Source organism: Candidatus Binatus sp. (genome assembly GCF_030646925.1).
In the GTDB taxonomy this organism is placed as follows: Bacteria; Desulfobacterota; Binatia; order Binatales; family Binataceae; genus Binatus.
The window spans coordinates 1-47998 of the sequence record NZ_JAUSKL010000020.1 but is presented as its reverse complement, the minus strand read 5'-3'; the positions used below and the strand labels follow the sequence as shown (position 1 = coordinate 47998).

Sequence of the window (47998 nt, the reverse complement as noted above, 5' to 3'; positions counted from 1 at the left end):
TCCGCATAGAGGGAATTTCTCCCCCCATGCGGAAGCGCGATCGCGTCCGGCTATGAGCGAGAGACAGCATTGCCCCTCTCCCGAAAAGACGAGACGAGTATGGCCGCTCGACTTGCTCTAGTCAAGTTCGGCATACTCGCCCTTCGTTGCGGGAGAGGCCGCCGAAGCGCGGCAGCCGCGAAGCCGACTTCGGGCCGAAGGGCCGAATCGCTCTACGATAGAGAGGGTGGTGAGGGTGCAGACGGCTCGAGCAAAAATCCGGGATTCTTCGCTACGCTCTGAATGACAAAGGGGAGTTGCCGATGAGGGCAATAATATACTTGACTGACCACGCTCCATTTGCTACGTTTGAAGCATGAAGGCTCCAAGCACGCTCCAGCAAGCGATTCAGTATTTCAAGGACTTCGAGAACTGCCAGCGTTTCATGATCGAGATGCGCTGGCCGGACGGCAAGGTCCGATGCCCGACGTGCGGAGCCGACAAGGTTAAGTATCTCGAAAAGGCGCGACTCTGGAAATGCTATGCGAAGCATCCACGCGCAAAGTTCTCGCTCAAGGTCGGAACGATTTTCGAGGACTCGCCAATTGGACTCGACAAGTGGCTGACTGCAATGTGGCTAATCGCCAACTGTAAGAATGGGATTAGCAGTTATGAGATCGCGCGTGGTCTTGGCGTGACGCAGAAAACCGCGTGGTTCATGGATCATCGCATCCAGCTCGCGATGCAGGATCGTTCGCTCACGCAATTCGACGGCAACGAGGTTGAAGCGGACGAAACTTTTATCGGCGGCCTCGCTCGAAATATGCACAAGGATAAGAAGGCCAAAATCACGGGCACGGGCGGGGCCGGAAAAGCAATCGTGATGGGACTGCTGGATCGTCATAGCGCCAAGGTCCGTCTGCTTCATGTACCAAACACGCAAGGCGATGCGCTCAAGACTCACGTGCGCCGGTATGTTCGGGGTGGCTCGTATGTTTTCACTGACGCTTGGGCTGGTTATCATGGCCTCGATCAAAAATTACGTTCACAAGGTCATTGACCACGCGGAAACCTAGGTTCAAGGGAACGTGCATACGAACCGGATCGAGAATTTTTGGAGCCTCCTGAAACGCGGCCTGAAGGGAACCTACGTCAGCGTCGAGCCGTTTCACCTGTTCCGTTATCTCGATGAACAGGCGTACCGATTTAACGAGCGCAAGGCGAATGACGGCGAGCGCTTCATCGGCGTTGCCAGTTCCGTTCTTGGCCGTCGGCTCACGTATGCCGAACTGACTGGCAAGACCGAATCGACAGCGGAACCCTTACCCGCATAAGCAGTGGAGAGGCAGACGGCGTCGTGGTAAGCTGCCGATTGTGAAATCGCCGAAGGTAGGAGATTTACGATTTGAGCCGACGGAATCGTTTGCCAAATTGCGCAACTTGGCACGGGCGATATTGACCGTTTCAAGCAAAGAAATCGATCGCGGTCGCAAGAAATTGCGTAAGCCTGTCAGACGCGCAACGGCCAAGCCTTAGTCGCGATTGCAGCCAGTCTCTTCTGGCGCGTGTCTATCTCGCCCCTTCCCCATGCAGTCAACTGCCCGATCTCTTTAGTGAGTTGGTTTGGTTGTCTCGCTAGTATCAGACGCTTGACCGTAAACTTTTCGCTTCCAGCAGTGCTGTTTGATTCGTTCGGGAGCAGCGCCTGGTTGCCGAATTGGTGTACATAATCTTCATGTTCCTCAGATGTGAAGGGCCAGTCCGCCAAGTGTTTAGGATTAAGCGGAAGCAGATGCTCCAAAGTGGGTTCATCTTTTGAGGACATGCCAGTCAGTGCTAAGCCGGTCTCTGCTACGTCTAGAGCCTTCAGCAAGTATCGCGCATGCGGCTCATTGGTTACCTCGAATGTTGCAAAATCTTCGCGGAACTTATTGTCAGCCGGAATGATCGACTTTAGTTTGTTGGTTAGGGCGGCCGCCGTGGTGATCTTCCGCTCATACACCTCTAGCGCGGCGCTTTCATATTCTGTTTCAAGCGATCCTCGTCCTAGTTGATCCGCTGCCATTAGCCGCACACAGATCGAGATCATCAACCGGAAAGCCTTGATAGCCTCGCCCTTGGGAAATGCTGCGAGAACGCTAATCAGCAGAGGACGAATCTGCTTCACGTCGAGCGTGGTGAGCGCTGAAATGTAGTCCTTCATGATCGGACGAAAGGTATGCCACAGTTCATTTTCCGGATTCAGCAGAGCAACGTATTGTAGGGCATTTTTTTCAAGTTCGGCCGCAAAATCAATCGCTCTTTTCTGATTCGAGACTTCTTCCCGTATGGCCTTAAAAAGAACTGGCGCGCGGGTCCGACCATGCTTTGAAATCCAATAGTGCCGAACATAATCTTTCACGATGGTAGTGGACTGAATGCTCTCAAGGATGCCCAACATCTTCGCCCAATTGCGTTTCGTTTGGTCCAGTTGTTCTTGAGACAAAGAAAACAGACGATTCTTAATCAGGTCCGTAGCGGAGAGTTCCAATCCGCGATCATTCATAGTCTCAAATACTGTGTACGCAACTGCTTCATCCTCTACGATGACCATAATCACGCGTGCCTGATTGCTGAAAAAGTCAACCCATCGCGTGAGCGCCGCTGCGCGATTCTCTGACTTCTCATCGCGTACAATACTGGCTACCTGATCGGACGCAGTATTAGCCGCCTGATGGATTAGGCGATGGGAAGATCGATGCCGCTCGTGTGTGGCTTGCTTTCGTTCATCCGTACCGGCTCTCGAAAGTACACGATGTTCAAAGAAACTATGATCGTTATCGTTTAGCTGTAGCTGCGGAATAATCTTCCGCTCCGGCATTTTGATTTTAAGAAGGTATTCCGGCTCAACAGACTTAACACCGTCGTCGTCGTTTTCTCTGACAAAGTAGTCACGCACTGCCGCTAGAAAAATGGCGACCGTAGCCAGCCGTTGCTGCCCGTCAACGACCGTGCGGTAGCGATTCGGGTCTTGAGGGTTGCGCAGCACCACTACCGTGCCGAGAAAGTATTCCTGCCCGCTGCGGTCGTCTATTATCGGCTTAATGTCCTGAAACAGTTCGCGAACGTGTGTTTGTTTCCATGAAAATTCACGTTGATTTGCTGGCACACGAAGTCGCCCTTCATTCAGAATTCCGCCGAGCGTTTTTCCGCCTTCAACGCTGATATTGCCAAACGTATTCATTCGCGAGCACCTCGCCCTTTGGTAGTCGGTGGACATTACGCCACCTCATTACCAAGGGCAAGGTCAGTCAAGTATATTATTGCCCTGATGAGGATGACAGACGCTAGAGCCGCAGTTCCATACGGGCAATTCGTGTTTCGTTCCCCCCAACTCTCCTGAACTTTCATACGTTTCACGTGAAACATCGTCGCACCGGAATTTTGCTTCAAGCGTGGCGGTACCATCGCGCCAGTTCGCGGAGTGACGGCCGCTTGCCATACATCAGGATGCCGATGCGATAGATGCGTCCGCAGACATAGAACGAGGCCGCAATCGTCGCGAGCATCAGCACGAGCGACAGAGCGATTTGCCAGGCCGGCGGATTGTGCACGGCAATCCGCTCGAACATCAGCACCGGCGCGCAAAACGGAAAGATCGAAACTGCGACTGACATGATCGAATCGGGCGAGGTGGCGATCGGCAGAATCAGCGCCGAAGCCGCGATGAGCGGCAGCAGAATCACGAAGTTCCATTGCTGCGCCTCGTCCACCGAATTGAAGGCGGCGCCCACGCCGGCGAAGATCGAGGCGTACAGCAAAAATCCGAGGATGTAAAAAATCACGAAATAGATCATCAGCGGACCGCGCATCTGGAGCTCGCCGATCGCCGCCCGGAGATACGGGCTGCGCGACGCTCCCGCCGCCGCAATCGACAGCCACACCGCCACCTGCGTCATCCCGACGCCGCCGGTGCCGATTATCTTGCCAGCCATCAATTCGCCCGCCGTCGTCGAGCAAAGCAGCACCTCGGTGATGCGCGAAGCTTTTTCCTCGAGCACCGAGCGCATCACGACGACGCCGTAGGAGAGCAGCGAAAAGAACATCACGAACACCAGCAGCATCACCGCCATCATGCCGCGGAGTTCGTTGTACGCGCTGGAATGTCCGCCCTTGACGACGCGCAAATCGACGCGCTGCAGCATCGTGGCGGTGTCGTTCACCGAAAGCCCGTGCTTCAGCATCCGCTCCGCCGAATACGCATACGTGAGCGCCGAGCCGAGCTTCTGATGCAGCACCGCGTCGCCCGCGCGATGCGTCGTGAAGACAACCTGCGGATTCGCGCCGGCGCCGTCCTTCAGCCAGACGTAGCCGTCGATTCGGGCGGAATCGAGCCGGCTCGCGAGGTCGTCGCGCTCCTCGGGCGTGAGCGACGCATCGATCGAGATGTCGTAATGCGCGCCGCCCTCGCGAATCAGTTGACTGCGCGCGAGTTCCGCCACCGCCGGATTGTCGGACGCGAACACCAGCCGAATCGGCGCCGACTCCTGGCTCGCGAGATTGCGCTTCGCCGACGACGTGATCAGCGCGGGCAGCAAGAGCAGGATGCTCAACAGCACCGGCGTCGCGAACGTGGACGCCAGGAAGGATCGCGTGCGCACCCGTTCGAGGTATTCGCGCCGTGCGACGATAAAAATGTTGCGCAGCGACAACTCGCTCATTTAGGCGTCACGTGATCGATAAAAATCTGCTCGAGCGACGGCTCCATCACCTGGAACCGCCGCACTCGAAGCGACGACATCGCAAGCCTGAGCAAATCCTGCGAATCGGCGCCGGGCTTGAGGCTCAACTCCGCGTGATTGCCGTAGTCGTTCAACGATTCGACCAGCCCGCTGTGCGCGAGGAACCGGCCGTCGCCGTCATAGTCGATCTGCACGAAGCGATTGCCGTAACCAGCTTTGATTTCGCTCAGATTGCCCTGCAGCACCGACTTGCCATGGTCGATCAGGCAAATCGAGTCGCACAACTTCTCGACCTGGTCCATCCGATGCGTCGAGAAGAGAATGGTCTTGCCCGCGCTCTTCAGTTCGACCAGGACGTTTTTGAGTTGCATCGAGTTTACCGGGTCGAGGCCCGCGAACGGCTCATCCATGATGATCAGGTCGGGATCGTGCAGCAGCGCCGCGATGAACTGGATCTTCTGCTGCATCCCCTTCGAGAGTTCCTCGACGCGATCGCCGAGCCGGTCGTCGATCGCGAGGCGCGCCGCCCAGTTCTGGGTTCGCTCCGCCGCGAGCGCGGTCGAAAGGCCCGCCAACTGTCCGAGGAACGAGAGATTCTCGCGCACCGTCATGCGGCGATAGAGTCCGCGCTCCTCCGGCAGATAGCCGACGCGATGCATCGCGGCGCGCGAAAGCGGTGCGCCGAAAATCCTTACGATGCCGGAATCGGGCGCGATGATCCCGATCATCATGCGAATCGTGCTGGTCTTGCCCGCGCCGTTGGGGCCGAGCAAGCCGAAAATCTGTCCGGGAAAAATCGAGAAGGTCAGATCGTCAACGGCGACGAAGCCGTCGTAGGATTTGCGGACGGCGATCAGTTCGACCCGCGGCTGCATCCAGCCACTATCGTCGAATCAGTGCGCCCAAACCAGCTTCGGATCGGTCTCCCACGGATAGACGTGCACCATCCAGCCGAAGACCTGCGGATAAAAGCGGCCGCCCGCAGCGTCGCAAGCGTCTTTGGTGGCGATCGAACCGTTGAAGCCGAAGCTGGTCCAATCGACGCTCTGGAGGCTCTCTCCTTTGCGCGGAAAACACAGATTGATATGCCGATGCCATCGCGCGACGCTAAGCGGCACTCGATCGTTTAGCTGTGCCTCGCTCGCGCCCTTTCGATCGGTGTACATCGCGCCGATCAATTTGTAGCCGCCGTCGGCGGTGCGCTGATAGAGCAGCGAAGTTGGCTCCGATGCGTCGAATACGAACGCGGCTTTCAGCCCGTTCCACTTTTTCGTGAAATGTACGACCGCCTGCTTGAACTCCGGATGGAACGGCTGGTAGCCGTCGGCCTCAGCGGCGTGAACGTCCTGATACTTGGTCAGCGCCTTCTGCAGTTCCGCGAGGATTTCGCCGGCGCGTTTTTTGTCGGCGTCAGTCATTGACCGTAGATCCGTGTACGCCATGTGCAGCGCCATGTTCTTCATCGCCCCATGACCCATATGCATGTCGTGATCTGTTTCCGACCCGCCTGACATCGCTTCGACTTCGCCTTCTTTCATGTTGGACGGGTCCGGCGCCGCGCCCTTCATCTGCGACACGTCGCCGGTCTTCATGTTCATCCTTTCCATGTCACGGCCAGCAGCGAGACCGCCCGTCGTCGATAAGCAGGCCATGATGAATGTGATTGCGATTAGTCGGCTTTTCATTTGATGCCCCTGTAACTCGCTAACTCCCGACCCAAAAGTCTAAGCTCTGGATTGAGCATCGCCAACCCGCGGATACCGCGGGCGACGCAGTAGGTATGTCGTCTGGCGGACGCCGCGGTGTTGAAGCACCGGAAATCAAAACAGGCAGTTCGGTCTTCGTTTTTCAACACCCTGTTAGGGGTTTCGGGCTTCCTGTCGCGATTAAGGATGCGCGCTACGCGCTGTTAGTAAACGGGACGGAGGGTAAAGCCGGGCGGCTCGAAGATTCGACGACTGCCCGGCGGAATCCTTTCCGCATCGGTCGCATTCAGTATTGATAACAGTGTGAACTCAGGGATGATCCGACAACGAATCGCGCTGGTTTGAGAAGCTTTCATCTCAGTTCCTCAATCCGGTTATCGGAGATTTCGCGTCCCTTACTCGCTTCGCGCATCGTGCGCGCAAACTCAGGACCGCGTGCTTTCGTCCGCGCTAGAGCCTCTATCATCTTCGCGGCCAGACCTTCCATCGCGTCGCGGTTCGCCGGTGTCCGGGCGAAGAGTAGAGCTATGAAGACGGCCAAGCGGCTCCGCTCAGAGTCAGAGAGCCTGTAACCGCCGTCACGAAGCTTAACCAACAGTGGGGCGGCTTCATCCTCCACGCGCCGGAGAAAGTCCGTCTCGAAAGATTGGGGCGGCAGATCCTTGAGGTTGTACATCGCATAGTAATCCGTCCGCTTTAATATGCCCTTCGGAGACCTCAGCTTCATTGTCTGGTGTTTGAGGTCAACGACCCAAACTCGCGGACCCATCCTCGCGTCTACTCCCGGATCATGAAATCCACGCAAGTGACACTACGGATTGATGTGGTGTTCCATCTTTACCAATTATATCATAATCAACCGATCTTGAATTGACCGTATTTTCCCAGCGAAACGGGGGTCGTTTATGGCTGATAAATACAACATTCAAAGTACATCTCCGAATTCGGCGGTCGTCGATGAGGTCGTGCTTGGTTCTAAAGTCCACACGCGAACCAGTTTATTCGCTGAGGAAGTGAACAATCCACACGACTCGAATGCCTGCATCAAGGTTCATTTATTCCATAGGAGGAAACGGGCCGGGGAGAAATGGGAAAATCTGCCATCCGAATCGCTGAGCAGGCTCAAGGCAGGAGGGGTCGCCCGGTTCACGCTTGACTCGGCGCGGACCCTGAACCTGTTTCATCATCTCTCTCAGTTGTATGCGGCGAAACGACAAGCAGGCATAACCCCTGGCAAAAGGACCTTAGTAGTTGCCAGTGCAAATGAGATCGTACAAGCGAAAAAGGAAAGAATTGCTACCTTGCGCGAACTGGCAGAATCGCCGGACGAACTGTGGCACGATTTAGAGAATGCGCGTCCAGGCATCCTACTTAAGCTGTCTTATGCAAAACTCCAAGAGGAACGTGCCGCAGCTCTGGCCGAGTTCAAAGCGCATCTCGACCGCGAAGAGCAAGAGGAATGGTGGCAGCATTTTTTTCAGAAAAATACTTGGATCTTTGGCTACGGTCTCAGTTACCGATTTATAAGCCTATCTCAGTCGAAGCCACATCTGGGTGGCACAACCATAAGCGGGCGCGGAGGCAAACTAGGGGATTTTATGGGCCTCTCCGAAGCTCAAGTGAAATTCACGGTTCTTGTGGAAATCAAGCGTCCGCAGTCTCCGCTCGTGCGGCCCAAGGAATATCGGAACGGAGTCTATCCTCCAGGTGATGACGTAGCGGGGGGAGCAGCCCAAGTGCAGACGGCTTGCCGTCAGTGGCAAGAGAGTTCAGATAGCGCCGGGAATCGTGATGCGCTGAAGGAAGCATTTACGATCCAGCCTAAGGGGATACTTGTCGTTGGAAACCTGAAACAATTGAAAGACGACCGCGCGCGTATTCAGTCATTTGAATTGTTTCGCAGAAACCTTACAAATCCTGAAATTCTTACTTTTGATGAACTGTACGAAAGAGCGGCGTTCATAGTCCAGCGGACCATTCAGCCTTCACAATCACATTGAGATTATATTTACGTCAGGCATCGGTACGCCTTCCTCATTCCGCCCCAATCGCCCTCGCGCACGATGGTGACAGCATTGCTCTCGACATTGATGACAATTTCGCCGCAGCCCAGTTCGATGGCGCCACTTCGCGGGACCGACTCGAGACCTCATCGCGAGTAGTCGTTTTTCTGAACGTTTACTAACAGCGCGGAGCGCGCATCCTAATCCTCTTTGCGATTCGGCCCTGCGGCCCGAAGTCGGCTTCGCGTTGCCACAGGAAGTCCCCTTCGAGGCTCAGGGTAAACTCCACCCAGTGTTGCAAGCCGGCGCCGGCGAAGGAATAAGAAAAAGGCAATTCAGAAGTTACATATTGTCCACGATTGCTTTGCCGAACTCCGAGCACTTCAGCAGCTTCGCGCCGGTCATCAGCCGCTCGAAATCGTAAGTCACGGTCTTGTTCGCGCCCGCCGTGTCATTAGCAAACGCTACACCACCGGATGCGATCTGGTAGGCCAAAACTAACTTGATTCCAGCCAATCGAGCTTTCATCAGAGGCTTCCCCATGTCGGTAACTCTTGGCCCGGAAGTCTAAGCTCCGAATCGAGCACAGCCAAGCCGCAGAAATCGCGGCGTCAATGCGATAGTACGCCGCAGGCGCCGCGCAGGTCTGGGTCGATAAACGCAGGCTTGGGTGGCCTGATCCCAGTTGGCTCGGCGCGAAGTTGACAGCCCTCATCGGTTTCTGTTAGTGGTCGTTCACTAACACGTGGAAACGCTGAACCAGAAGCCGGATACGAAGCGGCCGGTGATCGTGCGGGCCGCCACCTCGCTCTTTGCCGAGAGAGGCATCGACGGGACGAGCATGCGCGCCATCGCCGAGGCGGCTGGAGTGCGGGAGGCCGCCATCTATCGTCACTTTGCGGGCAAAGACGACCTCGCGCGCGAAATATTCCTGAGCTGGTACGGCTGGTATTGCGAGAAACTCCAGCGCATCGTGAGCGGTCCGGGCGGCATTCTGGACAAGCTCCACGAGATCGTGCGTCACGAATTCACGGCCGTGACCGACCATAGCGACGCCTTTGTCTATTTCTGCGAGAATGAAGCGCGCTTCGTGCGGAGCCTTCCCCCAGAGATAGCGAGCGCCCGGCGGGTCTTTACGGCCTTCATTCGGGGCGGGCAGGCCCAAGGAGAGGTGCGGGCAGGAAGCCCGGATCTGCTTGCGGACATGCTAAGCGGTGCTCTATGCGCGGTGGCGCTGACGTGGCTTGGCACGGGACGGCGCAAAAAACTGAACACGCAGCTTGAAGAAGTCGTACAAGGCTGCTGGGGCATGATTAAGGCTTAACTCAATTGCAGGAGGCAGAAGGAAAATGACGCCCGAGGAACAACTGATCAAACGTTACTTTGACGCATTCAACCGCCACGACATCGAAGGAGTGATGGCGTGCTATCACGAAGAGCCGGTTCTGGTTAGCCCGGCAGGCAAGCGCTGTGCGGGTCGCGCCGAAGTGCGCAAATCGTACGAGAGCGAGTTCGCCATGTTTGCTGACGCGCACTGCGATTTGCGTGTGTGCACGGGCAACAACGGCCACGGAGTCGCGGAGTCCTTCTTCTCGGGAACGCGAGCCGGAAGCGGCAGAGTTGAGGCGATCGGCGCGGAAGTAATGGAGATCGTGGACGGCAAGATCAAGGAGATCCGCGACTATCATCAATCCGTACCGGCCAAAGCCGCATAGGAGCTAACGGCCTGGCGCCTGAGCGAAGTACTCACCCCTCGGCGGGTGCGGCAGTGCCGCGGGTGCCGTGCTCAGGAGCGAAAGCATGAAGCTATTCACGTACGCGACCAGTCCGTATGCGCGCAAAGTCAGAATGGCGCTCGATTACAAGGGCGTGAGCTACGAGCCGTTCGAGCGCTGTTACTCCCTTGATCGCAAGGAAGACCTGCGCTGCGTCAGCCTTCGCGCCGAGGTTCCGACTCTGGTGCTCGATGACGGCCGAACGATTACGGACTCCACCATCATCTCCGAGTACATCGAAGAGGTTTATCCGGAGCCGCCGCTGTATCCGAAAGACCCCTACGAACGGGCGCGGGTGCGCACGATCGAAGATTTGTGCGACCGGAGCTTTGACGCGGTCGGGTTCGGCTTCTGGCTCTCGGTGTTGAGGGAACAGGCACCGGAGTCTCAGGCGATGAAGCAAGCTGCGGCAGATGAACTGCGGCGCCTACTCGCGGTGCTGGAACGTGAGCTCGGCGACCGGAATTTTTTCTGCGGTGAGGTGAGCCTGGCTGATTTCGCGGCGATCTGTTACGTGCCGGGAGCCAAGACCATGGGTGTGAATCTCGGCGAATTCGCGCGGCTGCAGGCTTGGACTGGGCGTATGCGCCGTATTTCCGTGGTGGCTGCGGACCAAGAGCGTATCGGCAAGGCGATGGCCGAGCTGCGCAGCATCGCGGATGAATTCGAGGGCCCGGACGGCCGCGTCCATTGGCGAGATAGCCGCTTGGAATGGCCGATCCGCCATGGCTTCATCGATCTTGTTGCCCGCGAGTTTCACGCGGGCAAGATGATGTTTCCGCCCGACGCGTCCTGACTCAGCGGCAAATCGTGAGGCCGAGATTCAGTCCGAAAGCAGGCGCTTCTTCTCCTGGAATTCATCCTTGTCGATCTCGCCCGTGGCGAAGCGCTCCTCCAGGATTTTCAGGGCACGCTTCCGGTTTTCCCACGCGCGGGAGCGGGCCGACAGTGCCCCGTTGGAGCCATCGGATTACCGCTGCCGCCACAAAGATCAGGATAGCCAGCCAGACGATCATCATGATTGGGCCGAAGACCATTCCGTACCAGGGCATCGTTCCCCAGGGCTGCATAACGTTTCCTCCGAATCCCCGACCCTCGATTCAGGCGGTTGCTGTCAGACGCTCTACCGGTAGCCCGGCGGCCCTCCATTCGGGGTATCCCTCTTCAAGCCGAAAGGCCGTGAAGCCGCGCTTGCGCAGCTCGGCGACCGCTTCGTAGGAGAGCACGCAATATGTTCCACGACAGTAGGCAACAATCACCTGGTCGCGGGGCAATTCCCGTAACCGGCGCTTGAGTTCGCGGAGCGGCACATTGAGCGCGCCGGGCAGGTGACCGGCGGCGAACTCCTCTGCCGGGCGGGTATCGATCACTGTAACCAGCCCGTCCCGCATGCGCCGCAACAGTTCCTTGCGCGATACGGGTTCGAGGTTGTCGCGCTCTCGAAAGTAACCATTGAGCACCTTTTCGACAGCGCCGACGTTGCGTTCAGTGATTCGGCGCAGAGCGCCGAGCAGCGCGACTACGTCGCCGTCGGCGAGCCTGTAGAGCACCCGCTTCCCGTCCCTGCGTGCCTCGACGAGTCCAGAGCGGCGGAGTTGCTGCAGATGCTGTGATGCGTTGGCAATCGTAAGGCCGCTCAGCCGGGCCAGTTCCTCGACGCTACGCTCGGTCTGCGCGAGCAGCTCGAGCAGCTCGAGGCGGTGGGCGGAACCGAGGGTACGGGCTACGGCGGCGAACTGTTCGAACATAGCACGTTTGGGATTCTGGCTTGACATGGCGAACGAAACCTCTTAGTCTCATTCAAGACATTAATTGAATGTTTGAAACAGATCAACCATGCTGACTCGCGAGGCTGCCATACGCTTAGGAGCGTTTATCACAGTGTTCACTGCAATGGCGCTGTGGGAGGCGCGCGCGCCGCGCCGGACAAGGTCATATTCGAGGCTCAGGCGCTGGCCGAGCAACTTAGGTATCGTTGCGCTGAATAGCGCGCTGGTGAGAATCCTGCTTCCCGCCACGGCCGTTAGTCTGGCGCTGGCAGGGGAAAGGCGCGGCTGGGGCTTGCTCAACAACCTGCCGATTCCGCCTTGGATGGCTGTCGTTGCGTCGGTGGTGCTGCTTGATGGCGCCATCTACTTCCAGCACGTGATGTTCCACGCGGTGCCCGCGCTTTGGCGGGTGCATCGGATGCATCACGCCGACCTCGACTTCGATGTGACGACGGGCGCGCGTTTCCACCCAATCGAGATTGTTCTGTCGATGCTAATCAAGTTCGGCGTCGTCGTGGCGCTGGGAGCACCGGCGCTCGGCGTGCTCATCTTCGAGGTCCTGCTAAACGCAACCTCGATGCTCAATCACGGGAACGTTCTCATCCCGGTCCGGCTCGATCGCTATCTTCGATGGCTCGTGGTTACGCCCGACATGCATCGCGTCCACCATTCGATCGTGGTTAACGAAACCAACAGCAACTTCGGCTTCAACCTGCCTTGGTGGGATCGACTGTTCGGGACCTATCGCGATCAGCCAGCCGCCGGCCACGACGGGATGACCATCGGTATCGAGCAGTTCCGCGAGGCGCGCGAACTGTGGCTCGACCGAATGCTCTTGCAACCTTTCCGCGGCCCCGCGGGCGCTTACGCGATCACCTGGAGGCGCGCGGCATGAATAGGCGTAGTCTCATCATTCGTCTGATTCTGGTGGCAACGCTGGTCGCAGCGATTGTGTGGCTCGCCCTCCATCGCGAATTTCTCCAGGCCACTACGCTTGAGCGGGAACTACAGCGCTTCGGTCGATTCGCTCCCATCTTGTTCGTTCTGCTCTATGCCTTGGCCACAGTGCTGTTCGTGCCCGGATCGCTGCTCACCGTGGCTGGCGGCGCTTTGTTCGGTCCGGTAGCGGGAACCCTATGGAACCTCATCGGCGCGACCTTGGGGGCCACGCTAGCCTTCATGATCGCCCGATACGTCGCCTCCGACTGGGTTTCAATGCGCGCGGGTGAACGACTGGCGCGGCTGATGCGGGGGGTGGAGGAGGAAGGCTGGCGCTTCGTTGCGTTCGTCCGGTTGGTGCCGCTGTTTCCGTTCAATATTGTGAACTACGCCTTCGGACTGACGCGAATCGGCCTTGGCGAGTACGTGCTCGCCTCCTTCGCGTGCATGATGCCGGGTGCACTCGCGTATACCTATCTGGGCTACGCGGGGCGTGAGGCCGCGTCCGGGCAGGCCGGGGCAATCCACAAGGCTCTGCTTGCCTTGGCGCTACTCGCAACCGTCGCTTTCCTGCCACGCCTGGTTCGTAAGCTCAAGGGTCCGCGCTTCACGGACGCTCCAACACTTAGACATCGGCTGCAGAACGGCGAAGCCGTGGCCCTGATAGACGTACGTAGCGCCGAAGAGTTCCGAGGACCGCTCGGCCACATCGCGGGCGCACGCAACATTGCGCTCGCGGAACTATCCGCGAGACTTCCGGACCTAAGTGACTTGCGCGGAAAGCCGATGATAACCATCTGACGGACCGAGAAGCGCTCGGCGAGCGCGGCGGCACTCCTTTCAGATGCGGGCTTCGACGACGTATTCGTGCTGCGCGGCGGGATGGAAAGTTGGAACAAGGCGGGCTATCCGGTAGAGAGAAATTAAAATTTTGGAATCGTCCCAGACCGTCAGTGCATAGATGATCAACGAATCGCTCTCTCCGGTGATGAAGACGACGCCGCCCGAAAATGCGTCGTCCCGCAGGGCGGGTTTTCGCCGATAAGTGTGGATAAACAGCGGGGCCGCGGGCATCGATCATCGATGCACCGCGTCCCCGCCTGAGAACTGCGATTACATATTGTCCACGATCGCTTTGCCGAATTCGGAGCACTTGAGCAGCTTCGCGCCGGTCATCAGGCGCTCGAAATCGTAGGTCACGGTCTTGTTCGCGATGCTCTTTTCGAGGCCGCGAATAATCCCGTCGGCGACTTCCTGCCATCCCAGGTATTCGAACATCAGAACGCCCGACAGGACCAGCGAGCCTGGGTTCACCTTGTCCTGATTGGTGTACTTGGGCGCGGTGCCGTGAGTCGCCTCGAAGATGGCGTGACCGGTCAAGTAGTTGATATTGGCGCCCGGCGCGATGCCGATTCCGCCGACCTGCGCCGCGAGCGCATCGGATAGAAAGTCGCCGTTGAGGTTCATCGTGGCGACTACGTCGAATTCTTCAGGCCGAGTGAGCACCTGCTGGAGCGTGATGTCCGCGATCGCGTCCTTCACCAGCATCTGGCCCGCGGGCGGCTTGCCATTGCAGTCATCCCATCCCACTGCCCTGCCTTTGTACTCGCGCCGCACGAGTTCGTAGCCCCAATCGCGGAAGGCGCCCTCGGTGTACTTCATGATGTTGCCCTTATGGACAAACGTCACGCTCTTGCGCTTGTGGAGAATCGCATAGTCCAGCGCCGCGCGAATCAGCCGCTCCGATCCTTCGCGCGAGATCGCCTTGATTCCGATCCCTGAAGTTTCCGGGAAGCGAATATTCTTCACGCCCATTTCGTTACGCAGAAACGCGATCACCTTCTTCGCTTCGGGCGATTCCGCCGCCCATTCGATTCCGGCGTAGATGTCCTCGGTGTTCTCGCGGAAGATTACGACGTCGAGTTTCTCCGGATGCTTGACCGGGCTCGGCGTCCCGGCGAAATAGCGCACCGGCCGGAGGCATACGTAGAGATCGAGCATCTGGCGGAGCGCCACGTTGAGCGAACGGATACCGCCGCCGATCGGCGTAGTCAGCGGTCCCTTGATGCCCACCAAAAATTCGCGGAACGCATCGACGGTTTCGTCCGGCAGCCAGGTGTTCCATTGATTGAACGGTTTCTCGCCGGCGAACACTTCCATCCACGCGATCGCGCGCTTGCCGCCGTAGATTTTCTTCACCGCGTTGTCGAAGACATACTGTGATGCGCGCCAGATATCGGGCCCGGTGCCGTCGCCTTCGATAAACGGGATTATCGGCCGATCGGGAACGTTGAGGGTGTGATTGGCGCCAAGAGTGATCTTTTCGCCGTTGCTCGGAACCTTGATGTACTGGTAGGCCATCTGCGTCGTTGTCTGCCTCTGATTCGGCTCTTCGCCTTTGTAATTTTGACGGTGCGAGCGATTGCGTCGCCGCCCTGCTCTCTCGCCCGCGCCGTTCGGATGATCCCGTATCATATAGCAAAGGATTGCTGATGCCAGCATCCGGCATCGGCGTTTCGATTACTCGTCAGCCAGCGTCATTTGACCTGTGTATTTGTGCGGCGAACCCGGCTAACGTATGCGCCGCTGAGCCCGCTTCGTAACAGGAGGTCACTCATGACGGTTGCAATCGTGTGCACGGCGTTACTCGGAGTGCTGCTCTTCGCGCTTGGCCTGAATGTCTCGATGGCTCGAGGAGCCGGCAAGGCGGGCGATTATCCGACCGACCCCGCCGATCCATTTTTCAAGCGGATACGCGCCCACGGTAATACCGCCGAATACGCGCCGATGATGGCGGTGCTGATTCTGATTGCGGGCGAGCGGAATCCCGCGATGTGGGTGCTCTGGGTAATGGGCATCGCCGTCGCGTGCCGCTATTTGAACGCGGCGGGAATCCTGATGTCACCGACGCTGGCCAAACCGCATCCGGTGCGGTTCATCGGAGCGTTGGGCACTTATCTCTCAGGCTTCGCGCTCTGCATCGCGGTGCTGCTGACGATCTAGAGTTCCGTCATCCCGAGCGGAGGTTGCCGGAGTCGAGGGATCTCGATCGAGCATCGCGATGGTCCGACTTGCGCGAGCGATATCACGACGCCCGCCTCACTTCTTGTCATTCCCGCGTGTGGCTGACGCGCGAGGAATCCCGGATCTTCTTTGCGGCACTTGTTCTCGCGACGACTGCACCCTCACCCGCCTCTCTATCGTAGAGCGATTCGGCCCTTCGGCCCGAAGTCGGCTTCGCGGCTGACGCGCTTCGGCGGCCTCTCCCGCAACAAAGCGGGCGAGGCAAAAAAGGAGCGTCGATTCATGCACACGCATCGTTAACGCTGTTATCGGCAACGCGCTATACTGCCGCAAAATCCCGCCGATGAAAAATCTTCTCTACCGCGCGATTAGGAAGCCGCGCGGGTATCTCGCGGTAGGAGCGGACGAAGCAAATGGACTTCACATTCACACCTGAACAGGAAGTATATCGCGGCAAGCTGCGCGCATCGCTCGAAAAAAATTCGGCTGAAGCGTTCGGGCGCAAGGGCGACGGCCCAAGCAGTTCGACTGCCAACCAGCTCGACGTGCTCGACGATCGGCGCTGGTCGCAACTGCTCGATTACCATCGGCGCCTCTACCGTGACGGCATCGTCGCACTGCATTGGCCCAAGGAATGGGGTGGCGGCGGCGCGAGCATGATCGAGCAGGCAATCTACCAGGATGAGGCCTTGCGCCTCGGGCTCCCGCTTTACGGCGCGAACCAACTTGCGATCGATCGCATCGGGCCGACGCTGATGCATCTCGGCACCGAGGAGCAGAAGAAACGGCATCTGCACAAGATGCTCACCGGCGAGCAAATCTGGTGTCAGGGCTATTCGGAGCCGAATGCGGGCTCCGACCTCGCGGGATTGCAGACGCGCGCGGTGCTCGATGGCGACACGTTCGTCGTCAACGGGCAGAAGGTGTGGACGAGTCTGGCGCATCGCGCGGATTGGCAGGTACTGCTGGTGCGCACCGATCCGTCGGCGCCGAAGCACAAGGGCATCTCGTATCTGCTGGTGGATATGCACAGCCCCGGAATCACGGTGCGGCCGCTGGTGCAGATCACCGGCGACGCGGGATTCAACGAGGTCTTCTATGACAACGTTCGGGTGCCCAAGGAAAATCTGGTCGGCGAGCTGAATGCGGGATGGCAAGTGTCGATCGCGACGCTGATGTACGAGCGGGTCTCGGGCGGCACGCGGCATCCGGTCGAGCGCACGATCGGCGAGCTGATCGATCTCGCGAAGACGGTCGAGTTTCAGGGCGTCCCTGCGACCTCGCATCCTTATGTGCGGCAGAAGCTTGCTCAATTCGCGACCGAGGGGCGATGCCTGCGGCTTAGCCGCTATCGCTCGCTCACTTCGCAGCTCAAAGGCAAACTTCCGGGCGTGGAGAGTTCCTTCGGCAAATTGTTTGGAAGCGAGCTGAATCTACGGGTCGCGATGTTCGCCGATGAGATGCTCGGGCCATACGGCGCGCTCGCGCCGGGCAGTCTCGGCGCGGTCGAGGGCGGGCGCTGGATGAATCGCACGCTGGCAGCGCGCGCATTCACCATCGCGGCCGGCTCGAGCGAGATTCAGCACAACATCATCGGCGAGCGCGTGCTGAAGCTGCCGAAAGGTTGATAGTCAGCACCATCGCTCGGCTGGCGCAGGCTGCCGGAGCCCTGTGCCTCGCCCGCTCTGTTGCGGGAGAGGCGGCCGAGGCGCGCAGCGACGACGGCGGTGAGGGTGCTGGATCGCCGGCATCGAGATCCCTCGACTCCGGCAGCCTCCGCTCGGGATGACGGAAAAGCTCTGCGGTTACTCTTTTTTTCGGTTTCCCTTTTAACCCGCCCCGCTTACTCGCCCAATGACAGCCATCGGGATAAACGCTAGGATCGCCTGTCCTTGACGAGGATTCCCATGAAACTCGACGACATCGATTTAAACAATCTCGATCTTTTCGTGCGCGGCGAACAGTACGAGGCGTGGCGGACATTGCGCGCCGAAGCGCCGCTGTTCTGGCAGGAGCGTGCGCCGGGCCAAGGCTTCTGGTCGGTCACCCGCTACGACGATGCGCTCAAGGTCTATCATGACCCCGACACTTACAGCTCCGAACGCGGCATCTCGTTGCAGTTCACGACCGTCGGCGCGGACGCCAGCGCGGAGCAGGCGGGCTTCGGCCAGATGATGATCATGACCGATCCGCCGCGCCACGGAAAAATCCGCTCGCTGATCAATCGGCGGCTTACGCCGCGCGCGGTCGGCCTCTTCGAACCGCATATCAAGCAAATCACCACCGGCGTGATCGACAACGTGATCGGCAAGGGCCAATGCGATTTCGTCGTCGATGTCGCCGCGAAGCTACCGACTGCGGTCATCTGCGACATGATGGGTATCCCGGCTGAGTACTGGGACCTGATGTTCACGATCGGCAACCAGTCGATCGGCACCGACGATCCCGAGTATCAGCAGGGCCGTTCAGCGGCTGAAACCGGGATGGCGGCGCAGGCCGAAATTTTCAGCTACTTCTCGAAGTGGATCTCGGAGCGGCGGGTGAATCCGGGCGAGGACCTGATCAGCGCGCTGATTCACGGCGACGTGGACGGCGCGAAACTCACCGACCTCGAAGTGCTGTTCAACTGTTTCCTGCTGATCATCGGCGGACAGGAGACCACTCGCAACGCGACCTCAGGCGGGATTCTCGCGCTGATCGAAAACCCGGCGGAGCGGGCGAAGTTAAGGAATGATCCGGCATTGTTGCCGGTCGCGCTCGAGGAATTTCTGCGCTGGACCAGTCCGGTGACGCACATCATGCGCGTCGCGAAGAGGGACGGCGAACTGCGTGGGCAGAAAATCCGCGACGGCCAGAAAGTAGTGATCTGGAATGCGTCGGCAAATCGCGACGAGGCGATCTTTGCGCATCCCGACACCTTCGACGTGACGCGCACGCCCAACGATCACATCGCGTTCGGGCACGGCGAGCATTTCTGCATCGGCGTCAATCTGGCGCGGCTCGAGTTGCGCGTGATGATCGAGGAAGTGCTGCGGCGGATGCCCGATCTAGAACTCGCGGGGCCGACCGAGCGATTGCGCTCGAACTTCGTCGCGGGCATCAAGCACATGCCGGTGCGCTTCACGCCGAATCGCGCGAGCACTGGGACGCCGGCAAACGCCTAGGCATTTGAGTGCAAACCCGCCGTTCAGGTACCCTGGATCGGCGACGCCCAGCGCGAAAACACGGTATCGGCGATTTGCTCGAGCGGCGCGGCGTATCGATCTGAATCCGCGATCATTTCCGCGGCTGCGATCTTCTCGCGCTGCAAATCCTTCGCGAATGCATCCGCCATCGCGCGCACGCTCGCATCCGTCACTTCGAAGTGGAACTGAAGGGCGTAGGTCTTGTCGCCGTAGCGGAAAGCCTGGCACGGAGTCTTGTCCGACGATGCGAGCGATACCGCACCCGCCGGCAGATCGAAAATGTCGCCATGCCAGTGAAACGGCGTGAGCGTTTCAGGCAGGCCGCGCATCAGGCGATCGTCGCGCGCAGCGGGCTCGAGCCGAATCGGATGCCATCCGATTTCCTTGCCGCGCGGATTGCGATCAACTTTTGCCCCTAGAGCCGCCGCGACGATCTGCGCGCCCAGGCATACACCGAGCACCGGCCGATTGTGCTCGATCGCATCCTCGATCAGCGCCATCTCCTCGCGGAGAAACGGATAGCGGTCGGTTTGATAAACGCCCATCGGACCGCCCATCACGATGAGACCGCCCGCCCCTTTCATCTCCGCGGGAATCGGCTGGCCGTCATGAACCCGCACGTATTGCCACGCGAGCGCGGCGCCTTCGAGCGCGTCGGCGATACTGCCGAGATTCTCGACCGCGTGATGCTGCAGCACGTAAATTTTCGCCATCGAACGATCCTAACAAATCGAATCTCGTGATTCTGCCGCGAACCGAGCGAGGATTTGAGACTGGACTAGAACAAGGTGCCGCGGCGCGTGCGTCCGAGATGCGTATACGCGCGCTGCGTCGCGACCCGTCCGCGCGAGGTGCGCGCGAGATAGCCCTCCTGCAGCAGGTACGGCTCGTACACTTCCTCGATCGTGTTGGATTCCTCGCCGACCGCGGCCGCCAGGCTTTCGACGCCGACCGGACCGCCGTCGAACTTGTCGATAATAGCGCCCAGGATCGAGCGATCCATCTTGTCGAATCCGGCCGTGTCGATCTCGAGCAACTCCAGCGCCGCCAGTGCAATCTCGCGCGTGACGATCGGCGCCTTGTTCACCTGCGCGAAGTCGCGGACGCGTCGCAGCAGCCGGTTGGCGATTCGGGGAGTACCGCGCGAGCGGGTGGCCAGTTCTTCGGCGCCGGGTTGGTCGATCGCGACCTTCAGCAGCGCGGCCGAACGTCGAACGATCTCGGACAACTCGGCGTGATTGTAAAAGTCGAGATGAAAATGCTGGCCGAATCGATCGCGCAGCGGCGAACTGAGCAGTCCCGAACGCGTCGTCGCGCCGACCAGCGTGAACGGTTTGACCTTGAGCTTCATGGTGCGCGCGCCCATCCCCTCGCCCACCACGATATGAAACTCGAAGTCCTCCATCGCCGAGTAGAGACTCTCCTCGACGACTTTTTGCAGGCGATGAATCTCGTCGATAAAGAGCACGTCGTGCTCTTCCAGATTGTTCAAGATCGCCGCGAGATCGGCGGCGCGCTCGAGCGCGGGACCCGAGGTCACATGATCGTTCACGCCGAGTTCGCGCGCAATAATGTGTGCGAGCGAAGTCTTGCCGAGGCCCGGCGGTCCCGCGAACAACACGTGATCGAGCACTTCGGCGCGTCCGTGCGCCGCCTCGATCGACATCCCGAGAATTTTTTTGATTCGTTCCTGCCCGACGAACTCTTTGAGCGCGCGCGGCCGGAGCGCCAGGTCGATTCTGTGATCGTCCTCGACGGCGACGCGCGACGTGACGCGCCCTTCCGTCGCGCCGGCGTTGTCGAGGACGTTGAGGTCGCTTTCCTGATGATCACTTTTCGCCAAGCAGCACCGCCAATGATTTGCGGATCAGGATTTCCAGGTTGCCCGCGGTAGTTTCGTCGGCGTTGGCCACGGATTCAACCGCGTGCTTCGCCTCGATTGGTTTCATCCCAAGATTGATCAACGCCGAAACGGCCTGCTCGAGCGGTCCGGCCGGGGCGGCGTTTTCAGGACTCGCTTGACGCGGCGATCCGTTGGCATGCAGCGACGACGGCGCGACCAGTTTCAAATCGCCGACCTTGTCGCGCAACTCGCGCACGACGCGTTCCGCGACTTTCGGACCGACCCCCGGCACCGCGTCGATTCGTTCGACGTCGCCCTTCGAGATTGCTGCAACCAGTTCTTCCGGCGCGAGCACCGAGAGAATCGCGAGCGCCAGCTTGGGTCCGACGTGCTGCACGCTCATCAGCAAGTCGAACGATCGCTTTTCGGTGGTGCTCGAAAATCCGTACAGCAGCAGCGCGTCTTCACGGACAACTTGACGGATCTCGAGCGCGACGCGCTCACCGCTAGCCGGCAACTTGTAGTAGGTGCTGAGCGGAATCAGGACTTCGTAGCCGACGCCGGCGGTCTCGACCACGATTCGCCCCGCGTCGCGCGTCGTCAGCGTTCCGGACAGAGTCGCAATCATTGCGGATGCACCTTCGATCGCGATCGCGCGGCGGCCGGACGGCTGCGCTCGACGCTCTCGACCATGTTCGGGATGCGGCCGCGGCCAAGATGACACATCGCAACCGCCAGCGCGTCGGCGGCATCGTCGGCCAATTCGAGCGATGGGTCTAGCTTCAGCGTGCGGCGCACCATGTATTTGACCTGCGCCTTGTCGGCGTGGCCGTGGCCGGCGACGCAGAGCTTCACTGCGTTGGGTGGATACTCGAAAAATTCGAGATTGCGTTCAGCCGCCGCGAGCATCGCCATCGCGCGCGCCTCGCCGAGCCGAAACGCGCTCTGCACATTGATTGCGACGAAGTGACGCTCGAGACTCAACGAATCGGGCGCGAACTCGTCGATGATCGCGAGCAGGTGATCGTGAATCCGATGAAGCCGCTTGGGACCGGGCGCGAGCATCGTCGATCGAATCGTGCCTGCCGCGACGAACTGCGGATTTCCGGCGCGTCCTTCGACGACTCCGTATCCGCAAACCGCACTCCCGGGGTCCACCCCGAGTACGCGCATACCCCACCTCCGCCGCCCGCGCGGCCGCTACGCCGCCGAGAATTGCGCCATCTCTTGCTCGCTGATGTCGAAATTGGCCGCGACATTCTGCACGTCGTCGTGGTCCTCAAGTTCTTCCATCAGCTTCAACACCTGCCCGGCTGCATGACCCGACACCGCGACCGTATTCTCCGGGATCCGCGTCAATTCCGAATGCGCGATCGCGAGCCCGGATTTTTCGAGCGCGTCGCGCACCGTCGCAAAATGCTCCGGCGCAGTAAGCACCTGGAACGTGTCGTCGTCCGAGGTGACGTCGTCCGCGCCGGCGTCCAGCGCGATCTCGAGCAGCTTATCCTCGTCGATTGCCGATTTCTCGATCCCGATTACGCCGCGCTTTTTGAACATCCAGCCGACGCATCCGGTCTCACCGATGTTCCCGCCGCGTCGTGAGAAGATAAACCGGATCTCCGCGACGGTTCGATTGCGATTGTCCGACAACACTTCGACCATGATTGCGACGCCGCCGGGCCCATAACCTTCGTAGGTGATTTCCTCGAGCGCGTCGGCGCCGGTCGCCCCGGTGCCCTTCTTGATCGCGCGATCGATGTTGTCGTTGGGCATCGATTGCTTCTTGGCGATCGTAACCGCGGTGCGAAGTCGCGGATTCGCGTTGATATCGCTGCCGCCGAGCCGCGCCGCAATCGTTATTTCCTTGATCAGCTTGGTAAAGACCTTGCCGCGCTTCGAGTCGGTAAGGGCCTTCTTATGCTTGATCGAACTCCACTTGGAATGACCCGACATGACACAACCTTTTGAGGGCTATTGGGTTCGCCCCGAACGCCGCCAGATTACCATAAGGCCGGCTTAAGGGCTAAGGCCCCGGCCGGATGAAAGCTGCGAGCCGGATGCATGGTGCGGCGCTCAGTCTATGCGTGCAGCAGATCGCGCAGCACGAACGGCAGGATACCGCCGTGGCGGATATACTCGACCTCCTCGGGCGTATCGACGCGGGCAATCGCGTCGAACTCGATCGTCTTGCCCGGCGCTTCGGCGCGCACTTTGACCACCTGCCGCGGCTTCAGGCCGGTCTTGAGGCCAGTGATCGAATAGGTTTCCATTCCGGTGAGTCCGAGCGACACGCGGTTTTGGCCGGGCTTGAACTCGAGCGGCAGGACGCCCATCCCGACCAGGTTGCTGCGATGGATGCGCTCGAAGTTTTCGCCGATAACGGCTTTCACGCCGAGCAGCAGCGTGCCTTTCGCCGCCCAATCGCGCGACGAACCGGTGCCATATTCCTTGCCCGCGATCACGACCAGCGGCACGCTGGCTTTTTGGTAGCGCTCCGACGCTTCGAAAATCGTCATCCGCTCACCGTCGGGCAGATACATTGTAAAGCCGCCCTCGACGCCGGGGACCATCAGGTTGCGGAGCCGGATATTGGCGAACGTACCGCGCATCATCACTTCGTGATTGCCGCGGCGCGCGCCGTAGGAATTGAAATCCGCGGGCTTCACGCCGTGCGCGATCAGGTATTTGCCCGCGGGAGTATCCACGCCGATCGAACCGGCGGGTGAAATGTGATCGGTGGTCACGCTGTCGCCGAGCACGGCCAGCGCGCGCGCGCCGGTGATATCGGCCAGTTCGCCGACCGCCGCGGTAACGCCGTCGAAAAACGGCGGCGCCTTAACGTAGAGCGAATCTTCTTCCCACTTGAAGAGATTGCCTTCGGGCACGGCGAGGCTTTGCCATCGATCGTCGCCGTCGAAGACATGGCCATACTCGCTCTTGAACATCGCGGCGTTGACAGAGCGCGCGACAACGCTCGCAACTTCAGCCGGCGTGGGCCAGATATCGCGCAGGTAAACCGGCGCGCCGTCGGAACCAGCGCCGAGCGGCTGGCGCTCCATATCGATATCGATCGTACCGGCGATCGCGTAGGCGACGACCAGCGGCGGCGACGCGAGGTAATTGAAGCGCACCACCGGATTGATGCGGCCTTCGAAGTTGCGATTGCCGCTCAGGATCGAGCACGCGACGAGATTCGCCTCCTTGACCGCGCCCGCAATATTTTCGGCGACCGGTCCGCTATTGCCGATACAGGTGGTGCATCCATAGCCGACCAGGTTGAAGTGCAGTTTTTCGAGCGGCTCAATCAGGCCCGCGTGCTTCAGGTACTGCGTGACCACCTTCGAGCCCGGCGCGAGGCTGGTTTTGACCCACGGCTTGACGGTGAGACCGCGCGCGACGGCTTTCTGCGCGAGCAATCCTGCGGCGAGCATCACGGAAGGATTCGAGGTGTTGGTGCAACTGGTGATCGCGGCGATCACGAGCGAGCCGTGCGTCAGCGCGAACCGTCCGCCGTTGTCGTGCACTTCGATTTTGCGCGCGTAGTGGCCGAGGCGAGTCTCGAGCGGCGCGTGCTCGATTGGCTGCGCCGGCGTGCCGCCCTCCTCGACCCATTCGGCGAGTGCGTCGCGATCGACCTTGTGTTCTTTTTCAAATTCCTTGACCAGCTCGCGGCGAAACTCGGCCTTGGCGCCGATCAGCGGCACGCGATCTTGCGGACGGCGCGGACCGGCAAGGCTCGGCACGACTGTCGAGAGATCAAGTTCGAGCGTGTCGGAAAAAGTTGGTTCCGGCGAAGCGTCGGTGCGGAACAGCCCCTGCATCTTGCAGTAGGCCTCGATCAGTTTGATCTGCGATTCGGCGCGCCCGGTCAGGCGGAGATAAGTGAGAGTCTGATCATCCACCGGAAAAAAGCCGATGGTGGCGCCGTACTCCGGCGACATGTTGCCGAGCGTCGCGCGATCGGCGACCGGCAGCGACGACAAGCCCGGACCGAAGTACTCGACGAATTTGCCGACGACGCCCTTCTTACGCAGCATCTGCGTGACGGTGAGCACGAGGTCGGTGGCGGTCGCGCCGGGCTTGAGAGAGCCGCTTAAGCGAAAGCCAATGACGTCGGGTATCAGCATCGGCATCGAGCGCCCGAGCATCGCAGCTTCGGCCTCGATCCCGCCGACGCCCCATCCGACCACGCCGAGACCGTTGATCATGGTGGTGTGCGAGTCGGTGCCGAGCACGGTGTCGGGGTAGGCCTCGCCGTTTTTCGACGCGAAGACGACGGGCGCGAGGTACTCGAGATTCACCTGATGCACGATTCCGGTGTCGGGCGGCACGACGCGGAAATTGTCGAACGCGCGCTGGCCCCAGCGGAGGAACAGGTAGCGTTCCTGGTTGCGCTCGAATTCGAGCTGCGCGTTGATGGCGAACGAAGTCGCGCTGCCGAAAGAATCGACCTGCACCGAATGATCGATCACGAGATCGACGGGCTGCAGCGGACTGATCTTCGCGGCATCGCCGCCGAGGCGTTTGATCGCATCGCGCATCACGGCGAGATCGGCGACGACGGGCACGCCGGTGAAATCCTGCAACAGGACGCGGGCGGGCATGAACGATACTTCGCGTTCGCCGCCCTTCCCGGCCCATCGCGCGAGCGCCTCGATCTGTCCCGGCGTCACGACCAGTCCGTCCTCGCGGCGCAGCACGTTCTCGATCATCACTTTGATCGAGTAAGGCATCTTCGCGAGCGAGAAACCGCGCCGCTCGAGCGCCTCGAGCTTGAAGATCGCGTAGTCGGTGCCATCGACCGTGAGCGTCGCGCGCGCTCCGTAACTGTTGCTTGCCATCTTGATGCCTCAAGTCTCCATTTGGGCGAGTGCCTGGTATGTCCGCGCCTTCGGCGGCGGGCGAATCCAATCAAACCTGCCACTTCGAATTTTTGTGAACGACGAATCCGATGTTCAGAATAGCGCGCAGCGGGGCGCAATCAACCGCGCTCAAGAAATTGAGGAGCGTGACGGCGCGCGCATCGCGTAGATTCGAGTGAGCGTCACTTCGATCTCGACGACGGAGCGTGGCTTGCCGCTCTGGCCGGGGCGCGCGTCGCGGATCGAGCCGTCGATTTCGCGGGCGCGTCCATAGACGATCGCGGCGGCGCCGTCGGCATCCCAGGTGGTGAACGCGACGCGTGGATTGCGGGACAGATCGACTCGGCGGACGGTATTGTCGTAGATGACGAGGCGAAGCGTCGCGCCTTCGATCCGCGCGTGGACGGGCGCGATATGAGGCTGGCCGTGGTCACCGACGGTGGCCATCGCAACGAGCCGGACACTGGTCCAGAACTCGACGAACTGCGGCGCGGTCATCTGGCGCGCGGGAAATGCAAGCGAGTCGGCGACCGACGGCGTCGCGGTGCGAATGCTGCGGTTGATGATGGATTGCAGGGCGGCAAGGTCGGGCGGATTTTTTTCAAGTGTCACTTTAGATTTATAATTTCCAGTCTTTAAGAGTGTCGCCGTAAATTTACTCGAAATCTCAAGCTGATTGCATCCGGGCAAAATCCCGCGCGAGCTTTTGGAACGGCACGAGTCGAATCATAGGCTTGACGATATATATGCTTCATCATATAATTTCTGCGTGACGGAGATCGACTTCAGCTCGGAGTTTGAAGCTTGGTTCATGGAGTTGGAGGATCAGGATACCGAGGCCGTGGTGCGTGCGGTCGATTCGTTGGAGCAAAGGGGGTAGCGCTTGGCTATCCTTACAGCAGCCAAATTAAAGGCTCAGCGATCGCGATGCGCGAACTGCGAGTCCAATCCGGCGGGCGACCATTGCGCGTCCTCTATGCGTTCGATCCAAAACGCGCCGCTGTTTTGTTGCTCGGTGGAGATAAGAGTGGAGACGATCGATTCTACGAAAAGTATGTCCCGATTGCTGAGCAGATATACAAACGGCATTTAGGGCTGAAGTAACACGAAAGGAGAATTTAAGATGACTTCCAAGTGGCGTGATCTCAAACTCCGCAAGATGACGCCTGAGCGAATCGCAAAAATTGAGCGCGAAGTTGCCGAGGAACTGCACGAGATGGATCTTCGCGAACTGCGCGAGGCGGCCGGCAAGACGCAGGAAGAAGTCGCGAAACTGCTGCAGACGGCACAGCCAGAGATCTCAAACCTGGAACGCCGCGATGATTTTCGCATCTCGACGCTCAGAAAATACGTGATCGCCCTGGGCGGAGAGCTCGAGGTGGTGGCCAGTTTCGGGAACCGGCGGGTGCGCCTGCGCGCATCGTGATCGTCGCGACCGATCTATTTTCTGAAATCGCGAACCGCATCCTGAAAACGCGAATGCACGCTCAGCGCTGACGAACCGAGGTGCGGGGGGGGCGCGCGACGGCGCCGGACCGTGCAAGCCGTCGAACAGCAACGCGCGGCCATCGGAATGAAAACGCATCGCAGCGAGGATGCCGACGCGCGGCGATTCGAGCGCCGCGACGTCGTCGATCGAATCGAGCACGACGCGCGGGCGCATCGCGAGGATCGCGGCAATCGCGGCGCTGAAGGCTTCGTCATCGACGTCGCCACCGGTAATCAACGCGCGACCCTGCAGGCCAGCGATCACGCGGCCGGCGCGGATCACGACGATGTTCGACGGCTCGCGCGCGACGCCGCATCCGGGGAGCATCGCGCCATACGGGTTGGCGGGGTCGATTGCGCACAAGGCGTAAGGACGCTCGCCCGCGAGGTTCAGGTTGCGCGATGCGTGCAGCATCTCGACCGCTTCGGGGAGCGCATACTGCTCGCCCGACAGCGAGCGCACGAACCATCCGCGGCGAATCGAGCCTGAGTATTCGAGACGGCGGAGCGCGAAGACCATTTCGTTCCACGAGATCGAGGCAGTTTCGGCGTTCAACATTTCCCGCGCGAGAATTCCGTGCCGCTCGAGCAAAGCGAGCGCGAGATCGCGCGCGGCATCGGACGACGGCTGCGCCTTGCCGGAAGACTGCGGACGTTTTTCCGGGGTTTGTTTCTCGATCGCACGAGTCAACGACCAGCGGCCGGCGAGACTCGATTTGAGGCGGGCGCGCACCGCGGCGTCGCGGCGAGTATGCGTGCGATCGGAGACTGCGGCGAGCGCGCGTTCGGCACCGCGATCGCTGGCGAACATCCTGAGCGGCGCGAAATTGTCGTTGGTGACGCGGCCCGACGCCGCAAGGCGCCACAGCGCCGCGAGCGAATCGCGTTCCGAGAGATTGGCGCGCTCGCTGAGTTCGTCGAGATACTGCGCGCCGGCAGTTGCGAGCGCCTCGATGATCGCGGCGTCCTTCGGATCCGGCGGCGCCGTTGATTGCGATTCGTCGATGTCGAGGCGCGGCACGAACAGATTGCTTTTGCGCGGAATGAACGTGATGCGCGAGGGGGTCGCGGCGGCGCGCGCATCTTCGGGCATCGCGAGCCACATCATCTGGCCGCTCATGCATACGAGGTCGAGCATCTCGGGTCGATAGCCGGGGATGCGCGCGGGCAGAATCGAGCGCTCCCAGATTTCCGGAGCAAACGCGACGCCTGACAACTGTTCGAGAACCGCGGCGACGCCCGTCTGATCGGCGGTGATTTCGGAACCGCCGACGTGCATCCATTTGAGGCGGAACGCCGCGTATTCATAATCGGCGCATGGCTCGATTTCGGCACGGACGCGCGCCAGCGTCATGCGATGGATTCGTTCGAGGTTGTAGCGATCGCACCATTGAATGACGTCGGCGCGAGTGAAGTGGCCGCGAAAGATCGCGCCTTTGGATTCGATCGCGGCAAGAAGATGTTCGACGGCACGTTCGGGGAGTCGCACGCGTGACGCAAGCTCGATCGCGGTCGTAGGTCCCGAGGTTTTGAGCGCGCGGCGAAGAATTTCCTCGCGAGCGTCGTCATCCGTGATAGCGGAATCGGGCGGAACGATCGCTCCTTCGATCCTCGCGTCGGGATACGCGGCGGCAAACAATGTGGCGTCGTCGGCCGCGATGATTCGTTCGGCGGCGCCGGAATCGATACCGAAATTAATGCGCGCGATTCGATGCTCGGCGTCGAGTTCGGAAATCATCGCACGCCAGTTGTCGTCGAGGCGTTCTTCAATTTCGAATTGAGTAAGCGAGCCGTGCGCGCGAATCAGTTCGCACAACTCGTCGCGAGAGCGCGGTCTGCGCCCGGGCGCGCGTCCGCTCACTTCGGCGACAACGGTATCGACCGCGTCGCTCGCGAGCATCTCGGACAAATCTTCCTTGCGGAACACATCTTCGGCCATGCCGCGATTCATCGTGACGGTGCGCGAGCGGCGGTTGGCGCGCTCGCCGTCGTCGAGGAAGGAGTAGTCCCACGCGAGCAGCAATCGATGCGCAAACACCGACGGGGCAATCGAATCGACGCTGACGACGCGGATGCTGCCGCGCTCGATTCCGTCGAGCATCTGCACGGTGCGGGGCAGATCGGTTGATTCCTCGAGGCATTCTCGAATCGTTTCGTCGATCACAAAATGATCGGGGAGTTTTATTTCGGGCGGACGATTTTCGAAGCACGCCTGCTGGCCGGGAAAAATCGACGAGAGCAATTCCTGCGAGCGCAGCCGCTGAATCCAGGCCGGGACTTTGCGCCCGCGCGAGGAGCGCATCACGGAGAGCGCGCGCGTCGCGACGTGGCGGAAGCGCACTTCGAACATCGGGGCGGCGAGCAATGCCTGCACCATCACGTCGCGCGCGTTGCGCGATTTGAGCATCGAGAACAGCGTGTCGAGCGGGAAGCTGTGGCGCGAATTCAGTGCGAGCAGGATGCCGTCGTCGATCGCGGACGCCTGGATTTCGAAATCGAACGACTGGCAAAGGCGTTTTCGCAGCGCGAGGCCGAGTCCGCGATTCAGCCTGATTCCGAACGGCGAGTGGATGACGATCTGAGTGCCGCCGATACCGTCGAAGAAGCGCTCGACGACGACGGTCTTGTCGTCGGGGATCGCGCCGAGCGCAGCGACGCCGCGGCGAACATAATCGATTGCCTGCATCGCGGCGCGTTCGGTCATCGCGCATTCGGTCATCAGCCATTCGAGCGGCGACTCGTTGCGCTCGAGACGATCGGCGATCTCGTGGCGCAGATCGCTGATGCTGGACGACAGTGCCTGCGAGCGGCCGCCGGCTTCGGTCTGCCACCAGGGCATCGTCGGCGCCATGCCGGGCGCCGGTTCGACCATCAGGCGTCCGCGCGAGATGCGCTGGATTTGCCACGGCATCGAGCCGAGCGAAAACACCGCGCCGCGCACCGATTCCTGCGCGAAGTCCTCTTCGACGTCGCCGATTTTGCGGCCCTCCGATTCGATCACGACGTCGTAGTTGCCGGCTTCGGGGATCGTGCCGCCCGAGGTGATCGCGGCAAGGCGCGCGGAGCGGCGCGGTCGCAAGCGGCGATTGATGCGATCGTAGAAAATTTTCGGCGCGGCGCCCTGGATTCGTTCGGGGAGTTCGGCGGCGAGTTGTTCGAGCAGGTGCGTCAGCCCGGCCGAATCGAGGCCACCGAAATTGTACGCGCTGCGGAGAATGCACAGGAGATCGATCTCGGAAATTTCCTCGTCTTCGGCAGCGATCGCGACGATTTGCTGGGCCGCGACATCGAGGCATCCGAGCGGAATTTCGACCTGGTCGAGTTGTCCGCCGCGAATCGCGCGAATTGCCGCGCCGCATTCGAGCAAATCGTCGAGCGTCATCGCAAAGAACCGGCCCTTGGGCGTCGCATCGAGACTGTGGCCGGAGCGGCCGACGCGCTGGATGGCGGCGGAAATCGAGCGCGGGGAATCGAGCTGGCAAACGAGTTCGACCGCGCCCACGTCGATACCGAGTTCGAGCGACGCGGTTGCGACGATCGCCTTCAACTCGCCGCGCTTGAGTTTTTGTTCGGCGTCGAGACGCTCGGCGCGCGCGAGGCTGCCGTGATGCGCCATCACGGCGTCGGCGCCGAGGCGTTTTTGCAGATTCACTGCGACGCGCTCGGCGGTTCGACGGCTCAGCGTGAAGACCAGCGTGGTGCGATGCTCGCCGATGAGGCGCGCAACTTCGTCGTACATCGCGTCCCAATGCGGATGCGTCGCGAGCGGGCCGAGGTCGGGACCGGCGGCGACCACCTCGAGGTCCATCTGGCGCGCGCGATCGTCGGTACGAACGATCCGCACCGGGCGCGGCGTGCGCGTGGTGTCATCGGCAACGTCGAAGCCGGCCAGAAATTCGGCAAGCTGCTCGATCGGATTGAGCGTCGCGGACAGCCCGATTCGATTGGGCCGCCGACCACCGCTCTGCATGACGTAGCGCTCGAGGCGTTCGAGCGTCAGCGCCAGATGCGCGCCGCGCTTGTTGCCGGCGAGTGCGTGCAATTCATCGACGATCACGTGGCGAACCGCGGACAGCTTCTCGCGGAATTTCGGCGAGGTCAGCAGGATGAAGAGCGATTCCGGCGTGGTGACGAGAATGTGCGGCGGACGGCGGAGCATCTGGGTGCGTTCGCTCGCGGAAGTATCGCCGGTGCGGAGCCCGGCGCGAATCTTCGAGCAATCGAGACCGGACTCGGCGGCAACTTCGCGCACGCCTTGCAGCGGCTCCTCGAGATTCAGTCTGATGTCGTTGGCGAGCGCCTTCAGCGGCGAAACGTACAGCACCGAGACTTCGTCGCGCAGGTCGCCGCGCTCGGCGTCGAGCACGAGACCATTGATCGCCCACAGAAATGCGGCGAGCGTTTTGCCGCTGCCAGTGGGCGCGCAGAGGAGCACGTCGTAGCCGGGCGATTGATTCGCGGCGCCGATAACGGGCCATCCTGCTTCCTGCGCGCGCGACGGCGCGCCGAAGCGGCGCTCGAACCAGCCGCGAACCGCGGGATGGAATTTCGAAATCGCGGCGCGCATCCGAACTTTATATCACCTCGGCGACGCGAACATGAAGAAAAGGAAACTGAAGAATAAAAAAACCGAAACCTAACGCAGGTGGAGTTTACCCTGAGGTTCGGTCGAAGGGGGCTTCCCGTGGCGATGCGAAGCCGACTTCGGGCCGGAGGGCCGAATCGCATCGGGTAAGGATGCGGTCTTCGGCCTGTTAGTAAAGGGCACGAAGAGAACAAGGGCACTCGCCATCCCGGGCGCGCTGGTTGAGATCAAGGTGGTTGCCCAGCTCTGAACTGAGATGCTTCACGGATCGATCAATTACGTGTCGAGCGCCGCATTCCGGTTAGCGTCCAAACGAGCAGCTCGGCAGCCGAATAGCACCGGCTCGGTTCTCGACGGAGAGAATCGAGCAGGAATCACCTGTGGCCGGCGCTCCAAGCCAGGACGCTCTGAGCGATTAAGGTAATGACTTGCCTTGCGAGCCGCTCGGAGACGATTCACCCGATTCGACCGGCGGAGGAGCCGCTTTGGCCGCGGGGCTCGCGTTGGCGCATTTGGCGATATCAGCCTCGCTGACCTGGAAGCTTGCCGCGATCTGCGACGGAGGGAGGCCCTCATCCCGCTGCAGCCGGACGATGTCGCAATTGACCGCCCGACCGCCACCGGCTCCCGCGCACGAGTACAAAGGGGCAAGTAACGGAACTAGTGCGAGAATCCAGAACCTCGCGCGTCGGATTGGTGATCGCATGCTGCCTCCTCTCGTGTATGCCTAAGCCGCTGAATCCGACAGATTGTGCCCGATTCACCCAATGCGGCGCAAATCAAGTTCACGCATCTTATCGCGCGCGGACCCGCTTGCGTCAGCCCCAAAACTGCGGCTCGGACGTTCGCGCGGTGGCTATCCTCCGCTTTGCGAGGAGCCATCATTGGTCCCGCTCCAACCGGCCGAGCGCCACCCATCGCGTGGAAAAAAGCCGCACCTCGTCAACGGGATATTCGCGTACGACGCATCGGGCCGGGTTGTTGAATGAGTATCTCGATCTGGATTAAGAGCGAGTGATTGGTCGCGGCCGATAGTGCCGATCACAACCTGAGCAACCGCGAAATCGTCTCGAGGCTTTTGCAGTCCGCGCGCCAGATAGGGGGCTTGGTGGAGCGGCCGTTGAGCGGAGAGCGCACCGGGTGAACGGCGGGCGGAGAGGAACCCGGCGAGATACGCCACGATGTCGGCAATCGGGGATTCTCCAGTTCCCTTTGATCGCCGTGAAGCCGTTCACACGCGCGAATTTCAGAAGGTTCGGCGGAGAATGCCGAACATCGAGGACTGCTTGGCGGATGACGCAGTCCGATGCGAACTGCTCTCCGCATCGAATTCCCTGATCATCAGGGAAAATACAGGGAATTATCGCGATTTCGGCCCTCCCAGGGCCGCCTTGGAGCCAAATAAGCCTTATCTTCTCTCGGGTTTTTGTGAGAATTCCCTACTCAACCGAACAGGGAATTATTTTGCTGGAACAGGGAATTATTTCAGAGGAACAGGGAATTTTCTTCGAATAACAGGGAAGCCGCTTTGAGGTTCATTCAACGGGCCAAACAGGACGATCCATCGTGCGGTATTACTTAGGAAGCGACGGGTTGGATGCGGCCTCGTCAGTACGCTGCCGCCCAACCTTCAGATCCGGGGTTTTCGGTAGCGACAACCAGGAATGCTCCCCTTACCGGCATCGCATTGAACGAAGGCTTATCCGCAGGCGATCAAAACCACCAATGAATCCGCCCGGATCAAGTTTTGAGAAGCCACAACGGGCGATTAGTTCCGCTGCGCTCGAGCACGGCGATTTGATGGCGCAGCGCGATCTCTTCCAACAGCAACGCGGTGCGGGTTCGGGGTTCGCTTCGGGCGACCGGGACCGCTCCGCTTGTCGGCATCGCCATGAGGGCAGGCTATCGCCAGGCGTTCGAAACCACCAATGAATTCGTGCGGACTAAGTTTTGAGAAGCCACCACCCCCGACATCGAGGTTCTTCGACAGATCAACGATCTTGATCTCATTCACGCTCGTCGTACGGATTGCATGTCGGAGCGCGGACACATTTTCGCAAGGTCAAACGGTATAGAACATCTTCGCGATTGCGGTCTGGTGGCGCGCGATACTCGCGCCGTCGAGGCCGACAGCTGGCGGCGCGAGCGTCATCGAGTTCGCGCTTTCCCACAGCTTTTCGACTCGCCCGCGAACCTCGTCCGGCGTGCCGGCTACCGCGAACGTCGTGACCATCTCGTCGGGAATCGAGGCGAACATCGCAGCCTGATCGCCGCCCTGTGCGGCGGCGCATGCCGCTCGAGCCTCTGCGCCAAAGCCGTGCGCCGCGAAGTATTTCTCGTATTGCGCCATCGAGGAATAGAATGCGACCGTCGCCCGCGCGTCGTTGATCGCCCGGCTTGCGATCCTCGTCGATCGTTACGAACGCCCACACGTTGAGATCAAACTCCGAACGCTGGCGCCCCGCTTGCTTGAGCGAAGCTTCGAGATTCTCCTGAACCTCGTTCTCGATCCATCGAGCCGACCATATTGGATGACCCGGGAGACCATCGGCGATTTCACCAGCTAGGCGTACGGCGCTTTCGAAGACCGCGGGCAGGTAGATCGGAATCCGATTTCGTACCGGCGGCGCCATTGTGCTGAAGCCCCTCAGATCGAGCTGGTGATATTCACCGGCGATCTTGCCGAGTTTGCCGCCGTGCGCACCCGCAATGATCTCGCGTACCATGCGGACCACCTCACGCAGATGGGCGATGGGTTTACCATAGGCGACGCCATGCCAGCTCTCGTTCCACCATCGAATACTCGTTCCAAGCCCGAGCACCATCCGCCCGCCACTCATCGTGTCGACATCGATTGCACTGAGCGCGGTTTCGAGCGGGCTTCTGGTAAACGCGAGCGCGACACCGCTCCCGAGTTTGAGGCGCTTGGTGACCATCGCAGCCGCAGCGAGCGACAAAAACGGCGGTCCGTAGAGTTGTACGGCCCAGATCCCTTCCAAGCCGGCGGCTTCGCACCCTTGTGCAACCTGAGACATGGTTGCCGCGTCGGACGGAAACAGCAGTCCCCAATAGCGCCTCTTTCCTGTCATCTCTATCCCCTTCGAGCGAAGCCGGGCGACCGGAGTTAGGCCCATTCCGAGCGAATATGGAATTGAGAGATTGGGCCTGCGGAACTGCCCGAGTCAACTGGCGCTGGAGTCCGGACCAGACCAAGTTTTGAGAAGCGACAAGGAGCGCCGTCCCGGGCAGCACGAAGCGACTTTGCCACGCGAGGTTTGGGCGGGAGTGCAGCAGCGGCTCGACGGAAATGAACGTCTCGCGACCAGTTCGCAAAAGACGGGCATAGCTGAACGCTCAGGCGTTGAAGGAAGCGGCTGCTAATGAAGCGATTTCTTCGCGATCGTCGGCAACCAGGAAGCCTTTTGAGATCGCCTCGTCGAGCGACCGCACGAACCGCGCCACGTACTCTTGCTTTCCGCCCGGATAGAGTCCGGCGAGGCTAGCGGCCTCGAACAGTTTGGTTGTGCCGAACAGAAATCCGAATACGCCTCCGCTCTGACCGAGCCCGGAGAGGATTCCCGTCGGAACGTCGACCCACGGGGTGCGGATTCCGCCTGCAGCATTCCCATTTTCGTCGAGCAAGAACCCGGTGGCGCTCCCGTCGATCTCCAGTCGTAGAGCAGATGATGGAGCAGCGCCGCCGCGCATCCATCGGTCGAGGGCTTCGATTGCTGCGTGGCCGACGTAGTGTTGCTGCGGCCCGGAATTGATTTGACTCTCGGTGTCGCCGATTACCAGGTGATTTGTAGGCTTGAGAAGTTCGGCGAAACGCTCGAGCGTCAGCCGACCATCGTCTTGTGGACCTGCGATAATAAGGTAAGTGTCAGCGTGCGCTGTGTCGGCTATTTCCCATAGACGCAAGCGCTCGGAGTCGGGTTGCTTAGGGCGCCCGCCTCCCAGAGAAAGGACCTCGGTTTCGCTCTGAAGCACCAGCACCGGGACGCGGGCGTCATCGCGGATACGCTCAGCGGGTGAGTTGCGCAATCGGTCTGCAATATTACCACCACCTCGAATAAGCGATGAGCCGTCGAGCGGCGCGCCGGAGATGCCGCGTCCGTGAACGAAGAAGCCATCGTAAACTCGCGCGATCGAGTCGATCGCGTTTATGTAGGTGATCAGGTACATCGCCGATTGCGACTCGCCGATCGCGACTAGTCTGGCCGGCTGGAACTTACCAAGCGGTGATGAACCAGGAGTTCGCAGCGCAGCCCCGGCCTGACTGAAGATGTCAAAAGACCAGGCATCGCCAGGGTGGACGAGTGCTCCGTAGCGCTCGGGCGAGATCTTCTTCAGATGGAGCCCGTCGACCAATCCTCCCCCCGTCAACGCCGACCTTCTGTGCCGTCACTCCTACCCACGCGTGGCCACGCCGAACGATATGGCGATGAAGCAGGGTCCAATCGGGCGATGCGTCGATGCCACCGCTTACGTTGTTCCATTCGACGATGACGGTTCCGCTGAATCGCGCGGAGTTCGCGGGACGTCGAACGAGTAGACGCGTGACGAACGGTGCCCGCCGATCAGGTTCTACGAGCCATTTTCCCTCGGCGGTGCGTTCGCCGATGAACTTGAAGCATGTAGCTGTGCCTTGAAGGAGAAACTCCTCCTCCACATAGCCTAGATTAGCGAGGTCGTAAGCTTGCAGCGGCATCGGTGCAGGGCCGCTCAATTCGGTAATACTGGTCCGCTGAGTCTGCGATGCCATAGGTTGCTCCCTTGCTTCTAAACCGGAATATCCTTTTTGACTCATCGCAGGAGACGCTTACACAGCAAGGCCTATCGCAACGGACTGGCGACGGCTCACAGGCTGCGTCATCACCGCGACCCGCCCGAGTTCGCAAGCTGTTAGGGGACGCCGGCCTTGACGCTCCAGGCGCCATGGCCAGAAATGATGGAAGCCGGTAAACCCTATGATCGCGCAGCTGAAGACCTCGGCAATATCGTTGCCCTCGAGCATGTTAACGTAACTGTTCCCGATCAAGAGAAGGCGGCGTTGTTTTATATCAACGGACTGGGTTTGACGCGTGACCCTACATGATGACCGGTCCGGCCAATATGTGGGTTAATGCGGGCCGTCAGCAATTCCATTTACCCACCAGCAAGCCCCAGGTGTTGCGCGGTCATATCGGGGTGGTTGTCTCGGACTATGACGCCCTGCCGCAGCGCCTGAGCCGCGTACGTGAGTCGCTCGCCGACACGCGGTTTGAATGTCATGAGCGTGACGGATTCATCGAGGCGCTTTGTCCGTGGGGCAATCGGATTCGTTGCTTTGCTCCGAATCAGCGCTTCGGCCCCATGGCGGTTGGTATCCCCTACGTCGAGTTTGACGTGCCGGTTGGAACAGCTGACGGGATCGCGCGTTTTTACTCGCAGATTCTAGGCGCGCAAGCAGCACCGCTGGAGGACGCGCAGGGCCGCTTTGCCTGCGTCACCGCCGGGACTGGGCAAAATCTTTTTTTCCGGGAAACTAACCGGCTAAGTCAGCCCTACGATCAACATCATATTCAAATCTACATTAACGATTTCTCAGGTCCCCATCGCCGTCTGGTTGCGAAGGGACTGATCAGTCAGGAGAGCGATCAGCATCAGTATCGATTCCAGGATATTGTCGACCCTGACAACGGCAAAGTGTTGTTTGCCGTCGAGCACGAAGTTCGCAGCATGAAGCATCCGCTATATTTGCGGCGGCTAGTCAATCGCAATCCTTCTCAAAGCATCATCGGCTACTCGCCGGGAGAGGACGCCCGCAACTGGGCGATGTCGTCGAACTAGTTGGCCCAAGGGCGACTGTCGACGCGATCGCGAGGGAGGGGGCAACGCGATCACTTTGGAAGAGGGTGTCTACCTTGCTCGCCGAATTCTCTGTGGTAGTCGACATCCTTGCCGCAGAGTCCATGAGATTGCGCGTAATCGACGCGTGCTCGGTAGGCATCGACATGTGTCTACTCAAAACTCCAAATGCGTGCGATAGTCGAGCCTTGGAAAACTCCTGAGGGCTTTGTCAGTTGGTCGGCCGGCGGGTCGGCGACTCAACCGACACACCCTTGAATGCAAACCGTCGGGAATGTGCTGACTATCCGCTGTACTCGCAAACTCCTGAAACGTTTGGGCGCAGAAGCGATCGTCGATCCGCTTTCACCGACCAATCGCCTCGGCAACTGGTATGCCAATCTGGTTTTCGTCAGGCATGTGCCGCTTATCATTTGCATTAGCGAACGGTCGCTGCTCCCGGTGATCGTTGAAGCCAGAGGCGCGTCTTCCTTCAGTCCGCGTTTTCACGATGCCGCTCGGTCGGTGCTGCAAGGCATCGGAGCAGGGGCTATCGTGGGTCGGGAAGTGCGAGAGATGGGGTCGTTTGCGATCGGCGTGACCGCGAACCGCCGCGTGCTGGGCTCGCTCAACGACCTGGCTTTGCTCGCTCGCTTTGAAATTGAGGACAATCCGTCAATCGATTTGGTGACTCTGGCGGTCAAGCTAGCGGAGACGCCGTGCTCGCCGCTCAAATACGAGTCCCCGAGAACAGTCTCTTTGGCTCTCCTGCGGCATGCCAGCTCGTGATTGGACTGGGACCGCGGCCGTGGACGCGGTCAGCCAGAGCGAAGGAGGTGACGCGCGATGAGCACCCCACAACTCGAACGTCTGCGCATCCAGCTTTTGACTTTTGGTCGCATTGGATAAGTCGGCGGCGGTAGCTGCGGAATAGTGGACCGTGGACGGCGCTGGAGTAATATCTTAAAAGAGTTGTGGGCTTCGGCTGCTGAAGAACCACCCGGGGGACAGAGATGGCATACGAGAATTTCATCGTCGAGCGCGCCGGCGCGATCGCGACCGTGTATTTCAACCGGCCCGAGAAGCTCAATCCGATAGGCGGAAAGCTGATGAGCGAGATGCTCGCCATCGCCCATGAGCTGCAGGAGGATGAGGCCTCGCGCGTCGTGATCCTGACCGGCAAAGGACGCTCGTTCTGTGTCGGCGCCGATATTGGCGGGCTTACCGCCGGTGCGGGCGCGCAAGCGCAGCGCGCTCAGAGCGATGCGGCCCGGATGCGCGCGGCGCGCACAGGATGGCGCCTGATGGAGGAGTGGGAGCGGCTGGACCAGATAACCATCGCGGCGGTCAACGGCTTTGCGATCGGCGGCGGATTGTCGCTTGCGATGGCGTGTGACTTTCGCATCGCGTCCGCCGCTGCGCGCATCTGGATACCGGAGGTCGGCCTCGGAGTACCGTATATGTGGGGCTCGGTCGCTCGGCTCATCAACCTGGTGGGGATGAGCAAAGCCAAGGAAATGATCATGACCTGCGACGAGGTGAGCGCGGAGGAGGCGTTGAAGATTGGGTTGGTCAACCAGGTGGTACCGGCAGAGCGGCTCAGTACGGCGGCGCTGGAGTTCGCCGCGAAACTTGCCGGCAAGCCCCCAATGGCGCTTAGGCGCACCAAGGATTTTTTCAAGGCGCTGGGCAACGGCCGCCTCGGCGACATCACTTTTGCCGACGGATACATGGGACTTTCCTGCATCGCCAGCGACGACATGGCGGAGGCGATGGCCGTGTTCAAGGAGAAGCGTCCCGGCCATTATCGCGACCGCTGAGCCGGGACGATCACAAGCGGGTATTCGGCACGCAAGCACGACCGGGTGCCAGGGTCTCGACTGCTGGCCCCGTGGATCAGAACGTGTAGCGCTTACCGACTACCGAAGGGTCCACCACCGTCTCGCCGACGGCGTTGGCAAATGCTCTGACCGCTCGCCATCCGGTGCAATGCCCGGCGGCGATTGTGCGCAAGCTGAATTCGCTGACGGCTTGAACGGTCTCCGCAATGATTTTTTCATTTGGGCCGGAGAGATGGAACCCGCCAAGCACAGCGTAGAGCGGAACGCCCGGCGCGCAGTCGCGGGCATGCTTCAAGACGTTTACCAACCCGGCATGAGAACACGCGGTGAACACCACCAGCCCTTTTCCGGCGACGTTTACCATCAAAAATCGCTCGTCGATCAACATCGGGTCGGGCATCCACTGCCCTTCTTCGGTCTTTTGATAGTGCGCGGGCAGTCCGCGCTCGAACGGCGTCACTCGCGGGATTTCACCGCTCAGGTAAAACATACTATCAACAAAGACCTGCGGCTCTCGCGTGCAGTTAACCTGTGCGCCATGCGCGGTCAGAGCTTCGATAGCTGGAACGTCCTTCATCGGGAACATAGTGCCGTTGGGCAGTCGCCGGGCTCGCGATCGGAACATCCCGGGATGAGCATAATACGGAATGGCCCGGCCGCCGTTACGGTTGCGGATGAGATCGAGCGCTTTCAGCATCCCTCCAGCATGATCCCAGTGCCCATGGGACAGCACGATGCTTTCGACCGTTCCCAAATCAACGCCAAGGCGCATCGAGTTGCGCTCGAACGCATATTCTTCAGGTCCGGTGTCGAAAAGGACAGTGTGCCGATGTGCGCCGCGAGTGGCCGTGATCAGGAGGGAGAGGCCGTGGCATGCGCAGCAAAGACAGTCACCGGACAGCTCCCGCATACCGTGCCGTTCCAGAAAGGCGAACTCGGATTCCGCGTGAGCGGGAGTGCTCGAAAGGCTGTCGGTCGCATTATCGACCAGGACGTGAATCTCGACCTTATCGATCGGCGCAATGCTAGCCATTGGAACCTCGCGCTGTCACGGCCTCAATCTGTTTCGATCGGTAGCGAGGGGTCTCTAGCCCATTCGCCCATGGAACCATCATACAAGGTAAGTTGTCCATATCCGAGCTGATACAACAGAAACAAATCGACGGTGGCTGATATCCCGCCGCCGCAATAACAGATGACATTCTTGGATGGTTCAACGCCGGCCGCACCGAACTTTGTGCTGGCGTCCGCCAACGGCACGAAGGTCTTGGTGTTGCGATCGAGTAACCTCGCCGCCGGCACATTGACACTGCCGGGAACTCGCCCAGGGCGACCATAGCGGCTGGGGCTGGTCCCGCGATGAAGCTCAGAGGGTAAGGCGTTAACGATGACGGTGTTGCTATCCGCCAGCGCGGCCCGCACCTGGTCCTTGCCCACGAATAGCTCGGGGCGTGGTCGCGCAATGAAGGTAGTAGGAGGATACGCGCAGGGCTTGGCAGAAACCGGGCGGCCTTCGGTCTGCCATTTCTCCCAGCCTCCATCCAATACCGCAGCGTGGTCAAAGCCAAACGCCCGCAGCATCCACCAGACTCGAGTCGCCCACATGATACCGTCGGCACTGTATAGGACGACGCGGCTGCCTTCTCCAACTCCGCAACGAGACATTACTGCGGCGAACTGGCCGGCCGACGGCAGCATGAACCGCAGCTTCGTCGTATTGTCCGACAGTTCCCCTTGGAGATCGAGAAACCCCGCGCCCGGAATATGCGCGGCGTCATATTCCGCCTTACCGCTGACGATGCGGTAGGGGGCATCGGTGTTGGCGTCCGCGGGCATCAGGTGCGTCGTGCAATCGAAAATGCGCAGATTGGCATCGCCCAGATGGGCCTCAAGCCAGTCAGTTTGCACCAGCGCATCGGGATCGTGATATCTTATGTCATCTTTGGGCATGTCTCGCCTGCACGGTTGGTCTTTCTTTGCAGCGCCGCCACCAGACTGGATCGCGCTGCTCCGATGGCGCGTAAAATCATCGCCGCCGTCCCTGCGCAATCTAAATTGTCGCTGGTCATGCTAGCGGCGGGTCCGCAGTTATAAGCGTACGCGAAACGGGCGCCGCCGAGCGCGCGCCCATCTCATTTTTTCCCCGAATATCAGCGCCTAAGGAAAAAGGGGGAAACCGGCCTCACCGGTCCTCCCCTCAAATCATGAACCGCCTGCACTGAGCTAGAAGGGTCGGGCGGATCCCGCCTGACTTCGATGCATGGTGCGCCTCAAGTCCGGGTTCCATGCCTCCCGCCAATGATTGACGCTCCGATTATCCCACACTACAACGTCATCCTTGCTCCACTCGTGCTTGTACCAGAGATGGTCCTGGTTCACGTGTTTCTTGAGCCGGTCAGTGAGCTCTTGCTCCCGCTCTTGATCGCCGAGTCCAGTCACCCGAATCGTGAAGCTCGACACCCACAGCGCCTTGCGCCGGGTTACCGGATGCGTGCGGACCACGGGATGTCGAACGTCGGAGTCGAGTTTGAGGCCGCTCTTTTCCACTTCGGCCTTGGCCCTCTGCATCCCGACGCCATATGCCGTGGCTTGGGTGCTGGCCGGCATCCATTGCAAGCCGCTGACCAGCCGCTTCGTATCCTGATCAAGTTCGTCGTACGCCCGGTAGAGATTTGCCCAATACGTGTTTCCACCTTGAGAGCTTGGCACCACCTCGACGGCGTGGAGAATGGTAAAATCCGGGGTGACCTGATAGTCCTGAACATCGCTGTGAGGCCCGAGTTTCAAGCCGTTGTCGACGTCGGCTGCTGCTACCTTGCCGCCCGGATCCTTCGCCTGTGAGCCCAGGATCTGCACCGGGGTTCGGCCGACCATCGCCATATTGTCAACGCCGCTATCTCGAAAGAAGGGCTTACCGAGCCACTCCGTGACGACGCTTTGACGCTCGGGAGTGAGCCGCGATTGTCCGCGCAGGATCATCACGCCTGAGTGACACACCAATGCCAGCAGCCCCGCAATTACGTCGCCTGGAAGATCGTCGGCCAGATCGATTCCATGCACTATCGCACCGCAGGATCCGCCACTTGGTTCGACCCGCATCTCTCGCGGCAGCGCGAGATCTTCAATCGTTATGCCGCTCATGAGTCGCCGCGGTGACCGCGCCAGCACAGTTGCTTGGCTCATTGTCGTACCTCCGCATAAAATTGGCGGGCCCACTTGCGGTATGCACCGATAGGCCCGTCCACGTCTGATAGTACCGGCTTAGGCCGATACAGCTTGTTTTCCCAAATCGGCACGTCCTGATCGATCGCGCCGGTATGACCCTGCATGTAAGCCTCCGCGGCGGCTGACAGGTTGGCGTCGGCTTTGACCTCGCGCGGAATAAGAAAGCCGAGCCGCAGCTCCGTGCGCTCCTCGTCGATTGGCGTCGCACCCGCCATCGCCACCACCTTGAACGTACCGGTATCGATGTAGTTGGGTCCGCACCCCAGCCCCCAAGAGTCTCCCTCAATAAGGAACCTGCCGTTGGCGGCCGGTCCGTCCGTAAGCCGATAGGTTAGACCCCAGTGGAGGGTGGTCCCGTCGATTTTCTGGATGCGTTCTTCGAGCTGCGGAGCGCCGTGCAGTTCCATGAAGTGCTCGAAGTCGGCGGTGTTTTCCATGATATCCTGGGGATGAGTTCGGATCTCCCAGCGAAACTTGGTATAGCGCTCGCTCCACGCCGGATTGCCCCACTCTTTGATCGCGGGCAGATCGAATTCCGGATCCTTGCGGTCAGGATGGTACCAGACTGCTATCCAGCCGTTGCGCTCGATAACCGGCCAAGCTGGAACCACCGCCTTGGCGGGAATCTTGTGGGCGCGTGGCACGTGCACGCACCTGCCGTCCGTTCCGTACTGCCAGTGGTGGAAAGGACACTGGATCGACTCGCCTGCGACCGTGCCTCCAATACCAAGATGCGCCCCGAGATGCGGGCAGTACGCGTCAAGCACCGACGCTTGTCCGCCCTCGGTGCGAAAGATCACGAGATCGCGCCCAAAGTAGCGGATCGCCTTGACCTCCGAGCGGGCCAGCTCGTCTGAATACGAAACCACGTGCCAGTCCTTCGCATACTCGAACGGGAAACGGCTCATTGTGTCCTCCAATTTGTATGGAAGGTGGTAACGCGAAACGTCGGACTCGTCGATTCGCTTTTCCAACGGTACCAGCCCATCAGCCGCAGTACCACAGCAGCCCGGCAAAGGTCAAGTTACGCAAGCGCCGCGTGCATCGTCAGGTTAGTTTTGAGGGCGAACCGCCCAGATGCTAGATTTGACGACGCTATGGATGAAATTACAGCGGATCGAAAAAAAGCCGCCGCCCTGACGCGTCAGGTGGGCGTGGATTTCGGCGCAGCAATGACGGTTGCCCTCGCCTACATCGGTGACCGCCTCGGAATTTTCAAGGCATTGGCTGGAGGTACGCCGATGACCTCGCCGCAGCTGGCCGAACGTACCCGGCTCAGCGAGCGCTATATCCGCGAATGGGCCGCTACCATGGCGGCGTCCGGATACCTCGACTACAACCCGGCCGATGCAACCTTTCGATTAAACCCCGAGCAGGCGACGGTGTTGGCGAGCGACGACAACACCTACTTCATGGGCGGAGCTTTTCAGTATGCGGTGGCGTGTTACCGCCAGCTTCCGAAGTTGATGGAGTCGTTCGAGCATGGCGGCGGCGTTCCCTTCACCGACTTCGGCAGCGATATCGTCGAAGCTATCGAGCGGCTTTTCCACACCGGATACGAGACCTGGGTCGCTCAGCAATGGATTCCGGCGGTGCCGGATATTCATCAACGGCTGATAGCCGGAGGTGAAGCGGCGGAAGTGGGATGCGGCGCCGGGCAATGTCTCATTCCGGTTGCGACGGCCTATCCCAACAGCCGCTTTTTCGGCTACGACGTGGACCAAACATCGATCGAGCGGGCCCGTCGTAAAGCCGCCCAGGCCGGAGTTGCCGGGCGCGTCGCTTTCGAGCGAATCGCGGCGGAGGAACTGCCGTTCGCGGACCGCTTCGACCTGGTGATGGCCTTCAACTGTATCCATGACATGGCGCGCCCGCGCCAGGTTTTGGCCGCGCTTCACCGAATCGTCAAGCCCGATGGCGCCGCCTTGTGGTCGGAGGCGCAAGCCGGGGACCGGCTCGAGCAAAACCTCAATCCGCAAGGGCGTACGATGTATGCCTCCAGCACGATGCATTGCATGACGGTGTCGCTGGCGCAGGGCGGTGAGGCCTTGGGTTCGGTAATCGGCGAAGCCAAGGCGCGCGCGATGGCCGGAGAAGCCGGCTTCTCGCGGTTCGAGAGATTGCCGGTGAAGAATCCGATCCATCAGATCTTCCTCCTGCGCCGCTGAACCGGTTTCGGGATCTTCCGATCAACGACGCGTTTCAATGGGGCTCATCGCCGGCCGCGGTGGCGCTGCACTACTCCGTCCCAGTCTGAGTGAAGTGTGCCGAGGCGATCGGGATCATCCGGCTTTGCGGCGCAGATAATGGCGTCGCGTCTTTGCGCGATTGCCGCATGCCTGCATTGAGCACCATCGCCGGGCGCATGGCGGGCGTGCATCCTCAAGCAAGCATACGAGGATACGCAGCATGCGGCGTCATTCATTGCGCGAGGATGCCGTTACAGCGATGAGAACTACTGGAATGGTATCGACAGCAAGGCGACGCTGGTTCATCCGGCCGGGATGAAGGACGCATCCTGGAGCGCGACCTCGGCGGCTTTTTCGCGGTCGTCAGTCTGCACACGGAAGCCTATTGCGCCGAGGATGGCGAAGCGTACAACGCGCTGTTGAGTCTCGATCCGGTGCTGAGTATGGCGGCCGCACGAAATCGAACCGGAGGCGGATCATCGGTCTTTTCTTTTTTCCGGCCATGAGCGAGTATCTCAACAGCGGTACGCATGAGGAACCGGAACGCAAGCAGCGCCGAAGAGAATGGCTGCGGCGTCGAGCAGAGGCCTTTTTGTCAGAGAATTGCGCCTCCATGACACTCGGCACATTTACGGGAGTCCCAATTTTAACAGGAGCAAGCGGGAGAAATAGTGATGTTTGACCTCAAACAATTTATTGAGAACTGCAAGGGCAAACCGGCATCGGCGGTCAAAGATTTGATCCAGGGGGCACTGCGCGATCCGGCCGCCGTTAGCGCCGCGATCGACGCCGAATTCGCGGGTCGGGACCTTTCGAAGGCAGGTATCGCCGATTTGATCTTTTTTCGCTCACCGACGCTTACGGTGCTTAAGGCGGCCACACCGCCAAAGTTCAAAACGCCCCCGCATAATCACAATATGTGGGCAGTGATCGGCACCTATGACGGGCAGGAAGACAATACCTTTTACCGGCGCGGCGAGAGGGGTTTGGAAAAGGCGGGCGGCAAAGATCTGAAAACCGGCGATGTTGTAGTTCTCGGCGAAGACGCGATTCACGCGATCGCAAATCCGCTCGACCGCCCATCCTGCGCAATCCATATTTACGGTGGTGACCTATTGAATTTCTCGAACCGCAGCGTATGGAACCCGTTCACCTTCGAAGAACATCCATACGACATCAAGCTCATCACGAACTATGCCCGCGAGCTCATGGCTGGGGCACAGTCCTGATAAAATACTAGTTTGTCCGAGAACTACAACCAGCACCCCGGTGAGGGGAAGCGCGAGGAGAGACAGATGGCGGACGGGTTTTTCCCTCTGACGAGCGCACAACAAGAGTGGGCCGCGCGCGCGGCGGACATCGCGCAACGCGAGCTCGCGCCACGTGCGGTGGAGACGGATCGGACCGGGACTTTCCCTGCCGAGGGTTTGGCAGCTCTCAAGCGCGAGGGGTTTTGGAAACTCCGCGTTTCCCGCGAGCACGGGGGACTGGAACAGGACCTCTTGACGACGGTCCTCGTCACCGAGGCGCTGGCGAAACGATGCGCGTCGACGTCGCTGTGCTACAAGATGCACCTTGAGGCGTCCGAGCTAGTCGCCCGTATCGCCACCCCTGATCAAGTGGAACGTCTGGTGCGGCCGATCGTTTCCGGCGACGCTCTCTACACGGTGGCAGGCTCCGAGGCTGCCGGCCGGGGTGGCGCGTTCGCCCAGAATAATGCCATGTCCGCGGTGACCCCGACTGCCGACGGCTACCACCTCGATAATATTCGCAAGAGCTATGTCACCTCGGCCGGTATTGCCACCCATCATTTCTTCCTGTGCAGGGTCGGCAAGGAGACCACCCCCGATCAAGTCAGCGTGCTGATTGTCGAGCGCGACAAGATCGATTGGAAGATCGACGAGCCGTGGAACGGACTTGGGATGCGCGGGAATAACAGTTGTCCCGTGATCTTCAATGGAGTCGTGCCCAAGGGGAATCTGATGGGGTCGGAGCACACCGTGATGAGGGATCAGGGGCGCATGTTTCTACCGGTGGTGACTGCCACCTACGCGGCGGTCTATCTTGGCGTCGCCGCCGGTGCGTTCGAGGAGGCCAAGCGGTTTCTCGAATATTCCGATGACGAGACCAAGCCTCGGATCGATAATGCCGTGACCCGCCATCGCATGGCGGAGCTTAGCGTCGAGATCGAGCGGTCGCGGGCGTTGCTGTATTCCGCCGCCTCCGCATTCGATCATGATCAGCCCACCAGCACGCTGGCCTGTTCACAAGCCAAATTCGCTTGCTCGGAGACGGGCGTTCACGTCACGTCCGAGATTATGGGAATGGGGGGAGGTACCGCGTTCGCGCGCCGCGGACTGACCTTCGACCGCTTCCTCCGCGACGCACGGGCTGGAGTGGTGATGGGAATCACTAACGACACCGTGCTCGCCAACATCGCCAGGATGCTTTTCCCGCCGCCGCGCAAAACCGAAAATAAACCGCGCTAAGGGTTCCGGCAGCCCGAAATTTGCGGTTTGAACTTGGCGGGCGGTGGCGACGGCGCCTCGCGCGTGAGCGAACGACCCTCGGCCTCCATTTGCGGATGCCGCCATTCAGAACCTTCGCCCCGCGATGGACAAGACGGCGCCGTCATCTTCCATCGCGGGAATATGTCCGTTGGGGTTGCGTTTCAGGTGGTCCGGACTTTTTGCGTCCGCGACTTTAATCGGCACGTGTTCATAGGTCAGCCCGAGTTCTTCGAGCGCCCATAAATAGGCAACGCGCCGACCTCGAGTTTGATGTGCCGTAAGAGCTTGACCATGGTGTTTCTCCTTCGTGCAACCTCGAGCACCCTTTCACGCCGCCTGAGCGAGTCGAGCGCCATAACGTTCACTTTCACATTCCGTGGCCGCGGGGAACGCTTTGAAAGTCCGCGCGATTCGGGTTAACATCCCCACCTGCCGCCGGGTACTGCTCAAAGGCGATCAGTACCCCGCGCCCGCGCTCTTTGCAATGGTTTACGAGAAGCGCCACGGATTAACCGCCGGAGGTTT

Annotated in this window: 44 protein-coding genes and 4 pseudogenes; 20 read left to right on the top strand and 28 right to left on the bottom strand. The window is 60.2% G+C overall.

All coding sequences use genetic code 11. The annotated features are described in order from the left end of the window. Positions 1–355 precede the first annotated feature (355 nt). A complete protein-coding gene (locus tag Q7S58_RS02330; protein WP_304820399.1) occupies positions 356–1039 on the top strand; it encodes an IS1595 family transposase in 684 nt (227 codons plus the stop codon). Positions 1040–1067: 28 nt separating this feature from the next. Further along, positions 1068–1313, top strand: coding sequence for a transposase (locus Q7S58_RS02325; RefSeq protein ID WP_304820397.1), 246 nt, complete (start codon positions 1068–1070; stop codon positions 1311–1313). 176 nt (positions 1314–1489) lie between these two features. Here Q7S58_RS02325 and Q7S58_RS02320 read toward each other — a convergent pair whose 3' ends face one another. The 5 genes from Q7S58_RS02320 to Q7S58_RS02300 form a co-directional block, all read right to left on the bottom strand. Beyond that, positions 1490–3202 carry a DUF262 domain-containing protein gene (locus tag Q7S58_RS02320; RefSeq protein ID WP_304820395.1) on the bottom strand — a complete coding sequence of 571 codons (1713 nt, stop codon included), beginning with the start codon at positions 3200–3202 and terminating at the stop codon, positions 1490–1492. A gap of 205 nt (positions 3203–3407) precedes the next feature. Beyond that, positions 3408–4679, bottom strand: coding sequence for an ABC transporter permease (locus tag Q7S58_RS02315; protein WP_304820393.1), 1272 nt, complete (start codon positions 4677–4679; stop codon positions 3408–3410). After that, on the bottom strand, positions 4676–5575 hold the full coding sequence (locus tag Q7S58_RS02310) for an ABC transporter ATP-binding protein (protein WP_304820391.1): 900 nt from the start codon (positions 5573–5575) through the stop codon (positions 4676–4678). Before Q7S58_RS02310 ends, Q7S58_RS02315 begins: the two co-directional genes overlap by 4 nt. An 18-nt stretch (positions 5576–5593) precedes the next feature. Beyond that, the gene (locus Q7S58_RS02305; protein ID WP_304820389.1) at positions 5594–6385 is read right to left on the bottom strand and encodes a hypothetical protein; all 792 of its coding nucleotides are present in this window, start codon (positions 6383–6385) and stop codon (positions 5594–5596) included. Between the two features lie 373 nt (positions 6386–6758). After that, positions 6759–7211, bottom strand: coding sequence for a DUF4238 domain-containing protein (locus tag Q7S58_RS02300; RefSeq protein ID WP_304820387.1), 453 nt, complete (start codon positions 7209–7211; stop codon positions 6759–6761). A gap of 100 nt (positions 7212–7311) precedes the next feature. On the opposite strand from Q7S58_RS02300, the gene Q7S58_RS02295 reads away from it, so the two are divergent. Next, positions 7312–8406, top strand: coding sequence for a Shedu immune nuclease family protein (locus Q7S58_RS02295; RefSeq protein WP_304820385.1), 1095 nt, complete (start codon positions 7312–7314; stop codon positions 8404–8406). Positions 8407–8751: 345 nt separating this feature from the next. Here Q7S58_RS02295 and Q7S58_RS22000 read toward each other — a convergent pair. Then, positions 8752–8850 (bottom strand): annotated as a pseudogene (locus Q7S58_RS22000) (hypothetical protein); the annotation flags it as partial. Between the two features lie 304 nt (positions 8851–9154). Between Q7S58_RS22000 and Q7S58_RS02285 the strand changes: the two are divergent. From Q7S58_RS02285 to Q7S58_RS02275, 3 genes are all read left to right on the top strand, one after another. After that, positions 9155–9733 carry a TetR/AcrR family transcriptional regulator gene (locus tag Q7S58_RS02285; RefSeq protein ID WP_304820381.1) on the top strand — a complete coding sequence of 193 codons (579 nt, stop codon included), beginning with the start codon at positions 9155–9157 and terminating at the stop codon, positions 9731–9733. A gap of 25 nt (positions 9734–9758) precedes the next feature. Continuing rightward, positions 9759–10124, top strand: coding sequence for a nuclear transport factor 2 family protein (locus tag Q7S58_RS02280; protein ID WP_304820379.1), 366 nt, complete (start codon positions 9759–9761; stop codon positions 10122–10124). Between the two features lie 85 nt (positions 10125–10209). Next, positions 10210–10980 (top strand): glutathione S-transferase family protein, encoded by a 771-nt coding sequence (locus Q7S58_RS02275; protein WP_304820377.1) that lies wholly within the window; start codon positions 10210–10212, stop codon positions 10978–10980. 27 nt (positions 10981–11007) lie between these two features. Here the strand turns inward: Q7S58_RS02275 and Q7S58_RS21995 are convergent, their stop codons facing one another. Together Q7S58_RS21995 and Q7S58_RS02270 are read right to left on the bottom strand one after the other, a co-directional pair. Beyond that, positions 11008–11082, bottom strand: coding sequence for a hypothetical protein (locus Q7S58_RS21995; protein WP_370655444.1), 75 nt, complete (start codon positions 11080–11082; stop codon positions 11008–11010). 202 nt (positions 11083–11284) lie between these two features. Continuing rightward, on the bottom strand, positions 11285–11959 hold the full coding sequence (locus tag Q7S58_RS02270) for an ArsR/SmtB family transcription factor (RefSeq protein WP_370655441.1): 675 nt from the start codon (positions 11957–11959) through the stop codon (positions 11285–11287). A gap of 61 nt (positions 11960–12020) precedes the next feature. Between Q7S58_RS02270 and Q7S58_RS02265 the strand changes: the two genes are divergently transcribed. After that, on the top strand, positions 12021–12848 hold the full coding sequence (locus Q7S58_RS02265; protein ID WP_370655440.1) for a sterol desaturase family protein: 828 nt from the start codon (positions 12021–12023) through the stop codon (positions 12846–12848). Next, on the top strand, positions 12845–13819 hold the full coding sequence (locus Q7S58_RS02260; protein ID WP_370655439.1) for a VTT domain-containing protein: 975 nt from the start codon (positions 12845–12847) through the stop codon (positions 13817–13819). The genes Q7S58_RS02265 and Q7S58_RS02260 overlap by 4 nt, the downstream gene beginning before the upstream one ends. On the opposite strand, the gene Q7S58_RS02255 is transcribed toward Q7S58_RS02260, so the two are convergent. Then, positions 13733–13966: a hypothetical protein gene (locus Q7S58_RS02255; RefSeq protein ID WP_304820369.1), complete on the bottom strand. Its 234-nt coding sequence runs from the start codon at positions 13964–13966 to the stop codon at positions 13733–13735. The genes Q7S58_RS02260 and Q7S58_RS02255 overlap by 87 nt on opposite strands. Positions 13967–14005: 39 nt before the next feature. Further along, positions 14006–15253 carry an NADP-dependent isocitrate dehydrogenase gene (gene icd / locus Q7S58_RS02250; protein ID WP_304820367.1) on the bottom strand — a complete coding sequence of 416 codons (1248 nt, stop codon included), beginning with the start codon at positions 15251–15253 and terminating at the stop codon, positions 14006–14008. 255 nt (positions 15254–15508) lie between these two features. Between icd and Q7S58_RS02245 the strand changes: the two genes are divergently transcribed. The 3 genes from Q7S58_RS02245 to Q7S58_RS02235 all read left to right on the top strand — a co-directional run bounded on the left by Q7S58_RS02245 (position 15509) and on the right by Q7S58_RS02235 (position 19080). After that, complete coding sequence (locus tag Q7S58_RS02245) at positions 15509–15895, top strand: MAPEG family protein (RefSeq protein ID WP_304820366.1); 387 nt, start codon at positions 15509–15511, stop codon at positions 15893–15895. Between the two features lie 434 nt (positions 15896–16329). Continuing rightward, positions 16330–17544, top strand: coding sequence for an acyl-CoA dehydrogenase family protein (locus Q7S58_RS02240; RefSeq protein WP_304820363.1), 1215 nt, complete (start codon positions 16330–16332; stop codon positions 17542–17544). A 279-nt stretch (positions 17545–17823) separates the two neighbouring features. Then, positions 17824–19080 carry a cytochrome P450 gene (locus Q7S58_RS02235; protein ID WP_304820361.1) on the top strand — a complete coding sequence of 419 codons (1257 nt, stop codon included), beginning with the start codon at positions 17824–17826 and terminating at the stop codon, positions 19078–19080. Between the two features lie 23 nt (positions 19081–19103). On the opposite strand, the gene Q7S58_RS02230 is transcribed toward Q7S58_RS02235, so the two are convergent. The 7 genes from Q7S58_RS02230 to Q7S58_RS02200 all read right to left on the bottom strand — a co-directional run bounded on the left by Q7S58_RS02230 (position 19104) and on the right by Q7S58_RS02200 (position 26418). After that, positions 19104–19814 carry a type 1 glutamine amidotransferase gene (locus tag Q7S58_RS02230; protein WP_304820359.1) on the bottom strand — a complete coding sequence of 237 codons (711 nt, stop codon included), beginning with the start codon at positions 19812–19814 and terminating at the stop codon, positions 19104–19106. A 65-nt stretch (positions 19815–19879) separates the two neighbouring features. Beyond that, entirely contained in the window at positions 19880–20944 is a 1065-nt protein-coding gene (gene ruvB / locus Q7S58_RS02225) for a Holliday junction branch migration DNA helicase RuvB (RefSeq protein WP_304820357.1), read from the bottom strand. Next, a complete protein-coding gene (gene ruvA, locus Q7S58_RS02220) occupies positions 20931–21572 on the bottom strand; it encodes a Holliday junction branch migration protein RuvA (protein ID WP_304820355.1) in 642 nt (213 codons plus the stop codon). The genes ruvB and ruvA overlap by 14 nt, the downstream gene beginning before the upstream one ends. Beyond that, positions 21569–22117 (bottom strand): crossover junction endodeoxyribonuclease RuvC, encoded by a 549-nt coding sequence (gene ruvC, locus Q7S58_RS02215; RefSeq protein WP_304820353.1) that lies wholly within the window; start codon positions 22115–22117, stop codon positions 21569–21571. The genes ruvA and ruvC overlap by 4 nt, the downstream gene beginning before the upstream one ends. A 27-nt stretch (positions 22118–22144) precedes the next feature. Next, positions 22145–22897 carry a YebC/PmpR family DNA-binding transcriptional regulator gene (locus Q7S58_RS02210; protein WP_304820351.1) on the bottom strand — a complete coding sequence of 251 codons (753 nt, stop codon included), beginning with the start codon at positions 22895–22897 and terminating at the stop codon, positions 22145–22147. Between the two features lie 125 nt (positions 22898–23022). Continuing rightward, positions 23023–25785, bottom strand: a complete 2763-nt coding sequence (acnA, locus tag Q7S58_RS02205) for an aconitate hydratase AcnA (protein WP_304820348.1) — start codon at positions 25783–25785, stop codon at positions 23023–23025. A 150-nt stretch (positions 25786–25935) separates the two neighbouring features. Continuing rightward, entirely contained in the window at positions 25936–26418 is a 483-nt protein-coding gene (locus tag Q7S58_RS02200) for a pyridoxamine 5'-phosphate oxidase family protein (protein ID WP_304820346.1), read from the bottom strand. A gap of 192 nt (positions 26419–26610) precedes the next feature. Here Q7S58_RS02200 and Q7S58_RS21990 point away from each other — a divergent pair, with 192 nt between their 5' ends. Together Q7S58_RS21990 and Q7S58_RS21985 are read left to right on the top strand one after the other, a co-directional pair. After that, positions 26611–26910 carry a type II toxin-antitoxin system RelE/ParE family toxin gene (locus tag Q7S58_RS21990; protein WP_370655438.1) on the top strand — a complete coding sequence of 100 codons (300 nt, stop codon included), beginning with the start codon at positions 26611–26613 and terminating at the stop codon, positions 26908–26910. 19 nt (positions 26911–26929) lie between these two features. After that, positions 26930–27133 (top strand): annotated as a pseudogene (locus tag Q7S58_RS21985) (helix-turn-helix domain-containing protein); the annotation flags it as partial. Here Q7S58_RS21985 and Q7S58_RS02195 read toward each other — a convergent pair. The 5 genes and pseudogenes from Q7S58_RS02195 to Q7S58_RS21970 all read right to left on the bottom strand — a co-directional run bounded on the left by Q7S58_RS02195 (position 27107) and on the right by Q7S58_RS21970 (position 36590). Beyond that, positions 27107–31861: a DEAD/DEAH box helicase gene (locus Q7S58_RS02195; RefSeq protein WP_304820344.1), complete on the bottom strand. Its 4755-nt coding sequence runs from the start codon at positions 31859–31861 to the stop codon at positions 27107–27109. The pseudogene Q7S58_RS21985 and the gene Q7S58_RS02195 overlap by 27 nt on opposite strands. Positions 31862–33941: 2080 nt before the next feature. Then, positions 33942–34229, bottom strand: a complete 288-nt coding sequence (locus Q7S58_RS21980; protein WP_370655443.1) for a hypothetical protein — start codon at positions 34227–34229, stop codon at positions 33942–33944. 106 nt (positions 34230–34335) lie between these two features. After that, positions 34336–34914 (bottom strand): annotated as a pseudogene (locus Q7S58_RS21975) (LLM class flavin-dependent oxidoreductase); the annotation flags it as partial. 319 nt (positions 34915–35233) lie between these two features. Beyond that, the gene (locus Q7S58_RS02185; RefSeq protein WP_304820340.1) at positions 35234–36250 is read right to left on the bottom strand and encodes an alpha/beta hydrolase domain-containing protein; all 1017 of its coding nucleotides are present in this window, start codon (positions 36248–36250) and stop codon (positions 35234–35236) included. Then, a complete protein-coding gene (locus Q7S58_RS21970) occupies positions 36168–36590 on the bottom strand; it encodes an alpha/beta hydrolase domain-containing protein (RefSeq protein ID WP_370655442.1) in 423 nt (140 codons plus the stop codon). Before Q7S58_RS21970 ends, Q7S58_RS02185 begins: the two co-directional genes overlap by 83 nt. Before the next feature lie 210 nt (positions 36591–36800). Here Q7S58_RS21970 and Q7S58_RS02180 point away from each other — a divergent pair, with 210 nt between their 5' ends. The 4 genes from Q7S58_RS02180 (at position 36801) to Q7S58_RS02165 (ending at position 39528) form a co-directional block, all read left to right on the top strand. Further along, positions 36801–36977, top strand: coding sequence for a VOC family protein (locus tag Q7S58_RS02180; protein WP_304820338.1), 177 nt, complete (start codon positions 36801–36803; stop codon positions 36975–36977). Next, entirely contained in the window at positions 36974–37711 is a 738-nt protein-coding gene (locus Q7S58_RS02175; protein ID WP_304820336.1) for a VOC family protein, read from the top strand. The genes Q7S58_RS02180 and Q7S58_RS02175 overlap by 4 nt, the downstream gene beginning before the upstream one ends. A gap of 276 nt (positions 37712–37987) precedes the next feature. Further along, positions 37988–38497, top strand: coding sequence for a hypothetical protein (locus Q7S58_RS02170; RefSeq protein WP_304820334.1), 510 nt, complete (start codon positions 37988–37990; stop codon positions 38495–38497). A gap of 224 nt (positions 38498–38721) precedes the next feature. Beyond that, a complete protein-coding gene (locus Q7S58_RS02165) occupies positions 38722–39528 on the top strand; it encodes an enoyl-CoA hydratase/isomerase family protein (RefSeq protein ID WP_304820332.1) in 807 nt (268 codons plus the stop codon). A 76-nt stretch (positions 39529–39604) separates the two neighbouring features. Here the strand turns inward: Q7S58_RS02165 and Q7S58_RS02160 are convergent, their stop codons facing one another. The 4 genes from Q7S58_RS02160 to Q7S58_RS02145 all read right to left on the bottom strand — a co-directional run bounded on the left by Q7S58_RS02160 (position 39605) and on the right by Q7S58_RS02145 (position 43682). Then, positions 39605–40582 carry an MBL fold metallo-hydrolase gene (locus Q7S58_RS02160; protein ID WP_304820330.1) on the bottom strand — a complete coding sequence of 326 codons (978 nt, stop codon included), beginning with the start codon at positions 40580–40582 and terminating at the stop codon, positions 39605–39607. 23 nt (positions 40583–40605) lie between these two features. Next, a complete protein-coding gene (locus tag Q7S58_RS02155; RefSeq protein WP_304820328.1) occupies positions 40606–41499 on the bottom strand; it encodes a sulfurtransferase in 894 nt (297 codons plus the stop codon). A 273-nt stretch (positions 41500–41772) separates the two neighbouring features. Continuing rightward, complete coding sequence (locus Q7S58_RS02150) at positions 41773–42732, bottom strand: TauD/TfdA family dioxygenase (protein WP_304820326.1); 960 nt, start codon at positions 42730–42732, stop codon at positions 41773–41775. After that, the gene (locus tag Q7S58_RS02145) at positions 42729–43682 is read right to left on the bottom strand and encodes a Rieske 2Fe-2S domain-containing protein (RefSeq protein WP_304820324.1); all 954 of its coding nucleotides are present in this window, start codon (positions 43680–43682) and stop codon (positions 42729–42731) included. Before Q7S58_RS02145 ends, Q7S58_RS02150 begins: the two co-directional genes overlap by 4 nt. Between Q7S58_RS02145 and Q7S58_RS02140 the strand changes: the two genes are divergently transcribed. Further along, entirely contained in the window at positions 43644–44942 is a 1299-nt protein-coding gene (locus tag Q7S58_RS02140; RefSeq protein ID WP_304820322.1) for a class I SAM-dependent methyltransferase, read from the top strand. The two genes, Q7S58_RS02145 and Q7S58_RS02140, sit on opposite strands and share 39 nt — an antisense overlap. Before the next feature lie 114 nt (positions 44943–45056). On the opposite strand, the gene Q7S58_RS21965 is transcribed toward Q7S58_RS02140, so the two are convergent. Then, entirely contained in the window at positions 45057–45185 is a 129-nt protein-coding gene (locus Q7S58_RS21965; protein ID WP_370655437.1) for a CGNR zinc finger domain-containing protein, read from the bottom strand. 452 nt (positions 45186–45637) lie between these two features. Here Q7S58_RS21965 and Q7S58_RS02135 point away from each other — a divergent pair, with 452 nt between their 5' ends. Both Q7S58_RS02135 and Q7S58_RS02130 read left to right on the top strand, forming a co-directional pair. Beyond that, a complete protein-coding gene (locus Q7S58_RS02135; RefSeq protein WP_304820320.1) occupies positions 45638–46192 on the top strand; it encodes a cysteine dioxygenase family protein in 555 nt (184 codons plus the stop codon). Positions 46193–46258: 66 nt separating this feature from the next. Beyond that, positions 46259–47452 (top strand): acyl-CoA dehydrogenase family protein, encoded by a 1194-nt coding sequence (locus Q7S58_RS02130; protein WP_304820318.1) that lies wholly within the window; start codon positions 46259–46261, stop codon positions 47450–47452. A 105-nt stretch (positions 47453–47557) separates the two neighbouring features. Here the strand turns inward: Q7S58_RS02130 and Q7S58_RS21960 are convergent. After that, positions 47558–47734 (bottom strand): annotated as a pseudogene (locus tag Q7S58_RS21960) (glutathione S-transferase N-terminal domain-containing protein); the annotation flags it as partial. Positions 47735–47998: the final 264 nt, after the last annotated feature.

Bases quoted from the DNA above. Each gene is read 5' to 3' on its own strand.
- Q7S58_RS02255 (WP_304820369.1), bottom strand. From the start codon at position 13,966: ATGCCCGCGGCCCCGCTGTTTATCCACACTTATCGGCGAAAACCCGCC.
- Q7S58_RS02155 (WP_304820328.1), bottom strand. From the start codon at position 41,499: ATGCCCAAAGATGACATAAGATATCACGATCCCGATGCGCTGGTGCAA.
- Q7S58_RS21965 (WP_370655437.1), bottom strand. From the start codon at position 45,185: ATGCTGCGTATCCTCGTATGCTTGCTTGAGGATGCACGCCCGCCATGC.
- Q7S58_RS21980 (WP_370655443.1), bottom strand. From the start codon at position 34,229: ATGGCGCAATACGAGAAATACTTCGCGGCGCACGGCTTTGGCGCAGAG.
- Q7S58_RS02175 (WP_304820336.1), top strand. From the start codon at position 36,974: ATGATGACCGGTCCGGCCAATATGTGGGTTAATGCGGGCCGTCAGCAA.
- Q7S58_RS02165 (WP_304820332.1), top strand. From the start codon at position 38,722: ATGGCATACGAGAATTTCATCGTCGAGCGCGCCGGCGCGATCGCGACC.
- ruvA (WP_304820355.1), bottom strand. From the start codon at position 21,572: ATGATTGCGACTCTGTCCGGAACGCTGACGACGCGCGACGCGGGGCGA.
- Q7S58_RS02330 (WP_304820399.1), top strand. From the start codon at position 356: ATGAAGGCTCCAAGCACGCTCCAGCAAGCGATTCAGTATTTCAAGGAC.
- Q7S58_RS02275 (WP_304820377.1), top strand. From the start codon at position 10,210: ATGAAGCTATTCACGTACGCGACCAGTCCGTATGCGCGCAAAGTCAGA.
- Q7S58_RS02235 (WP_304820361.1), top strand. From the start codon at position 17,824: ATGAAACTCGACGACATCGATTTAAACAATCTCGATCTTTTCGTGCGC.
- Q7S58_RS02230 (WP_304820359.1), bottom strand. From the start codon at position 19,814: ATGGCGAAAATTTACGTGCTGCAGCATCACGCGGTCGAGAATCTCGGC.
- Q7S58_RS02305 (WP_304820389.1), bottom strand. From the start codon at position 6,385: ATGAAAAGCCGACTAATCGCAATCACATTCATCATGGCCTGCTTATCG.
- Q7S58_RS02310 (WP_304820391.1), bottom strand. From the start codon at position 5,575: ATGCAGCCGCGGGTCGAACTGATCGCCGTCCGCAAATCCTACGACGGC.
- Q7S58_RS02245 (WP_304820366.1), top strand. From the start codon at position 15,509: ATGACGGTTGCAATCGTGTGCACGGCGTTACTCGGAGTGCTGCTCTTC.
- Q7S58_RS02135 (WP_304820320.1), top strand. From the start codon at position 45,638: ATGTTTGACCTCAAACAATTTATTGAGAACTGCAAGGGCAAACCGGCA.
- ruvC (WP_304820353.1), bottom strand. From the start codon at position 22,117: ATGCGCGTACTCGGGGTGGACCCCGGGAGTGCGGTTTGCGGATACGGA.
- Q7S58_RS02280 (WP_304820379.1), top strand. From the start codon at position 9,759: ATGACGCCCGAGGAACAACTGATCAAACGTTACTTTGACGCATTCAAC.
- Q7S58_RS02195 (WP_304820344.1), bottom strand. From the start codon at position 31,861: ATGCGCGCCGCGATTTCGAAATTCCATCCCGCGGTTCGCGGCTGGTTC.
- icd (WP_304820367.1), bottom strand. From the start codon at position 15,253: ATGGCCTACCAGTACATCAAGGTTCCGAGCAACGGCGAAAAGATCACT.
- Q7S58_RS02210 (WP_304820351.1), bottom strand. From the start codon at position 22,897: ATGTCGGGTCATTCCAAGTGGAGTTCGATCAAGCATAAGAAGGCCCTT.
- Q7S58_RS02145 (WP_304820324.1), bottom strand. From the start codon at position 43,682: ATGAGCCGTTTCCCGTTCGAGTATGCGAAGGACTGGCACGTGGTTTCG.
- Q7S58_RS02270 (WP_370655441.1), bottom strand. From the start codon at position 11,959: ATGTCAAGCCAGAATCCCAAACGTGCTATGTTCGAACAGTTCGCCGCC.
- Q7S58_RS02295 (WP_304820385.1), top strand. From the start codon at position 7,312: ATGGCTGATAAATACAACATTCAAAGTACATCTCCGAATTCGGCGGTC.
- Q7S58_RS02240 (WP_304820363.1), top strand. From the start codon at position 16,330: ATGGACTTCACATTCACACCTGAACAGGAAGTATATCGCGGCAAGCTG.
- Q7S58_RS21970 (WP_370655442.1), bottom strand. From the start codon at position 36,590: ATGCCGCTGCAAGCTTACGACCTCGCTAATCTAGGCTATGTGGAGGAG.
- Q7S58_RS02265 (WP_370655440.1), top strand. From the start codon at position 12,021: ATGCTGACTCGCGAGGCTGCCATACGCTTAGGAGCGTTTATCACAGTG.
- Q7S58_RS02320 (WP_304820395.1), bottom strand. From the start codon at position 3,202: ATGAATACGTTTGGCAATATCAGCGTTGAAGGCGGAAAAACGCTCGGC.
- Q7S58_RS02160 (WP_304820330.1), bottom strand. From the start codon at position 40,582: ATGGCTAGCATTGCGCCGATCGATAAGGTCGAGATTCACGTCCTGGTC.
- Q7S58_RS02315 (WP_304820393.1), bottom strand. From the start codon at position 4,679: ATGAGCGAGTTGTCGCTGCGCAACATTTTTATCGTCGCACGGCGCGAA.
- acnA (WP_304820348.1), bottom strand. From the start codon at position 25,785: ATGGCAAGCAACAGTTACGGAGCGCGCGCGACGCTCACGGTCGATGGC.
- Q7S58_RS02170 (WP_304820334.1), top strand. From the start codon at position 37,988: ATGCAAACCGTCGGGAATGTGCTGACTATCCGCTGTACTCGCAAACTC.
- Q7S58_RS02130 (WP_304820318.1), top strand. From the start codon at position 46,259: ATGGCGGACGGGTTTTTCCCTCTGACGAGCGCACAACAAGAGTGGGCC.
- Q7S58_RS02150 (WP_304820326.1), bottom strand. From the start codon at position 42,732: ATGAGCCAAGCAACTGTGCTGGCGCGGTCACCGCGGCGACTCATGAGC.